Source organism: Rhizobium redzepovicii, from assembly GCF_019793435.1.
Classification (GTDB): domain Bacteria; phylum Pseudomonadota; class Alphaproteobacteria; order Rhizobiales; family Rhizobiaceae; genus Rhizobium; species Rhizobium redzepovicii.
Genome location: NZ_JAILYH010000021.1, coordinates 55,411 through 111,201, shown reverse-complemented (window position 1 = coordinate 111,201; position 55,791 = coordinate 55,411). Strand labels below are relative to the sequence as shown.

Here is a 55,791-nt window from a genome sequence, read left to right as displayed (position 1 = left end):
GCCGTTATACGCGCTGGGATACCGCCGTCGTCGATCCGCCGCTCGGCATCTCCTCCTTCGGGCGCGATGTCTGGATCGAGGCCTATAACGAGCGCGGCGAGGTGCTTCTCGGCTTCGTGACCGAGCGGCTGAAGACGGTCTCCGACCTCGTGCTCGGCGCTTCCTCCGCCCGGCGCCTCGACCTTTCCGTCAAGACGCCGGACCGGGTGTTCACCGAGGAAGAGCGCTCGAAGATGCCGACGGTCTTCACCGTGCTGCGCGCCGTTACCGACCTCTTCTATTCGCACGCGGATGCGAGCCTCGGGCTCTACGGCGCCTTCGGCTACGACATCGCCTTCCAGTTCGACGCAATCGATCTGAAGTTGACGCGGCCCTCCGACCAGCGCGACATGGTGCTTTACCTGCCCGACGAGATCCTCGTCGTCGACAATTACGCCGCCAAGGCCTGGATCGACCGTTACGATTTCGAAAAGGGCGGCGTGACGACCGAGGGCAAGGCGCAGGATATTGCGCCGGAGCCTTTCAAGCACACGGATGCCATTCCGCCGAAGAGCGATCACCGGCCGGGCGAATATGCCGAGCTCGTCACCAAGGCGAAGGAAAGTTTCCGCAAGGGCGACCTCTTCGAAGTCGTGCCGGGGCAGAAATTCATGGAGCGCTGCGACAGCAAGCCTTCCGACATTTCCAGGCGGCTGAAGGCGATCAACCCGTCGCCCTATTCCTTCTTCATCAATCTCGGCAGCCAGGAATATCTGGTCGGCGCATCGCCCGAAATGTTCGTGCGCGTGTCCGGCCGCCGCATCGAGACCTGCCCGATTTCGGGCACGATCAAACGCGGCGACGATCCGATCGCCGACAGCGAGCAGATCCTGAAGCTTTTGAATTCCAAGAAGGACGAATCCGAGCTGACCATGTGCTCCGACGTCGATCGCAACGACAAGAGCCGCGTCTGCGAACCCGGCTCGGTCAAGGTGATTGGCCGCCGGCAGATCGAGATGTATTCGCGCCTGATCCATACGGTCGACCACATCGAAGGGCGGCTGCGCGACGATATGGATGCCTTCGACGGTTTCCTCAGCCACGCCTGGGCCGTCACCGTCACTGGCGCGCCGAAGCTCTGGGCGATGCGCTTCATCGAGAGCCATGAAAAGAGCCCGCGCGCATGGTATGGTGGGGCGATCGGCATGGTCGGCTTCAACGGCGATATGAATACCGGTTTGACGCTACGCACCGTGCGCATCAAGGACGGCATCGCCGAGGTGCGCGCCGGCGCGACGCTGCTCAACGATTCCATTCCAGAGGAAGAAGAAGCCGAAACAGAATTGAAGGCCTCCGCCATGCTTTCCGCCATCCGCGATGCCAAAACGGGCAATTCCGGCAAGATCCAGCGCGACGTCGCAAGCGTCGGCAAGGGTGTCAGCATCCTGTTGATCGATCATGAGGACAGCTTCGTTCACACGCTCGCCAATTATTTCCGCCAGACCGGGGCGACGGTTTCGACCGTGCGCACGCCGGTGCCGGACGAGATCTTCGACCGGCTGAATCCTGACCTCGTCGTGCTGTCGCCGGGACCCGGAACGCCCAAGGATTTCGACTGCAAGGCGACGATCAAGAAGGCGCGGGCGCGCAACCTGCCGATCTTCGGCGTCTGCCTCGGCCTGCAGGCGCTCGCCGAAGCCTATGGCGGGGAACTGCGCCATCTGGCCCTGCCGATGCACGGCAAGCCGTCGCGCATCCGCGTGCTGGAGCCGGGCATCGTCTTCTCCGGCCTGTCGAAGGAAGTGACGGTCGGCCGTTATCACTCGATCTTCGCCGATCCTTCGACGCTGCCGCGCGAGTTCATCATCACGGCGGAAAGCGAAGACGGTACGATCATGGGCATCGAACATGAGAAGGAGCCGATCGCCGCAGTGCAGTTCCATCCGGAATCGATCATGACGCTCGGCGGCGATGCCGGTATGCGGATGATCGAAAATGTCGTGGCGCATCTGGCCCGCAAGGCGAAGACGAAGGCTGCTTGATGGCTATCCGCCCCGCCCTTCCTTGTCACGGGAAGGGCGGGCGGCCATTCAGCGGTTGACTTTATCGTGCAAATCAGAACATTTCAGGAACGATTAACCGGGAATTATCGCCGTGGCCAATGCTGAAAAGTTCATCGTGCTCCCTTACCGCAAGAACCGCGGCAATCTTGTGCCCGGCGAAATGCGCCAGGCGTCGAACTCCGTCAGCGCTGAAAAGATCGCCTCGGCGATGGCTGAGCGGTTCGTCGGCGTGGCGGCCTATGCCGTGATCGTCGACGAAGAAACCGGCGACATGTCCTCACCGCGACTGCTCGCCCGATATGGCGAGATTGCTGATCTCAACGCCGCCTGAGTCGCCGTTTTCGCTGTGGAAACGTCGCTCTACCTGCCGGTCAAAACTTTCCTCGAAGCGGCCGGTTATGTCGTGAAGGGCGAGGTCGCCGGATGCGATCTCGTCGGCTTGAGCGAGGGCGAGCCGCCGGTCGTGGTGGTCTGCGAACTGAAACTTTCCTTCAACCTCGAACTGCTTCTCCAGGCAGTCGACCGCGCCGCCATCAGCGATGAAGTCTGGATCGCGGCCCGCGTTTCGGCCAAGGGGCGTGGGCGGGAGGCCGATAAACGTTACCGCGACCTCTGTCGACGGCTCGGCATCGGCATGCTCGGCGTCTCCGACGGCGGTGAGGTCAGCGTCATCGTCAGTTCCGTCTCGCCGATGCCGCGCACCAATCCGAAGCGGCGCACGCGCCTCGTCAAGGAGCATCAGCGCCGCCGCGGCGATCCTGCCGTTGGCGGCGGCTCGCGGGCGCCGATCATGACCGCCTACCGTCAGCAGGCGCTGCTTTGCGCTTCGGCACTCGATCGGGGAATCGTAAGGCCTCGAGATATGAAGGCGCTGACGTCAAAGGCCGGTCCGATCCTGCGCGACAACGTCTATGGATGGTTCGAGCGCCAGGAAAAGGGCGTCTACGCGCTGACGCCGGCAGGGCAGGCCGCTCTCCTGCGCTGGCCGCAGGCTGACCTTTCCTACCCGATCGGCTGAGTCGCGCCGCAAGGCAGCTTTCCGGCGAGGGGCGGCAACGCCTGTGAACGGAGTGGCATTCTCCTTTGACAAATCCATCATCATCGCCCATATCACCCTCAACTGGGCCGCCTGCGCGACATTCGCGTGGGCGGTTTTGCGTTTCAATGGCTTGGACCCTGCAATTCATTCGCAACCGCAGGAGGACGATATGAGTGACAACGGCGATCTTACGGTTAGGACGCTGGCGATGTGGGGCATTCCGCTGTCGCTCGGCGTCATGGGCCTGAAGATGGTGGCTTGGTGGGTCACCGGATCGGTGGCGCTGCTGTCGGACGGGCTCGAATCGACGGTCAACGTCGTTGCCGCCTTCATCGCCTTTTTCGTCATTCGCTATGCGCAGAAGCCGGCCGATCACGACCATCCCTTCGGCCATCACAAGGCGGAATATCTGTCGGCGGTCACCGAGGGCGTACTGATCGTGGTCGCCGCACTCCTGATCGTCAACGAGGCGATCGGCTACCTCGCCGAGCCCCGCATGCTCGATGCGCCGGTGCTCGGGCTTGCGATCAATTTCGCGGCCGGTGTCATCAATGCGGTCTGGGCGCGGCTGCTGATCCGGACCGGGCGCAAACATCGCTCGGCCGCACTTGCCGCGGACGGGCAGCATATCTTGTCGGATGTGGTGACCTCCGTCGGCGTGCTCGCCGGCCTGCTGCTGGCGCTGGCGACCGGTTATGCGATCTTCGATCCGGTGCTTGCCATTCTGGTTGCCGTCAACATCATCTACCAGGGCTGGAAGGTGATCTCGCAATCGATCGGAGGGCTGATGGACCAGGCCGTTGAGCCGCGCGAGGAGGAGGCGATCAAGCAGGCGATCGCCACCCATGCGTCAGGCTCGATCGGCGTACACGACCTGAAGACCAGGCGGGCCGGCGCCGTCACCTTCATCGATTTTCACATGGTGGTTCCCGGCACTATGTCGGTGCGGCAGGCGCATGATATATGCGACCGCCTTGAGGATGCCATCAGTGCGGTGCACGAGGGCGCCAAAATAGCCATTCACGTGGAGCCGGAGGGCGAAAAGGCCCATGGAATCCGCGTCAAAGTCGTCAAGGAGGCATGATGCCGAATACCGATGTTTCCAGCCTTTCGATGCTGGGCCAGCAAACCGAAACCGCACAATCGCCGGAGCAGGCAGTGCTTGAAAAAGTGCCGTCCAACCATGCCGGCACCGATTACGTCGTGCGCTTCACCGCGCCGGAATTCACTTCGCTCTGCCCGATGACCGGACAGCCGGATTTCGCCCATATCGTCATCGATTACATTCCGGGCGAATGGCTGGTGGAATCGAAGTCGCTGAAGCTCTTCCTGCATTCCTTCCGCAATCACGGCGCTTTCCACGAGGATTGCTCGATCTACATCGCCAAGCGCATCGTCGAGCTGCTTGATCCCAAGTGGCTGAGGATCGGCGCCTACTGGTATCCGCGCGGCGGCATTCCGATCGACGTCTTCTGGCAGACCGGCAAGCCGCCGGAAGGTGTGTGGCTGCCGGAGCAGGGCGTCGCCACCTATCGCGGACGTGGGTGAGCCGCGGTCGGGCGCAGCCCGAGCAATCGATCCAGTGAATCGATTGCAGCGGCGAACGCCCTGAGCCCAAGCGAAGGGCCGGGATACGGTGCGGCAATCGAATACCAATTGCCACCCATCCTTGTCGGTTGAACCTCAAACATCCGTAACGTCGTCACTAGACGAGTCATCGCTGTAATCGTCGCCGTCGTCATAATCGGCCTGCTGCACATTGTCGTTGTCGTTATTATCGGCCGCATTGTCGGACGCCTGGCCAGTGTCGTCATTGCCATAATAATTGTTGATGACGGTTTCCTCGGTAGGCGCGCTGGCATTGCCGAAAGGGTTGGCGCCGAAGGGCGAGCCCCAGCCGAGCGAGGACATGTGATTGCCGAAGATGCCGCTCAGCGAATTGGCAAGCAGCATGCCGCCGGCAACGCCGGCTGCCGTGCCGAGCGCGCCGCGCAGGAAGCTGCCGCCGGCGGACGGCGCATAGGCCTGCTGGCTCCAGGGGCCGGTTGGTTGTTGCTGCTGCGGCTGGCGGCCATCGCGGTCGCAGCCGCGGGAATCGTCGTAGGCGCGGGACTGCTGACCCCAGGGACCGTGATTGGAAGGGACGGGTGCCGGCTGCTGCGTCTGGGTGTTGCCGAAGATCGAGCTCAGGAAGCCGCCGCCCTGTTCGGCCTGGCGGTGCTCACTCGCGCCGGCTTCCAGCTGGCGGACATGCTCTTCGAGTTCCTTGATATGATTGGCGGCCGCTTCCAGTCCCTTTTCCTGAACGATGACGGCCTGGGCGAGATAATAGGTGGCGGAGGGCTGTTCGCGCGTTGCCTGGTCGATCAGGGCCTCGGCGTCGCGGTCGCGCGGCTGGGCCGCTGCTGTGCGCACACGGTCGAAGAGGGCGGTCAGCAATTGGCGTTCTTCGGGTGACATGTCTGCCTCCTGTTGGTCCGAAGCGCTCTCGTATCCGACCGGACGCGTAAAGCGCTCCATGGTTTTTCGGTGCAGCTATCGCTGCGTGAGGTTGAGGTAGGAACCGATTCAGGCTTTTCAAAGCCTTTCACCGTTACATTTCAGTAAGGCTTGCAGAACGGCCCGCGGCTTCTTAAGGATATCTCCATCGCTTCGGTGCCTTGTGTTTTTCCCACATTGTTTTAGGCATTGAGTCGCACTATGTGCGGGGAAGCCGAATTCATCTCCAAGAGGTTCGAATGAACGACGAAGACCAGGACGACAAGACGAAGGAACTGCCGCTCGGCAAGGAAACGGAGGCGAATCTTTTCAAGTCGCGTTCGATCTTCATCTACGGACCGATCAATCAGGAATTGGCGCAGAAGGTCTGCTCGCAGCTTGTGGCGCTTGCCGCGGCCAGCGACGAAGACATCCGCATCTATGTGAATTCGCCCGGCGGTCACGTCGAATCCGGCGATTCCATTCATGACATGATCAAGTTCATCAAGCCGAAGGTCTGGATGATCGGCACGGGCTGGGTCGCCTCCGCCGGCGCGCTGATATATGTCGCCGCTCCGAAGGAGCAGCGCCTGTGCCTGCCGAACACCCGCTTCCTGCTGCACCAACCCTCGGGCGGCACGCGCGGCATGGCATCCGACATCGAGATCCAGGCACGGGAGATCATCAAGATGAACGAGCGCCTGAACAAGATCATGGCGGCAGCCACCGGCCAGCCGCTCGAAAAGATCGCCAAGGATACCGATCGCGATTACTGGCTGTCGGCCGAAGAGGCGAAGGACTATGGTCTCGTCTCGCGGATCGTGACGTCGCAGGCCGATATCTGAGTTTTCTCATGTAGTGTTATTGAACGCCCTCGCCTGCAGCAGCAGGCGAGGGCGTTTTGTTTCTGCCGGAAGACACAGGTGCTGAACGGAAGGAGCTGAATTCGGACTTGCGCGGGCGGCAACCGTCATGCTCCATGCGTCATTCCCGCAGTTCGAGTTCCGCCATGCTCAAAGATTTTTCCGTCCAGGCCTTGTTCATGGGGCTGCTGACCGCCTTCGTCGGCTCCGCCAGCTCCTTTGCCGTCGTGCTGCACGGGCTCGAGGCGGTCGGCGCCACGGATGCGCAGGCGGCCTCGGGGCTGATGGCGTTGTCTATCTCCATGGGCATCTGTGCGATCGTGCTCAGTGGGGTGACCCGGTTGCCGATCAGCATCGCGTGGTCGACGCCGGGTGCCGCACTGCTCGCAAGCACCGGGCCGATTGAGGGCGGCTTCAATGCGGCGGTCGGCGCATTCCTGATATGCGGCGCGCTGATCGTCGTCGCCGGGCTGTTCAAGCCGCTCGGCCGGGCGGTCGCCGCCATTCCGGCGCCGCTTGCCAATGCGATGCTCTCCGGCGTGCTGATCGGCCTCTGCTTCGCGCCGGTGAAGGCGATCAGCTTCAATCCCGTGCTCGGCCTGCCGATCGTCGTCGCCTGGATCGTCGTAGGCGCCTTCAAACGGCTCTGGGCGGTGCCGGCGGCACTCGCGGCCTTCGTGCTGGTGCTCACCTTCGGCGTCGATATTCCGGACGGCTCTCTCAGTTCGCTCGAACAATCGCTGGTGCCGGCGGCTGAAATCGTCCGGCCGGTGTTCAGTCTCGCCGGCCTTGTTTCGATCGCGCTGCCGCTGTTCATCGTCACCATGGCCTCGCAGAACATTCCGGGTATCGCCGTCTTGAAGGTCAACCACTACGATCCGAAGGCCGGTCCGCTCTTTGCCGTCACCGGCTTTTTCTCGCTGCTGTCGGCGCCGTTCGGCGGCCACGCCGTCAATCTGGCGGCGATCACGGCGGCAATGTGCGCCGGACAGGATGCCCACGCGGATCCGAAGCGGCGCTATTGGGCGTCGCTGACCGCCGGCGTCGGGTATGTCATCCTCGGGCTGCTTGCCGGCGCGGTGACGGCTTTCGTCGCGCTTGCGCCTCCGATCCTGATCGAGGCGGTGGCCGGGCTGGCGCTGGTCGGGGCTTTCTCCTCCTCGGCGATGTCGGCCTTCCAGGCGCCGGAGTCGCGCGAGGCGGCGGCGATCACCTTCCTCGTCACCGCCTCAGGCGTTTCCTTCGGCGGCATTTCCGGCGCTTTCTGGGGCCTGATCGCCGGCGGGCTGATGCTGGCGCTGTCGCGGCTGGTGAGCGTTTGGAAAGACCGACGCCAGCCGCGGTAGCGGAATGGCGCTGCGCCTTCGGCGGCCAAAAGCCCGAGCAAGGGCTTGCCAGTTTCCCGGCCCAAGGTTATAAGCGCGGCCATGAAGACCACTGGCGCCAGAATTTCAGACACGATTGCACGCGGCCGCATCGCCCTGCGTGACAATACGCGCGCCTTGACCTCGCTTCTTCTCCTCGGCCTTACGCGCGGTTGCCGGGTCCTTTGAGGAGCGCCCGGCGGCCGAAAGCCCGCCCGGCGATTGCTCCTCGCGATTCATTTTCAAAATTGACCTAACGACCGACAAAGGTCCGCATTTGTTTATCGCCAAGCCTGACACGATCGGCTAAGAGCGGGGCAAATGCCGGGACGAGGAGACGATACGATGAATGCAAAGACGCAATTCTCCGAGGGAAAAACGGCCTCCGCAAAAGGCATGCCTGACGCTGCGGTGAAATACCGGGCCTATCCGCAGGTAAACATTCCCGACCGCACCTGGCCGACCAAGACCATCACCAAGGCGCCGGTTTGGTGCTCAGTCGACCTGCGTGATGGCAACCAGGCGCTGGTCGACCCGATGGGCCACGACCGCAAGGCGCGGATGTTCCAGCTGCTGCTGGAGATGGGCTTCAAGGAAATCGAGATCGGTTTCCCCTCCGCTTCGCAGACCGATTTCGATTTCGCCCGCTGGTGCGTGGAAGAGGGCAACGTGCCCGCCGACGTCTCCCTGCAGGTGCTGGTCCAATGCCGCCCGGAACTCATCACCCGCACCTTCGAAGCACTGGAAGGCGCAAACCGGCCAATCGTACATTTTTACAACTCGACCAGCGAGCTGCAGCGCCGCGTCGTCTTCGCCAAGGATGTGCAGGGCATCAAGCAGATCGCCGTCGATGCTGCCAAGATGATTACCGACATGGCCGTCAAGGCAGGCGGCGGCTACCGTTTCGAATATTCGCCCGAGAGCTTTACCGGCACGGAACTCGAAGTGGCGCTGGAAATCTGCAATGGCGTCATCGAGGTGGTCAAGCCGACGCCCGATAACAAGCTGATCATCAACCTGCCGTCCACCGTCGAGATGGCGACGCCGAACGTCTATGCCGACCAGATCGAGTGGATGTGCCGCAATCTCGACAATCGCGAGAATCTGATCATCTCCCTGCACCCGCATAACGACCGCGGCACCGGCATCGCCGCTGCCGAACTGGCATTGCTGGCAGGCGCCGACCGTGTCGAAGGCACGCTCTTCGGCAATGGTGAGCGCACCGGCAATGTCGACATGGTGACGATGGCGTTGAACATGTTCACGCAAGGGGTCGATCCCGAGATCGACTGCTCGAACATTGAGCGTATCAAGGAAGTGTTCGAATATTCCAACCAGATGGCGATCGGCGAGCGTCATCCTTACGTCGGCGAGCTGGTCTATACGGCCTTCTCGGGCTCGCATCAGGATGCGATCAACAAGGGTATGAAGGCGGCGCAGGTCGCCAACCACCCCGTCTGGGAAGTGCCGTACCTGCCGATCGATCCGCGTGACGTCGGCCGTTCCTACGAGGCGATCATCCGCATCAACTCGCAGTCCGGCAAGGGCGGCATCGCCTATATTCTGCAGCAGGATTACGGGCTGAACCTGCCGCGCAACCTGCAGGTGGAGTTCCGCGAGGATATCCAGCGCATTACCGACGTCGAGGGCAAGGAGCTTCCTTCAAAGCGGATCTACGACCGTTTCATCGAGCGCTACGTGACGCAGCCCGATGGACGCCTCAAATTCGCCGACCACCACACCTATCCCGATACCGAGCACAAGGGCCAGCGGATCGTGGCGGCCGAGATCACCGACAATGGCGAGATCAAGCGCATCGAAGGGCGCGGCAACGGTCCGATCGACGGCTTCATCAATGCACTGTCGCATTATCTCGGCATCGAGATGTCGGTAGAGGATTATTCCGAGCATTCTCTGCAGCACGGCTCGAACGCGGCGGCGATCTCCTACGTCGAGACCTCCTATCCCGGCGGCAAGCTCTTCGGCGCCGGCATCAATACCAACATCGTCGCGGCATCGCTGGAAGCGATCGTCTCGGCGGCCAACCGCGTGCTCGATGTGAAGGCCGGCAAGGCTTGATCTTCGATGGAATCAGGCCGCGATCGCTTCGGTGCGGCGCGGTCTGATGAGGAGATTGGCTTCGTTGAGTCTTCGGTGAGCGCTAGCCAATGAAAGGCGTGCCATGCGGCTCCCTCATCCGCCCTACGGGCACCTTCTCCCCGAGGGGACAAGAGGGGAGCAAGCTTTCTGCCCTGCCTTCCCACTGCAGACGTTTTAAGAGCGAGAGGTTGCCGCATGTCTCTTCTCCCTTGGGGAGAAGGTGCCGGCAGGCGGATGAGGGGATGCTGATTTGCCATGGTGCCACCTCAGCTCCGCAGGCGGTAATTATTCGCCACGGACGACAGCCGGCATCATATCGCCGTAGCGATCTTCATGGCGAGCTGGCCGAGGGCCGCCTCGGCGGAGGGGCCGGCAAGCACGTAGGAGGTGCCGGCATTGTGCCATGTCACCAGACCGATCTCGTCCTTGATGGTTTCTTTGAAGTCGTCGGTCTCCGGTGGCTGTGCGTCCTTGCGGAAGCAGATGGAGATGACGTCGCCGTCCGCGTTGGAATAGACGAGCTGGCCGACAGGGCGGCTGTCGCCGAGGATGACGCGCGCGCCCTGGAAGGTCCAGGCTTCGGCGCTGAGATCAGGCACGCGGAAGGGCACGCCGATCGCGGTCGTCAGCCAGCTGGAGATTTCCTCGGCCTGCGAGGCGGGCACTTCGACGAGATGGCGAGGCTGGCGGATCAGCAGGCGCTGATAGGCGGTGACGTCGCCCAGCCAGTCGCTGGTATTGGCAGGCGCCGTCGCGGAGGTCGTGGTGGCGATTTCGTCGGCATCCGGGCTAGTGCCGACGAAATAGCCGATACCGCAACCGACGGCGAAGAGAATAAGCGCGGCGGCCAGCGCCTGCGGGCCGCTCGGCGCCAGTTTCACCGGCGGGCGCGTGGCGCGCTGCGCGATCGGTGTCTTCGGCGGCTGCGTGCTCTTGATCGAGCGGACGAGGGCGAGAGGCACAGGCTCCTTCAGGATGTCGTCGAGACGGCGGCGGCCGAAATCGGCGCCGTGGCGCAGTTTCTCGTGCAGCCGTCGCGCATTCTCGTCGGTTGCCAGGCGCTGCTCCAGTTCGTGGCGCTGTTCGGGCGAGACCTCGCCATCGAGAAGGGCGGTAAGCTGGGCTTCGAGCGGCAATTTCCTAAGATCGAGCAATTCAGTACCTGTGGATCGGGTGGGTGCCGGAAAGTCCGGCAAAATGCAGCCTTGCCGTCGCGAGCTGTGAGACGACATTTGCCACTGGCGTGCCCATGATGTCGGCCGCCTGCTGGTAGCTGTGGCCTTCGACGTCGACGAGCAGGAACATGCTGCAAAGGCCGTCCGGCATATCGGCGATCATGCGATGAATGGCGTCGGGATCGACTGCAGCCGAGCGCTCGCGCGCGGCGTCGCGAATATCCGTGACGTTGCCGCGGACGGAAGCCTTCGGCTTGCGCTTGCGGCTATCGTCGGTCCATTGCTGGCGAGCGAGCGTGTAGATCCAGCTTTCCAGGCGGCCTTCACCACTCCATTGATGGCCCTTTGCGATGGCGCGCTGACAGACGGCCTGTACGAGTTCGTCGGCCACGGCGGCCTCACCCGCGAGCGTGATCGCGAAGCGGCGAAGGCGGGGCAGAAGGCCGACGAGATCACGCCGGAGATCGATGGTCGTTGCGGGTTGACGCATTGTCTATCCAAGAAGCATTCACAATGGTTTCGCGGACGATGGGTTCGCCTCGGCCGCGAAGCCGGCCTTATCGACGCCGCATGTGCTTTATGAAGCAAGTCTCCTGCACTTCGCAAGCATCCGGCTGTCTTCATCCCCTTTTCTCAAAGGATTTTCGTATTGTGGCCCACAAAACTTGCGTCAATATGTCTTGTAGCCGTTCAAGCTTTGCAGCAGAGCGCGATAGGCCCATGTCCCTTCGCCGCCGCGATCGCGGATTTCGACGAGCTGGACACGGGCGCCCTGGATGTCTCCCTGTTCCACCAGCGCCATGCCCATGTAGGAGCGGGCAAGGATGTAGTTCTCATCCGCCTGCAGCGCCTTGCGGTAGTAGGACATGCCGAGTTCCATGCGGCCAGCCTTGCGATTGGCGTAGCCAAGATAGTTCAGGATGCGCGGGTCGTTCTGGTTGCGGGCGAGATTGAGCACGGTGATGGCATTGTCATACTGGCCGGCATAGGCAAATTCGCGGCCGAACTTATAGAGATCGTCGTCGTTGAAGCTGCTCTTCTTCGGGTTGACGCATTCCTTCTTGGCTTTGTCCCAGACCTTGCCGCCGGTGCAGGTCTTGGTCGTCTGGGTCTTCGGCGGCGGATTGGTGTCATCGTTGTTGTCGCCCACCGCGAAAGCAGCTGTGGCGATGCCGAAGGCAAAGCCGGCGGCGAGCGAAAGTCTGGACAGGTGACGGAAGGAAGAAGTCATTGGCGGGCTCCGTTCTGAGGCGATGCGTTGGCCGGATTGTACGCTTACCGCTAAAAATACCAAGAGGGTAAGCGGCCGCCATGGCAATTGCTGCGGCGATGGCCGGGCCTCCTCTGATATCGGTTCAAGTGTTGGAGGAAAAGAGTCCGGAGCCGGCGCTAACGCGCGAAAATATCTGCGCTTTCCGCCATCACGGCATCGCCGGACCGGTTGACGCTGAAGCGTTCGCCGCTGAGTTCCCAGGCGCCGGGAGATCCGTCGATGGAGAAGAGGTTGTAGGCGGCGGGTGGCTTGATGCTGCCCGGTCCTTGCGAGGCGGAGGCGATGCCGACGACGGGCACCGGCTGCACCTGGCCGCGCAGCCAGTGCAGCGTGTTCAGGTGCGTGTGTCCGTGCAACACAAGTTCGGCGCCGCCGGTCGAAATCACCGCGGCGAAGCGGCGGATGCCGATCATCCGCTTGTAGAAGGTCGTGGCGCCGCGGATCGGCGGATGATGGATCATCACGACCCGGAAGAGACCGGCTTCGCCGGCCGCTCGCAGCATGTTGACGGTATCGCGGGCCTGGCGCGCACCGAAAAAGCCGGAGGCGGCAAAGGGAGGGGTGGCGACCGCCGTCGAGCAGCCGACGATCGCGACTTTGTCGCGGATGCGCAGATAGGGAAAAATATGGCGGTCTTCCTGCCATTGCGGCGGGGAGAGATCGCCGCGGACATACTCGTACCAGGCGCGCATCGACTTCTCGTAGGCCCCGGGCACATAGGCGTCGTGATTACCGGGAACCACCGAGGTGTCGGCCGGATCGCCAAGCGCGCGCAGCCAGGCGGCGGCGGCGCGGATCTCGATACCGCTCGCGAGATTGACGAGGTCGCCGGTGACTGCCAGATGATCCGCCTCGTGGGCGCGGATGTCGTCGAGCAACAGATCCAGCGTGCTGCCGAAAAGGTGCTTGCGTCGATTTCGATGCCAGTTCACAAAGCCCGTTATGCGTTTTGAAAACAGCTCCTGGATGGAAAGACGGGGTAACGGCCCGAGGTGGACGTCGGAAATATGCGCGAGCTTGAACATGCTACGAGACATAGACCAGCTTATTGACAAATCAAACACATCCGGCGCGATGAAGGGCTGAAACGGAACGATGGTGGATAAAGAAAAGCGGCCTCTTCATATCAGAACGGCCCTGCGCCTTCTGCATGTCTATTTCTCCTTCGCCCGCGGCATGACGATGGGCGTCAGGGCCGCCTGCTTCGATGCGGAGGGGCGGATTTTTCTGGTGCGCCACAGCTATATCGGCGGCTGGCACATGCCGGGCGGCGGGCTGGAACGCAACGAGACGGTCGAAGAAGCGCTGGCTAAGGAATTGCGCGAAGAGGGCAACCTCAGGATCATCGGCAAACCGCAACTGGTCCAGGTCTATTTCAACACCACGAATACTCGCCGCGACCATGTCGTGTTCTACCGGGCGAATGTCGAGCAGACGGCGCCGCGCCCGCCTGACTGGGAGATCTCCGACAGCGGCTTCTTCCGGCTCGACAGCCTGCCTGAGGGTACGACCAAGGCGACGCATCGCCGCCTTGCCGAGCTTCGAGGCGAGCAGGAGCCCGACCACCGCTGGTGAGGGCTCCACATTTTTTAAGCCGCGGCAAGCTTCGCACGTCCATGCGGGCTGTCGAGATCGAGCGCCGGGCCGACGGGAATGATGCCGGTCGGATTGATGGTCTTGTGGCTGCGGTAATAGTGCTGCTTGATATGCGTCAGGTTCACCGTCTCGGCAATGCCTGGCGTCTGATAGAGATCTCTTAAGTAGCCGGGCAGGTTGCGGTAGTCGGCGATCCGGCGGATGTTGCATTTGAAATGGCCGACATAGACCGGGTCGAAGCGCACCAGCGTCGTGAACAGGCGCCAGTCGGCTTCGGTCTGACGGTTGCCCAGGAGATAGCGGCCTTTGCCAAGACGTTCGTCGAGCATGTCGAGCGTTTCGAACAGCTTGCCGACATTTTCCTCATAGGCTTCCTGCGTGGTGGCAAAGCCCGCCTTGTAGACGCCGTTGTTGACGGTGTCGTAGACGGTGGCGTTCAGCGTGTCGATTTCGGCGCGGAGATCCTCGGGATAAAAATCGGTCTTCGAGCCGGTCAGCCCGTCGAAGGCGCTGTTGAACATGCGGATGATCTCGGCGGATTCGTTGCTGACGATCGTGCCGGTCTTTTTGTCCCACAGAACGGGAACGGTGACGCGGCCGGAATAATGCGGATCGGCCTTGACATAGATCTGCCAGAGCGTGGCTGAACCGAAGAGCTGGTCGCCGGTGGCGCCGTCGCCGACTTTGAATTCCCAGCCATTGTCGAGCATCAGCGGGTCGACGACCGAGACTGAGATCAGTTCCTCCAGCTTCTTCAGCTTGCGGAAGATCAGCGTGCGGTGCGCCCATGGGCAGGCAAGCGAGACATAGAGATGATAACGCCCGGCCTCGGCCTTGAAGCCGCCGCTGCCGGAAGGGCCGGCCTCACCGTCCGATGTCACCCAGTTGCGGAACTGCGAGGGCTGCCGCTTGAACTGGCCCTTGCTCTCCTTCGTGTCGTACCAGACATCATGCCAGACGCCGTCCACCAGCATTCCCATGATCTTCATTTCCTTTGGTTGCGTGTCGGGATCGAAGTTAGCTGAGATAGCGGGGCTTTGCAGGCGGTAAAGGTTGAACAGTGTGTCACGTTGTTTTGGCGCTGCATAATTTCCAGTGCTGTCGTGTGCATTTTGCGTTGGACGGCGGAAATTTTTCCTGCTATCGGCCTTTCACGGTTTTAGGATTCCTGCCCGATGTTCATTGCCAGAAACCCGCGACGACGCTGATGCTCCCGAACGCCCAAGGCGTGTTCGAGACCCATCAATCTGTCCATCCGGTTTCTGCCATCATGTACAAGCACGATCTCGTCTACCTCACCGAAGACGCGTCTCATGACGCCGCCATCGAACATATCAACGAAGAAGCTTTTGGGCCGGGCCGCTTCACGCGGGCGGCAGCGCGCATTCGCGAGCAGGGGCCGCACGATCTGTCGCTCTCCTTCATCTGCACCGATAATGGCGAGACGATCGCTTCCGTGCGCATGACGCCGGTGCTGGCCGGCACGGTGAAGGGCCATCTTCTCGGCCCGCTCGCCGTCCGTCCCTCGCACAAGAATCAGGGCATCGGCCGCGAACTGGTGCGGATCGCGGTGGAGGCGGCCAGACGCAAGGGCTCGGAAGCCGTGATCCTCGTCGGCGATCCGCCCTATTACGGCCCGCTCGGCTTCCAGAAGGTTGCCTACAACGCGCTTTCCTTTCCAGGCCCCGTCGATCCCGGCCGCGTGCTCGTCGTGCCGATCGCCGAGGATGCACACGAGCGGCTGAAGGGCATCATCGCCTGGCACGGATGATTTACAGACGTTTGCGGAGGAAGCTGCGCGTGCGGCCTTCCGGGAAATCCTCAAGCTCGCCGAAAACTTCATAGCCCTGGCGCAGATAAGCGCTGAGAGCCTGCGGGCTGAAGGTGTCGATCCAGGCGCCGCGGCATCCCCGTGCTTTCGCTTCTTCTTCGGCTTTTGCGAGGAGCTTGCCGGCGAGACCGGTGCCGCGCAACGTGTCGGGAATATAGAGCATCTGGGTGAAGAGCCAGCCCCAGGCGGTAAAGCCCGACAGGCCGCCGGTCAGCTTGCCGTCGGTATCGCGGATGAGAACGGCAAGCGGCCGGCGATCGGAGGGGCCGACATCACTCGCGTTGAAGGCGGAGAGCGCATCGGTGATCGCCGCCAGTTCCTCCGGCGAGGGTGAGGCGGTCAGCTCGAATTCCGACATCAGATTACCGCCCCTCGCGCCACCACATGGTTCCGAAGGCCAACAGCAGGATGCCGACGCCGGCAAAACCGGCAAAGAGCGGCAGCGTGTTGATGCCCTTCAAGACCGTCTCGCTGGTCATGCGAATCATCATGCGATCATTGTCGGCGACGCGGACCTGGCTGCGTACCGGCAGGATCGGCGGCACGCTGATCCTGCCGTTTTCGTTGGCGACGCGGGTGACGAGACCCTTGCTTCTCTCGGTGACCGGCTTCAGCACATCGGTCGTCGAGATCATCGCCTTGAATTCCGGTGCGTCGACGGCGCCGATATGGACAAGCGTCGACAGCTTGCCGTTGCGGATTTCGAAGAGGCCGATTTCATCCATCCGCTTCTCGGCCTTGTAGAGCCCCGGTTCGGCCTGGGTGAGCGGCAGGGTTTCGGTCTTGCCCGAGGGGTAACGCACGGTGGCGTTGCCCGGATTGTCGCCGATCGTCTGGCGCGTGACTTCAAGCGTCCGGCCGGCGGCGCGCGCCGTCAGCGCTTCTTCCTCGAGCGCCGGCTCCTTCATCAGCCAATGGGCGATACGGCGATAGAGCGAAACGTTCGGTCCGCCGCCTTCGAAGCCGCGCGCCCAGAGCCAGCCCTGATCGGAAAGCAGCATGGCGACCCGGCCCTGGCCGGCGCGGTTCAGCACCAGCAGCGGGTGGTTGTCGGCACCGAGCATGATCGTCTCGCCCTGCGGCCGATCGACATCGACGCTGCGGAACCAGCGGCCCCAATGCGGCGGATCCTCGCCCGAACCGTCCAGGCCGCGGGTGACGGGATGCTTGCGGCCTTCCTCGGAGAGGCGCGGGTAGAAGGCCTTTTCGATCATCTCTCCGGTGGGCGTTGCCGGCAGGACCGAGGAAAGCGGCGTCAGTGCGATGGAGTCGGGGCCGGCATGCTCGGGACCGGCGGCGATCAGCAGCGCGCCGCCATTGTCGACATATTGGGCGATGTAATCGTAATAAAGCAGCGGCAGCACGCCGCGGTGCTGGTAGCGGTCGAAGATGATCAGGTCGAAATCCTTGATCTTGTCGACGAAGAGTTCGCGCGTCGGGAAGGCGATCAGCGACAGCTCGTTGATCGGTGTGCCGTCCTGCTTTTCCGGCGGCCGCAGGATGGTGAAATGGACAAGATCGACCGAGGCATCGGATTTCAGCAGGTTGCGCCAGGCGCGTTCGCCGGCATGCGGCTCGCCGGAGACGAGAAGGACGCGGAGATTCTGGCGGATGCCGTCGATGACGTGAACGGCGCGATTGTTGGCAGTGGTGACCTCGCCCGGAAGTGCGGCAACGGAAAATTCGAGCACGTTGCTGCCGCCGGCCGGCACCTTGAAGGAGAAGGGCGTATCCTGACCGGGCGTCGCCTGAAGGGTGGCGATCTCGTCACCGTTCAGCTTTACCGTGACATTGGCCGTGCCGCCGGGGCTCGGGCCGTCGTCGAAGACGCGCAGAACGACCTGCTGCTCCTCATTGACGATGCCGAAGCGCGGCCCCTTGATGACTTCGATGCGGCGATCGAATTCGTTGGCTTTGCCGGTGATGAGGCCATGGATCGGCGCATCGAAACCGAGCGCCTGATTGGCGGCCGGAACATCGTGAACTTCACCATCGGTCAGCATGATGGCGCCGCCGATGCGGGCAGGCGGAACATCGGCGATGTTGGCCGACAGCGCGTCGAACAGGCGCGTCGACGGCACATCGGAATTGACGTCGCCTTCGACATCGACGAAGCGGGGCTCGATCTGGGGGAAGCGGGCGAGCTGCCCCTTCAACGCCGCCAGCGCATCGTCGGTCATCTTGACGCGATCGGGCGTCTGCTGGCTCTGGCTTCGGTCGACGAGAACCGGGACGATCGTCGACAGCTGATCCCTATCCTCCTGCAGCAGCACCGGATTGGCAAGGGCGGTCAGCATGGCGAGCGCCGCCAGCGTTCTGATCCAGGCGCCGCGAATGCCGCGCCAGATCGCGAAGGCGGCGATGATGACGCTGACGGCGGCCAGTGCGGCCAGAACCGGCCAGGGCAGGAAAGGCGAAAAGTCGAAGGTCATCTCACTGTCCTAACCGTTCGAGAAGGTCGGGAACATGGACCTGGTCGGTCTTGTAGTTGCCGGTCAGCATATACATCATGATGTTGACACCGGCACGGTAGGCATATTCGCGCTGCGCTTCATCGGACGGCACGGTCGGCAGCATCGGCACGCCGTTATCGTCGACTGCCCAGGCGCCGGCGAAATCATTGCCGGTGATCAGGATCGGCGAAACGCCGTCGGCCGTCGCAGCCGATTTTTCGGTCGCTTCGCGGCCACCCTGCCGAGCCTCGATCCAAAGCGGGCTGCCGGTGTAACGGCCGGGAAAGCTCGACAGGAGATAGAAGGATTTCGTCAGCACGTGGTCCGATGGCACCGGTTCCAGCGGCGGAATGTCGAGATTGGCGAGGATTGCCTGCAGCCTCTGGCCGTTGGCGCTGATATTGCCGCCATTGTCCAGGGCGCTAATCTGATCGCGCGTATCGAAAAGCACGGTGCCGCCATTGCGCATATAGGCGTCGATGCGGCTGATCGCCGCCGACGGCGGCATCGGCGCCGTTGCCGAAACCGGCCAGTAGATGATCGGATAGAAGGCGAGTTCATCTTTGGTGGGGTCGATGCCGACGGGCGGCGCCGGCTCCAGCGTCGTGCGGAACGTCAGGAACTGGGTAAGGCCCTCGAGTCCGCGCTCGGATATCTCGTCCACGTCCCGTTCGCCGGTGACGACATAGGCGAGATGCGTATTGTCGAGCCTCTGGAGAATGAGGTCGTCGCCGGGCTGCGAGTCATCGGCATGAAGCATGCCGGGTTGCACGAGGAAGCCGACACTGACCGCAATGGCGATCATCGCCGCTGTGCGGGCAGCCGGGCGCAATCGTGAGAACGCGCCGTTCATGAAAAGGACGACCAGACTGTCGGCCAGCAGCAGCAGAAAGGCTGCGAGAAAAAGCACGGGCTTTGCCGACCAGCTCTCGCCACCAATCAGGCCTTCGCGCACGGCATTGGTCCCGGTTGTGTCGAGCGGCGTCAGTTCGGCGTCCTCAGGCAATACGTTCAGGGAGGTGAAACCGTCTTCCGAACCGTAGAGCCCGGGCGGGTTGTCGAAATTCGCCGTCGGTTCGGCTCCGGCCTGTGGAATGAGGGGTCGCGCCGCGCCCGTCTCGGAGACGAGCGTGCCCTTGGCCGTCAGCATCCGGAATGGCGGCAGGGTTTCGGAGATACGCGCATTGCCGCGCGCCTCCGACGTGACGCCGCCCGAGCGCGATATTTGCAGGAGGTGGCGCAGCATGTCGACGAAAGTGCCCGAGATCGGCAGATCGGACCAGGTCGCTTCCGCGGTCACATGAAACAGGACGATCTGTCCGGATGCGAGCTGCTTCATCGTCACCAGCGGCGTGCCGTCAGCCAGGCTCGCCCAGGTGCGTTCGGCAAGATCGGGCGTCGGTTCGGCAAGCACCTGCCGCTTGACGACGACATCAACGGGACGCGCTATGCCGGCGAAAGGCCCGAAACTCGGAAATTCGGCGAGCGACTGCGGCTCGCTCCAGGACAATGTGCCGCCCAGCGCCCGCTCTCCCTGGCGCAGGATGACGGGGATCAGCGGATCATCGGCAGGGGCTGCGGCCATGCGCGGACCGGCAAAACGCAGCAGCATGCCACCATTCGATATCCAGCGCGTCAGCGGTTCGTAGGTTTCTTCAGGCAGACGGCCGATATCGGCCATGATAATGATGGAGGGATTGCTGGCGAGAAGTTTCGGTATGGCGACCGAAAGGTCGGAATCGCTGGGCTGGATCAGATCCGCATAGGGCTGCAGCGCCCGCTGGATATAATAGAGCGGCGAGAGCAGCGGCTGGAACTCATCCCCGCCTTCACCAGACAGCAAGACAACACGGCGGCGCTTGAATGCATCGTCGAGCAGGTGAACGGCGCCGGCCGTTGCGCCGTTGTCGACGCTGACGCGGGCGAAATCGTTGCGCATTTCGAAGGGGGCGGTGATCGAACTTGTCGCCACGCTCTGGCCGGGGCGGAAATCCACCCTGCCGTTGGCAATCGAGCGCCCCTGGGTATCGACCGCATTCAGCGCCACGGATGCGGCGCGCGAACTGTTAAGCCGTGTGACCTTGACGGTCATGGCATCGGCCGCATTGTTGGCCGCGGTGATGGCGACCGTCCGTTCGGCATCGCCCTCGATCAGGCGGAGATCGGCGGGCTGGAGTTCCGCGAGCCTTTGCACCGTCGCGTCGTTGGCCTTGACAGCGGCGCCGTCGGTCAGGAAGGCGAGGGTCCCGGGTTTGACGCCGTTCAACGCCGCGCGCAGCGCCTGGAAGGCGCGCTCGCGGTCCGGCACCAGCGGTCGCGGCTCGGCGGCGCGCAGCTTGTCGCGGGCGGCCGCGGCGGTGCCTGGAACGGCGTTGTTGGTCGGATCGGCGGTGAAGGCGATCGACACCGGCGTGCCGGCGGATTCGGCGTCGTCTATCAACGCGTCGGCCGTCTGGATGCGGCGCTCCCAGTCTGGGGCCGCCGCCCAGCTGTTGTCGACGAAGAGGACGAGCGGGCCGCCTGAGGCGAGCGAACTGGTGCGCGGATTGAAGACCGGATCGGCGATCGCAAGAATGACGGTGGCGGCGAGCAGCATGCGCAGCAGCGTCAGCCACCACGGGCTCTGCGCCGGCGTCTCCTCGCGCTTCAAAACGGAGGCGAGGATTTTCAGCGGCGGGAAGACCTCGGTCTTCGGCCGCGGCGGCGTCAGCCGCAGCAGCCACCAGATGACCGGCAAGGCGACGAGTGCGCCCAGAATGGCGGGAAAGGCGAAAGCGAAAGGAAGGGCGTTCACAGCTGCCCTCCATGCGTTGCCTTGGCCGGCATGCCGGAAAGGTACATGTGCACCGCGACCAGCGCCTCCGAGGCAAGATGATCGGTGCGGTGCGTCGCAAAGGTCCAGCCGAGATGGCGCAGCGACTGGCCGAGGCTGTCCCTGCGGGCGAGGTAGGCATTGCGATAGGCTTCGCGGATGTGTTCGGCGCGGCCGGAGATGAGCTTGGCGCCGCTCTCCGGATCGGTGAATTCGGTGCGGCCGCTATAGGGGAATATTTCCTCGGCGGGATCCGATATCTCGACCACGTGGCCGCGCAGGCCGCGGCGGGCAAGCGGGCCGAGGCGTTCCATGATCGCCGGTGCATCATCGAGGAAATCGCCGATGAGGACGAGGTCGCTCCAGCCGCGAATCATTGCCGTTTCAGGCAGACCGCCGGTCAGCGGCGTGTGCATGAGCGCGGCCGCAAGACGCTCGGCGGCATTGCGGGTGGAGGCGGGATCCATGATGCCGGGGCAGCCGATACGCTCGCCGGAGCGGGCGAGTATCTCGGCCAGCGCCAGCATGACGACCAGCGCGCGACTTTCCTTGGAGACGCTGCCATAGCTCGACTTGTACATCATCGAGGGCGACATGTCGCACCAGAGCCAGATCGTGTGGGCCGCTTCCCATTCGCGCTCGCGCACATAGGTATGATCGTCGCGGGCGGAGCGGCGCCAATCGATGCGCGACAGGCTTTCGCCCTCGGCATAGGGACGGAACTGCCAGAAATTTTCGCCGATGCCGCGCTTGCGGCGGCCATGCCAGCCGGCGATCACCGTATTGGCGATGCGCTTGGCTTCCACCAGGCAGTCCGGCACCAGGGCGGCCCGCTGCCTGGCGCGGGAAAGGGCATCGCTGCCTGACGTCGGATTGACGATCTGTCCGATAGATGCCACGCGTCCGGCTTCCTTATCCCTTTGCCTGCTTGACCAGTCCGGCGATGACGTCGCGCACCGACATGCCTTCGGCGCGGGCGGCGAATGTCAGCGCCATACGGTGCTGGAGAATGGGTTCGGCCAGCGCAAAAATATCGTCGAGCGAGGGCGCCAGGCGGCCTTCATAGAGCGCCCGGGCACGGGCGCAAAGCATCATCGCCTGGCCGGCGCGAGGACCCGGACCCCAGGCGACGTTCTTGTCGGTCGATGCATTGCCCTGGCCGGGGCGGGCGGACCGCACCAGCGCCAGGATGGCGTCGACGACCGTGTCGCTCACCGGCATCTGACGCACCAGCGTCTGGATCTCGATCAGCCGCTGCGCGTCGATGACGGCTGCCGGCCGGGTTTCTCCCAGACCCGTCGTCTCGAGCAGGATCTGGCGTTCGGCGGCGAGCTCGGGATAGTTGACGTCGACCTGCAGCAGAAAACGGTCGAGCTGGGCTTCGGGCAGGGGATAGGTGCCTTCCTGCTCGAGCGGGTTCTGGGTGGCGAGCACATGGAAGGGCGCCGGCAGGTCATAACGCTGGCCGGCGATCGTGATGTGATATTCCTGCATGGCTTGCAGAAGCGCCGACTGGGTCCGCGGCGAGGCGCGGTTGATCTCGTCGGCCATCAGTAGCTGAGCGAAGACAGGACCCTTGACGAAGCGGAAAGACCGGCGTCCACTGTCGTCCTGATCCATCACCTCGGACCCGAGAATATCCGAGGGCATCAGGTCGGGCGTGAACTGGATGCGGTTGGCGGCGAGGCCGAGGACTTCGCCGAGTGTCGTCACCAGTCTGGTCTTGGCAAGGCCGGGAACGCCGACGAGCAGGGCATGACCACCGGAGAGCACGGCGAGAATGGTGTTCTCGACGACGCTTTCCTGACCGAAGATCACCTTCGAGACCTCTCCGCGGATGGCGGCGATATCGGAGAGCGCCTTTTCGGCGGCGGCGACGATTGCCTTTTCATCGAGGCTGGCTTCGGTCTTCATCATACCCATAGGCATCTCCAACGGCTGAAATCATTCGGCAGCGAATCGGCGGACTTATACATGTGCCTCATACTCGATAGAGTTATGGAGATGTGACGGGCTGACAAGTTCGTTGCGAATGACTATCTCGTGACATCACTTCGTTAAGGACAAACCGGGACGGAAGAATGGCAGCCGAGGAAATCAGCGGACAGGCGGATGCGGCAGGACTTGCCGCCATGATTTCGCGCGCCTCTGACGAAAGCGGCGGAAAAAAACGCGGCTTACCGCCGGTCGAGCGGTGGAATCCGCCTTTCTGCGGCGATATCGATATGGAGATCAGAGCCGACGGCACTTGGTTCTACATGGGCACGCCGATCGGCCGGCCGGCGCTGGTGCGGCTGTTTTCGACGGTTTTGCGCAAGGACGAAGATGAGAAGACCTATCTTGTAACTCCTGTGGAAAAGGTCGGGATCAGGGTCGCCGACGCTCCCTTCATTGCCGTGGAGATGAGTGTGACGGATCGGGAGGGTAAACAGGTGCTGACATTGCGAACCAATGTCGGCGATGTCGTGGAGGCGGGAGGACAGCATCGGCTGCGCTTTGCCATTGCGGACGGCAACGCCGAACTTAAACCCTATCTGCATGTGCGCGGGCGGCTGGAGGCGCTGGTGTCGCGTGCGGTGATGTATGAACTGGTCGCGCTTGGCGAGATTCTCGACGTGCAGGGACGGGCGATGTTTGCGATCCGCTCCTCTGGCGAGGTTTTTCCTGTCATGCCGGCCGACGAACTGGATGCTCTTTGCCGATGAATGATGCGATCACCCACCGTTATCCGCTGTTCTCCGCAGCCGAATTCCGCCGCCGCGCGCTCAACCAGAATGGCGGACCGGTCGACCATGCCTGGCGCGATCACGGTGATCATGTCCTCAATCCGGATATCGTCGCCGAGGTTGAGACCTTCAAGCTGCGCGACGCGGCCGTGCTCGTGCCCGTCGTCGATGCCGGTGACGAGGCGCACGTGATCTTTACCAAGCGAACGGCGACGCTGCGCAAACATTCCGGGCAGATCGCTTTTCCCGGCGGTTCGATCGATCCGGCCGATATCTCACCTGAGATGGCGGCAATCCGCGAGACGGAAGAGGAGATCGGTCTTTCCGGTTCCTTCGTCGAGACCGTCGGGCGGCTGCCGAATTATCTTGCCTCGACCGGCTTTCGCATCACACCGGTCCTCGGCGTCGTCTCGCCGGGCTTCGCACTGACGCTGAACCCGGCCGAGGTGGCCGACGTGTTCGAGGTGCCGCTTTCTTTCCTGATGGACCCTGCTAACCATGCCCGCGACAGGCGTGTCGTCGACGGCGTCGACCGGCATTTCTACCGGATGCCCTATGAAACCAGAATGATCTGGGGCATCACCGCCGGCATCGTCCGCACGCTTTACGAAAGACTTTATGCATGACCGGTGTTGCCGACCAAGCATGGTTCCGCGACCCGGCGCTCGGCCGCATCCTGGAACTCCTCAATGCCAATGGTGGGGCCGAGGGCGGAGAAGCGCGGGTGGTCGGCGGCGCGGTGCGCAACAGCCTGATGGACCTGCCGGTCAGCGATATTGACATCGCCACCACGCTCAGGCCGGAGGTGGTGATGGATCGGGCGGGCGCGGCCGGTATCAAGGCGGTGCCGACGGGCCTGCAGCACGGCACGGTGACGCTCGTCATTGATGGCAAGCCTTTCGAAGTGACGACGCTTCGCACCGACGTCGAGACCGACGGCCGCCACGCAAAGGTTGCCTTCAGCACCGATTGGAAGGCCGATGCCGAGCGGCGGGATCTGACCATCAATGCGCTTTATGCCGATGCCAAAGGCGAGGTGGTGGATCTGGTCGGCGGGCTTGCCGATATCGAGAGACGTAACATCCGCTTCATCGGTGACGCGGCAAAGCGTATTGCGGAAGATCATCTGCGCATCCTGCGCTTCTTCCGCTTCTTTGCCTATTACGGCTCCGGACGCCCGGATGCCGAGGGACTGAAGGCGTGTTCGGCGGCGCGTTCGAAGCTGAAGACGCTGTCGGCGGAGCGGGTCTGGTCGGAGCTGCGCAAGCTGCTCGGTGCTGCCGATCCCGGCCGGGCGCTGCTCTGGATGCGGCAGGTGGCAGTGCTGACGGAAATCCTGCCGGAATCGGAAAAATGGGGGATCGATGCGATCCCTTCGCTGGTCGCCACTGAAAAGGCGCTCGGCTGGACGCCGGATCCGCTGCTGCGGCTTGCGGCGATCGTGCCGCCCGATGCGGCGCGGCTGGAGGCACTGGCAGCCCGGCTCAAGCTTGCGAACGCGGAAGCGGCTTTCCTCAAGGCCTGGGCAATGGCAGCACCTGTCAATGACGACATGTCGTCGGCCGCCTTCGAACGGTTGCTCTACCGCAACGGTGCCGACGGCATCACGACGCGGCTGAAGCTGGCGCTCGGCGTTGCGCGGGGCAAGGCTGAAGGGGATTTCGACGAAATGGCGCGGTCCGCCCGGCTCACCAAGCTCCTGGATCAGGCCGCGAACTGGAAGAAGCCGCAATTTCCGCTGAACGGCGGCGACGTGATGTCTGCGGGAATTCCGTCCGGCCCGCGCGTCGGTGAGCTGCTTGCCGGCCTGGAAAACCAGTGGGTGGAAGAAAATTTCGTTTCCGACCGGGCGGCGCTGCTCGCCCGGCTGCAGGAACGAGTGCAATAATCAGGCTGCGTTGACCTCGTCTCGGATGCGAGACTTGATATTATCCACCATGTTCTCGCGGATCGTGGTTTCGCCGTGAGCATTTTTCAGGTGCTCGACGGCGCGGCGGACCACCTCGGCGTCGCTATCCGCCCGTGTATGCCAGGCGCAGCCCGGGACGAGAGTGCCGCATTCGAAAAGTCGCATGGTCTTCTCCTCTGTTTAAAACACAAAGACGATCGCGCTTCTCACGCGATTTATGAATGTGCGGGGGGAGGGAAGGTTCCGGCCGGCATCGATATGCCGGCCAGTAGAGGCCGTGTCAGTCGGGCATCGCCCAGGCTTTGTAGGTATCCGAAAGCTGGCCGGGCATGTTGCTATTGGCGGCCGCTGCTTCGTTCTGCAGCTGTTCCGGGGATTTTCCGCCGGCCAGCTGCAGCTTGACCTGCTCGATGAAGCAGGACAGCGGCAGATCCGAGCCGCTCTTGGCCCGCAATTTCTCGGCGATGCGTGTCAGAAACTCGGATGTGTCGATTGTGCGGGATGTTTCCTGGACATCCGTGGACGCAGGCGAACCACTTTGTATCGTCATGACAATCCTCCTCCGATTGTTACGCACATACATATAAAGTTAGGACGCGCTTAATTTTCGTGAAGGTCAATCAACTCGAATTTATCGACGAGATATCACAGTCTCATGGCCAGCGGACGACGGGGGGCAAGGACGAGAGAATGGATTCAACGTTGCCGCCGGTCTTCAGGCCGAAGATCGTACCGCGATCATACAGCAGATTGAATTCGACGTAGCGGCCCCGGCGGATCAATTGTTCGTCGCGATCGGCCTCTGTCCACAGCTTATTGAAGTTGGACCGGACGATTTTCGGATAGACCATGGCGAACGCCCGGCCGACATCGCGGGTGAAGGCGAAATCGGCGTCCCAGCCGCCGGCATCCTCGCTCGAATACAGCCAGTCATAGAAAATGCCGCCAATGCCGCGGGCCTCGTTGCGATGCTTCAGGAAAAAATATTCGTCGCACCAGGCTTTGTAGGCATCGTAATCGGCGACGGCATGATTGCGGCATGCGATCTCCATCGCCTTGTGGAAGAGCTGGCTGTCCTCGTCCTCCTGGGTGCGGCGGCGCGACAGAACCGGCGTCAGGTCGGCGCCACCGCCGAACCAGCGGCTGGTGGTGACCACCATACGGGTGTTCATATGCACGGCCGGAACGTTGGGATTGACGGGATGGGCGATGAGCGAAATGCCCGAGGCCCAGAAACGCGGATCGTCCTTGGCGCCGGGTATCTGCGCCCGGAAGTCCGGGGAGAATTCGCCGTGAACGGTGGAGGTGTGGACGCCGACCTTCTCGAAGACCCGGCCTTCCATCATCGACATGCGGCCACCGCCGCCGGCGCCGTTTTCGCGCGACCAGTCCTTGGCGGTGAAGCGGCCGGGCTCCTGATCGGAGAGCGGGCCTTCCAGCTCGTCTTCGAGGGCTTCAAAGGAGGCGCAGATCGTATCGCGCAGTCCTTCGAACCAGTTGCGGGCGGCGGCCTTCTTCTCTTCGATATCCTCAGGCAAGCCGATCGGCAGTTCCGGTCTTTCCATGTCGCGCCTCCGGCGGTCGGCATCTGCATAGGAAGCGACTCGCTCATTCTCGATTACCCGCCCCGTTTAGCAGGTGGCCCCGCGTCTCGCCAAGCCAAGGCGGCACGCCCACGCGCTTCCAAGATTCGACTCGCAAATCCCGAATTTCGATACTACCTTTTCCGAAGAGGTAGGTTTGATGAAAAAAGTTCCAGGGCCTCCGTCCTTCGACGGCCTGAAGCGCAGGATAGCGAGACATCGGGCGGAAACGTCCTCCCGGCGGAAAGACCATTTCGTGCGTGAGACATATTGCCTCGGCCTTCTCGATGCACGCGCCAAGGCGCGCGAATGGTTCGACGAATATCCGAAAGCCGCCTACTGGACCGAGGTGGAAAGCTGGCGTCAGCTCGACGGCGACCAGATCGAATTCACCATGCGCCGCCTGCCTTCGGCCGATTGATCGTCACTCAGCCGCCGGCCGCACGCGACTTTCGATCAAGAGGCCGCTCTCATCCATGATCGGATGCGCCACCGAGACGATGTGGGCATTGATGCGCTTCAGGTCGCGCAGCATGTCGAGATGCAGCGAGCTCGTCTGCAGGCTGTCGGCGCGGCCGTCGCGCAAGCGTTCGAGATGGCGCTCGGCCGACTGCTTCTCCATCCGGCGCACTTCGACCTTTACCTCCATCATCTGCCGCGCCAGATTGAAATCGCGAGTGACGAAGATCGTCTGGGCGACGCGCAGATTGTCGATCGTCAGATCGAACAGCTTGCGCAGTTCCTGATGGCCGTCGTCGGAAAATTTCAGGCCGAGCGAGATCTTCTTCGCCACCTCTTCCCGCAAGCCTTTCTCGATAATGTCGCCCATATGTTCGAGATTGATCGCGTAGTCGATTACGACGATTGAGCGGCGGGCGTTTTCGTCGCTGAGACCTTCGCGGCCGAGCTTCGAGAGATAGATCTTCACCGCCTGCTGCAGCCGGTCGACGCGCTCCTCGAGCGCGGGGATTTCAGCAAGTTTGCCGGAATCGTTCTGTTCGAAGGCTTCTGAGACCCTGACCAGCATGCGCTCGATGAGGTCGCCGACGCCGAGCACTTCGCGGGTCGCGCTGGTGAGCGCGATGACGGGTGTCGAAAGCTCCTGCGCATCGAGATATTTCGGGGCGTTGTCAGGCTCCGGCTGATCCGGCACCAGCCGAGCCATCAGGGTGGCCAGCGGCCGGGAAAAAGGCCAGGCGAGTGCTGCGAGCAGAAGGTTGAAGGCGAGATGCGCGTCGACCGGAAGCTTGGCCGGACCAAAGGGCAGCATCTGGATGAGTTCGGCGCCATAACCCGCCAGCGGTAGGGCGATGAAGCATCCGAACGCGCGCACTGCGAGATTGCCGAGGGTGACGCGCCGCGCCGAAACCGGGCCGGACAATGTCGCGATAACGGGCGGGATCGCACCGCCGAGGTTGGCGCCGAGCACGAGCACGATGACGAGTTCAGCCGAGACGAGGCCCGCTGAGGCGAGCGACAGGATAAGCACCACCACTGCCAGGCTCGATGAGGAGAGGAAGGCAAGGGCCGCCGAGAAGAGCAGCGCTACGGGCAGCGCGCCGTCCAGCAGGCCGATAAAGGCGGCGAGAGCGGGGGAGGCGCGCATCGGTTCCGTCGCGAGGCCGAGCAGATGCAGCGACAGCAGCATCAGCCCGATGCCGATCAGCGCTGCGCCGCCGCCCTGGCGGGTGCTGGAGCGGCCGCGGTAAAGCACGATGCCGGCCAGGATCAGGAGGGGCGAGAGCCATTCGATGCCGGTGGCGACGATCCAGGCGGTGATCGCAGTGCCGACATTGGCGCCGAGCAAGACGATCTGCGCCATGCGCGGCCTGATCAGATCGCGCTCGACGAAGGACGCGGTCATCAGCGCCGTCGCCGTGGAGCTCTGCAGTGCAATAGTCGCGACGAGACCGGACAGGAAGGAACGGAAACCGCCACGCGTGCCGGTCGCCAACCCCGTTCTCAGCCGTGCGCCGAAGGCCCTGGACACACCGTCCTTCACCTGCGCAAGTCCGAACAGCAGCAATGCCACGGCACCGAACAGGTTGATCATGATAATTGTGGAATCCATTTTCTTGTTTTTATTCTTCCTTCCAAAGAGGCGAAGCTAACGAGATTTGGGCTGTTCCAACCGCTTGGAATCGTAGGAGCAATGCGATCTTTTTGATTGCCCGGCTAATAAATATACGCCGCTTTGGCGGATTGGCAACGTCGTTTTGCGACATATTCGGGAGCTGATAGTCGTGGCGTCGAACCGATACAGTTATGCCCAGACCGTCTGGCGCATCGCTTCGCCGACGATCATGGCAGCCGAGACGGCGACGTTGATGGAGCGCTGTCCGCCGACCATCGGGATCAGGATGCGGGCATTGGCTCTATCGTGCACATGATCCGGCACCCCGGCGCTTTCGCGCCCGAAAAGCAGGATGTCGTCCGAACGGAAGACCAGATCGGTGTAGCGATCGGCCGCCTTGGTCGAGGCGAGGATCAGGCGGCGGCCGGTCGTGGCGCGCCACGCCTCGAAGCGGTCCCAGTTGACATGGCGGGTCAGCGCGGCGGCGGCGATATAATCCATGCCGGATCGTTTCAGGTTGCGATCGGAAACGTCGAAGCCGGCGGGCTCGATCAGATCGACCGCAAAGCCGAGGCAGGCGGCAAGACGCAGGATCGTGCCGGTATTGCCTGCTATATCCGGCTGGTAGAGTGCCAATCTGAGGTCGGTCATCACACGCTGCTTATTTCGCTAGAACGGGCAAGACCTAAAGCAACTGCCATTTCGCCGCAACTGCGCGTTTTGGCCGAGAAACGTTCAATTTACGCCATTATAGGGCTGGAAATTTCGCCATTTTCGCGTTATCCATGCACATCTTTAATCGCCAGCAGGGAGGGCCGTCATGAATATTTTGCTCGATATGCGCTTTCCCGCCGTGATGCCGATTAGGGCGACATGGCGCCGCTAGAGCGCTTTTCTTCTTGAATCCCCCTTTTTGATCCATTGTGCGGCTGCTTCAGCCTCGCCCCTTGAACGTTCGGTTCCCATATGTGCTTGCGTAACGCCGGGATGGCGCGAAGCCGGGAGCCGAAACGCTGACGTTTCGGAGCAATTTCATGTTTGGCTGGTTCGAACAGCGACTCAATCCCTTTCCGAGCGAGGAGCCCGTCGCTCCGCCAAAGGGTCTTTTTGCCTTTTGCTGGCACTACAGCAAGCCGGCAGCGCCGTGGCTCTGCCTGATGGCCGTGCTGACGGCGCTGATCGCCGTCGGCGAAGTGGCGCTCTTCCAGTTCCTCGGCGATATCGTCGACTGGCTGACGAATGCCGACCGCGCCACCTTCCTGCAGACGGAAGGCCACAAGCTTTTCTGGATGGCGGCGCTGGTGCTGATCGGCCTGCCTCTGACGGCGGGCCTGGATTCCCTCATCATGCACCAGATGCTGCTCGGCAATTATCCCATGAGCGCCCGCTGGCAGATGCATCGCTTCCTGCTGCGCCACAGCATGACCTTCTTCGCCAACGAGTTTGCCGGGCGTGTGGCGACCAAGGTGATGCAGACCTCGCTCGCCGTGCGTGAGACGGTGATGAAGATCCTTGACGTCTTCGTCTATGTCGTGACGTACTTCCTGACGATGATCATCGTCATCGCGGCTGCCGATTGGCGGCTGATGATCCCGATCCTCGTCTGGCTCTCCGTCTATATCGGCATCGTCTCCTATTTCGTGCCCCGGCTTCGCAAGATCGCTGCGGCGCAGGCGGATGCCCGCTCGATGATGACGGGGCGCGTGGTCGACAGCTATACGAATATCGCCACCGTCAAGCTGTTTTCACATGCCGGCCGGGAGGAGGTCTATGCCAAGGAAGGCATGGACGAGTTCCTGCAGACCGTGCACAAGCAGATGCGCAAGGTGACGCTCTTCCATATCAGCGTCTACCTGAACAACTGCGTTGCGCTGTTCGTCGTCTCGGGCATGTCGATCTGGTTCTGGTTGAACGGGGCGATCTCGGTCGGCGCCATCGCCATCGCCATCGGTCTTGCCATGCGCGTCAACGGCATGTCGCAATGGATCATGTGGGAAGTCTCGGCGCTGTTCGAGAATATCGGCACAGTCTATGACGGCATGGAGATGATGAGCAAACAGCACGACATCGTCGACAAGCCGGACGCGCCTCCCATGACGGCAAAGAAGGGCGCGATCCACTACGACCGCATCCGCTTCCACTATGGCAAGAGCAAGGGTGTGATCGACAACCTGTCGCTCGATATTAAGGCAGGCGAGAAGGTGGGTCTCGTCGGGCGCTCCGGAGCCGGCAAGACGACGCTGATGAACCTGCTGCTGCGCTTCTACGACTTGGAGGGCGGCCGCATCACCATCGACGGGCAGGATATCGCCGGCGTCTCGCAGGAAAGCCTGCGCTCGCTGATCGGCGTGGTGACGCAGGATACTTCGCTGCTGCATCGCTCAATTCGCGACAATATCGCCTATGGCCGACCCGACGCCTCGGATGCCGAGATCATCGAGGCTGCCAAGCGTGCCAATGCCTGGGAGTTCGTCGAAGGGCTCGTCGACATGCAGGGCCGCCAAGGGCTTGATGCGCAGGTCGGCGAACGCGGCGTCAAGCTCTCCGGCGGTCAGCGGCAGCGCATCGCGATCGCCCGCGTCTTCCTGAAGGACGCGCCGATCCTGGTGCTCGACGAGGCAACCTCGGCGCTCGATTCCGAAGTCGAGGCGGCTATCCAGGAAAACCTCTTCGCCCTAATGGAGGGCAAGACGGTGATCGCGATTGCCCACCGGCTGTCGACACTGACGGAGATGGACCGGCTGATCGTGCTCGACAAGGGCCGGATCATCGAGGCCGGCTCACACAGCGAACTGATCGAGAGCGGCGGCATCTACGCCGACCTCTGGAACCGCCAGTCCGGCGGCTTCCTCTCCGATCACGCCGAGGAAGCGGAAGTGGCGGCGGAATGATAAAGGGCCCTCCCGGCGGAGGCGGGGAGGGCCGGTAATTCCTATCCTGGCTTTACAGTGTGGCTGCCAGCGGTGCTGCGGACTGCTGGCGGCCGCGCTATCTATTCACAGACTGTCGGCCCAGTCGATCACGCGGTCATGTTCGACGAGGATGATGGTGTTGGCGGCGGCGAGTGTGCGCAGCGTGGCGATGCGGCGGCGCTCCTCGTGGTCGAGCCAGGCGGTAACGGCCTCGGTAACAATTACGTCGCGCGGCAATGCCAGGTCGAGCGCGAGGGCGTCGAGCCTTTCCGCGAGCGGAAGCGGAATATGCGCATCGAGCATTTTCGTTTCCATGGGCCTTCTCTCCGGTGAAGCGCGATCGTATCGTCAGATTGTGACCGGTTCGGGGGTAATCAATGGCGATGCCGCCGATGTTATCGATCATTACCAAAATATAAGGTTGAGTCCGCTTTTCATTCCCTTTGCCGCTCCTCCCAATCCGCCTATATCGCTTCCATGTTCCTGCGCCCCATCCTTCGCCTGTTCGAAACCTGGATCGATCCGTTCCGTCCGCGCGCCAACCTTCAGCCGCCGGGCTCGACGCTCGGATTCATCCGGTTCTATATCGGCCAGGCGAAGATGCCCTTCGTCGCCATGCTCGTTCTCGGCGGCACATCGGCGGCAATCGAGGCGGCACTTTTCTGGTTCGTCGGCCGGCTGGTCGATATCCTCGGCAGTATCACGCCCGGCGCCGGCTGGAGCGGTCTTCTGGCGGCCCATGGCGGCGAGCTGTTCGGCATGCTCGCTCTCATCGGGCTCGTGCGTTTCGTCGTCGCCTTCCTGATCGCGCTCGTGGATCAGCAGGTGATCACGCCGGGCTTCTATAATCTAGCACGTTGGCAATCCTATCTCCATGTCTCCAGGCAGTCTTTATCGTTCTTCCAGAGCGATTTCTCCGGGCGCATCGTTACCAAGGTCTGGTCGGCCGGGCAGGCGACCGGAGATCTCGTCACTTCGCTGATGGAAAGCGTCTGGTTCGTCGGCATTTATGCCGTGACGACGCTCGTGCTCGTCGCCCGGCTGGACTTTTCCCTTGCCGCCGTAGTGTTGTTCTGGCTTGGCGCCTTCAGCCTGCTTGCCCGCCATTTCGTTCCGAGGATCCGCCAGCATTCCCGCGAAACGGCGGAGGCCGGATCGATGCTGAACGGGCGGATGGTCGATTCCTACAGCAACATGCAGACGCTGAAGCTGTTTGCCCGCGACGAGGAAAGCGACCGCTATATGCGGCAGGGCTTCGATATCTATCAGGATACGGTGCTGCGCTTCACGCGCTTCATCACCGGGGTCAGGGCCTCGATGGCGCTGCTCTCCGGCCTGATGATCGTGACGATGGCGGGGCTGAGCGTCGATCTCTGGCTGCGCGGCATGGTAAGCTCCGGAGCCGTGGCCTTCTCGCTGGCGCTGGTGCTCAGGCTGAATTTTCTGCTCGGGCGGCTGATGACGCAGTTCAATGGCATCATGCGCAATCTCGGCACCATCCAGAACGCCGCCGAGCTGATCTCTCAACCGCTGGGGCTCGTCGATCGGCCGGATGCGAAGAGCCTGGTGATCCGGCAGCCCGGCATCCGTTTCGACAATGTTTCCTTCCGCTACGGCAAGGGTCACCTGCCGGTCGTCGAGAATTTCTCCCTGACAATCCATCCCGGCGAAAAGGTCGGGATCGTCGGTCGTTCGGGCGCGGGCAAGTCCACACTGATGAACCTGCTGCTGCGCCTCTACGACATTCAGGACGGGCGCATTCTCATCGACGGCCAGGATATTGCAGCCGTGACGCAGGAATCGCTCAGAATGCAGATCGGCGTCGTCAGCCAGGACACCTCGCTGCTGCATCGTTCGGTGCGCGACAATATCCTGTTCGGACGGCCAGATGCCGGTGAGGAGCGGTTGGTCGAAGCAGCCATACGCGCCGAAGCCATCGACTTCATCGAGCGTCTGCAGGATCAGCAGGGGCGCAGAGGCTTCGATGCGCATGTTGGCGAACGCGGTGTCAAACTGTCAGGCGGCCAGCGGCAGCGCATCGCCATTGCCCGCGTCATGCTGAAGGACGCGCCGATCCTCGTCCTCGACGAAGCGACGTCGGCGCTCGATTCGGAAGTGGAGGAAGCGATCCAGTCCAATCTCCACCGGATCATGGAGGGCAAGACCGTGCTTGCGATCGCCCATCGGCTATCGACGATTGCAGCACTCGACCGGTTGATCGTCGTCGATCTCGGCCGCATCATCGAGGAGGGTAGCCATGATCAACTGCTTCGCCGCGGCGGGCTCTATGCCGAGCTCTGGGCGCGCCAGTCCGGCGGGTTCCTCGCGGCGGACGGCGACGCGGTCTCAAGGGTCGACGGCGAATTCCGCCATGAGGCCAAAATGATTTGAACCGAAGCTGTTCTCGATGCGGCGGACCGATTTCAGCCGCAGAGGCGCCCGGCTGAAAACGTGATCAATCGGAATGCCGAAGGCGCCTGCTGCGATCGGCCATGTCGCCGGCTCCAGCGAGACCGTGCCCAGCCCTTGGCTGCGCATCAGATACTGCACGTCGGGCGCCAGAATCGACGTGTTGAAATCGCCGGCAAGGACGAGTGGCCCCGGCAGGGACGGAATAATTTCCGCGAGATCTTCGATTTCCAGGCCGTGGAATTCGTCGTAATAGGGTTTGGTCAGGTGCGCGGCGAGGAAATTGACCTTCTGACCGTCGAAATCGATCGTCGAGATCGTCAGCCGGTTGCGCCAGAGCAGTCCGAGATTGCGGATGCGGGGTTCGATGAGCGGGCGCTTCGACAGCACCAGCGTGTCGCATTCCTGCATGCCGACTCCGCAGCCGATATAATAGGGATAAGTCTTCAAGAGCCGAGGCAGTTCCGGCAGCAGCGGCTCGGCCTCCAGGATGCTGACGACGTCGGCGCCTGAGGCGATCGCCATGTCGGCGATATCGGCGCCATTGGCGAAATTATCATTCTCGATATTGAAGGACATCAGCTTGAAGAGGGCCGGACGGTTTTGATCGACAGCCGGCTCGACGAACTCGCGCATCATCACGACGCCATGGACGGCAAGGACGACGGATACGCCGAGCGTCAGCAGCGCATACCAGTGCCGTTTGACGAGAAGGGCCGCAACGGAGGCGGCTGCCGCGGCAACGGCCAAGTGGACCTGGAAGCTGTAAAAGAAGGAGAGCAGATAAAAATCGGTGACATACCGCAGCGAGACGATAGCGAGGACGAGGGTGGTGAGAACGCTGAATACGCAAAAAATCGTGTCTCTCATCCGCTCCGGTCCGGCTCGCTGGCTTGGCTGCGACTGCGCCTATCACGGTGGCTTTTTTGTTGCAATGCAACATGAGGGCAAGCTCGTGTTTGCCTTAAAAAATTCATCGGAAATTCCCGCGACATTGTGCCCTCGTCCCCTTGCCAAGGCTGGACATAATTTGCGATCAAGCTTAGAACGCGCCGGATTGCCGGGGAATCTATGGCCGAATTGTGTCCAGATCGATTCGCCGGCAGAGGGGGCAGGGCGGAATTCCGCAATATTTGCGCAGAGGATGGTTAGGCCGTGAGCGAACACGTAACGACAAGCGAGGCTTCGACAGAGCCTACTCGCCGTGATTTCCTTTATCTCACCACTGGTATGGCGGGCGCTGTCGGCGCCGTCTCGGTTGCCTGGCCGTTCGTCGACCAGATGCGACCGGATGCGTCGACGCTGGCGCTGGCCTCCATCGAAGTCGATGTCGCGAGCCTCGAGCCCGGCATGTCATTGACGGTCAAGTGGCGCGGCAAGCCGATCTTCATTCGTAACCGTACGCCTGAAGAAGTGAAGGCTGCCGCCGATGTTCCGCTGGCGGATCTCAAGGATCCGGTCGCCCGCAATGCCAACCTGCCGCCCGAGGCCCAGGCAACGGGTGTTGACCGTTCAGGCGGCAAGGACAAAGAAAACTGGATCGTCATGATCGGCACCTGCACCCATCTCGGCTGCGTTCCGCTCGGCCAGGCCGGCGAATATAATGGTTGGTTCTGTCCCTGCCATGGCTCGGTCTACGATACGGCCGGCCGCATTCGTAAGGGTCCCGCGCCGCAGAATCTGGCGATTCCGACCTTTTCATTTATATCCGATACCAAGATCAAGATCGGTTGAGGGGAGACTGATTAATGAGTGGCCATTCCAGCTACGAGCCATCAACCGGCCTTGAGAAATGGGTCGATGCGCGCCTGCCTTTGCCGCGCATGGTCTATGACAGCTTCATTGCATATCCGGTTCCCAGAAACCTTAACTATGCCTATACCTTCGGTGCCATGCTCGCCGTCATGCTGATCGTACAGATCCTGACAGGCGTTACGCTCGCCATGCATTATGCCGCCGACACGTCGCTTGCTTTCAACTCTGTTGAAAAGATCATGCGTGACGTCAACCACGGCTGGCTGCTGCGCTATATGCATGCCAACGGCGCTTCCTTCTTCTTCGTCGCCGTTTACCTGCACATTGCCCGCGGCCTCTATTACGGTTCTTACAAAGCGCCGCGCGAAATCCTCTGGATTCTCGGCGTCGTCATCTACCTCCTGATGATGGCGACCGGCTTCATGGGCTATGTTCTGCCCTGGGGCCAGATGTCCTTCTGGGGCGCGACCGTCATCACCGGCTTCTTCTCAGCCTTCCCACTGGTCGGCGAATGGATCCAGCAGTTCCTGCTTGGCGGCTTCGCCGTCGATCAGCCGACGCTGAACCGCTTCTTCTCGCTGCACTACCTGCTGCCCTTCATGATCGCCGGCGTCGTCGTCCTGCACATCTGGGCGCTGCACGTCACCGGCCAGACGAACCCGACCGGCATCGAGGTTAAGACGAAGACGGACACGGTGCGCTTCACGCCTTATGCGACGATGAAGGATGCGCTCGGCGTCTCCGTCTTCCTGCTGGTCTATGCCTATTTCGTCTTTTACCTGCCGAACTTTCTCGGCCATGCCGACAACTATATCCCGGCAGACCCGTTGAAGACGCCGGCCCACATCGTTCCGGAATGGTACTTCCTGCCGTTCTACGCGATGCTGCGCTCGATCACCTTCAACGTCGGCCCGATCGACTCCAAGCTCGGCGGCGTGCTCGTCATGTTCGGCGCGATCATCGTGCTGTTCTTCCTGCCCTGGCTCGACACCTCCAAGGTCCGCTCGGCCGTCTACCGTCCCTGGTACAAGCTGTTCTTCTGGCTGTTCGTGATCAATGCGATCATCCTCGGCTGGCTCGGCTCACAACCGGCGGAAGGCCTGTTCACGACGATTTCACAGATCTGCACGCTTCTTTACTTTGCTTTCTTCCTGGTCGCGATGCCAGTTCTCGGCCTGGTGGAAACACCGCGCCGCATCCCGAACTCGATCACCGAAGCGGTGCTCGAAAAGCGCAACAAGACAGTTGCTGCCAGTGCAGCGGCCAATGCGTAAGCGAGCGGCGGAAGGAAACAGAAATATGAAAACGCTTGTTGCAAGCATTCTTTCGCTCGCAGTCGCTGCCGTTCTCGGCAGCGCAGCCTTGGCCCAGGAAGCGACGCCCGCCAATGGAGCAGCACCTGCCCATCACGAGGAAGGTGCGACGCCGCACTATCCGCTGAAGGAGCCGAAGGAGGAGGAATGGACTTTTGCCGGTCCGTTCGGCCATTACGACAAGGCTCAGCTTCAGCGCGGCCTCAAGGTTTACACCGAAGTCTGTTCCGCCTGCCATTCGATGAACCTCGTGCCTTTCCGCATGCTCGACGAGCTCGGCTATAACGAGGCGCAGGTGAAGGCTTTCGCCGCGAACTACGAAGTCCAGGACGGGCCGAACGCGGCCGGCGAGATGTTTACCCGCAAGGCGGTCCCTTCCGACCACTTCCCGGCGCCTTTCGCCAATGCGGAGGCGGCTGCCGCTTCCAACAACGGCGCGGCTCCGCCTGACTTTTCGCTGATCGCCAAGGCCCGCGAAGTCGAGCGCGGCTTCCCGCAATTCGTCTTCGACATCTTCACGCAGTATCAGGAGAACGGCCCGGATTACATCCACGCGCTGCTGACCGGCTACGAAGAACCACCGGCCGGTTTCCAGGTGCCGCAGGGCGGACATTACAACCCGTATTTCCATGCTGCCGCCGTCCTCGCCATGCCGAAGCCGCTCTCGGACGGCCAGGTGACCTATGACGACGGCGCGCCGCAGACCGTCGACCAGTATTCCAAGGACGTCTCGTCCTTCCTGATGTGGGCTGCCGAGCCGCACCTCGAGGAGCGCAAGCGCACCGGTTTCATGGTCATGGTCTTCCTGGCGATCTTCACGGTGCTGATCTACCTGACGAAGCGCTCGGTCTATGCCAATAAGGAACATTGAGCGCTCCCGATCAACATTCAAAAGGCGGCCTCGGCCGCCTTTTTTGTTGGTTCCGCCCCTGGCAATTGATAGGGTGCGGCCGATTTAAAGCGCTCGCAGATATGGACTTTCCATGGACAAGAATATGACTTCGGAGCTTGCTGCAAGCATCCGCTCCATTCCCGACTATCCCAAGCCGGGCATCATCTTTCGCGACATCACCACGCTGCTCGGCAATCCCCGCGCTTTCCGCCGAGCGGTCGATGAACTCGTGCAGCCCTATGCCGGCACGAAGATCGACAAGATTGCCGGCATGGAGGCGCGCGGCTTCATCCTCGGCGGCGCGGTGGCGCACCAGCTTTCCTCCGGCTTCGTACCGATCCGCAAAAAGGGCAAGTTGCCGCACGATACAGTGCGCATCGCCTACAGCCTGGAATATGGCGTCGACGAAATGGAGATGCATCGCGATGCGGTGCAGCCTGGTGAGAAGGTGATCCTCGTCGATGACCTGATCGCCACCGGCGGTACTGCGGTGGGTGCTACCAAGCTGTTGCGGCAGATCGGCGCCGAGGTGGTCGGCGCCTGCTTCGTTATCGATCTGCCGGACCTTGGCGGCCGCAAGAAGCTGGAAGAGCTCGGCGTCGTCGTGCACACGCTGGTCGAATTCTCCGGCCACTGACCCGGCATTGCTCTTGCGGCGTCAGTCGAATTCCAAGACGCCGCTTTCGAAGCGCATGACGGCTTCGCCGTTCTGATTGACGCCCTCGCAGAGAATGGTGTTGAGGTGCCAGCCCGGCCGGGATGCGAGCGGCCGGCTGGAGAGGAGGGCGACGGAATAGGTCACGACGTCGCCCGGAAAGATCGGCCGCAGCCATTGCAGTTTCTGGAAGCCCGGCGAAGGGCCGAGATTCGGCGCCTTCAGGCCCCTTTGCGTAAGCGCGACGCTCTGGCTTTTCCAGAAGGCGAGGAAGGTTCGCATCCAGCCGGCGGTGGTGTGCCAGCCCGACGCGCAAAGGCCGCCGAACATGGTATCCTTGGCTGCTGCCTTGTCGACGTGGAAACGCTGCGGATCGTAGCGCTCGGCGAAACTGATGATGTTTTCCTCGGTGAAGGTGTAGCTGCCGATCTCGGCCTTTTCACCGATGGGGTAAAGTTCGGACATTCTCATGTTGCAATCTCCGGGCGCATGCGGATCATGACCGAATTTTCCGAGAGGCAGACGAGTTCGCCGCGCTGGTTTTCCACCTCGTGGCGGAACTTGACGATGCCCATGCCGGGGCGCGAGCGCATCGGCCGGGCTTCGAGCACGGTCGATTGACCCTGCAGCGTATCGCCTGACAGCACCGGCTTTCGCCATTCCATCAGGTCGATGCCCGGCGCACCCTCGCAAAGCGCATGTAGGATGTAGCTGTCGGCCATCATCCGCATCAGCATCGCGGACGTATGCCAGCCGGAGGCGGCGAGGCCGCCGAGAATGCTGGCGCGGCCAGCAGCCTCGTCGAGATGCATCGGCTGCGGGTCGAATTCCCGCGCGAATTCGACGATTTCCTCGGCGCTCACCGGTTTCGGGCCGAGGGGAAAGCGGCGACCGGGTTCGAAATCCTCGAAGGCTAGCTTTTCTGCCGACATTCGCTCCTCCGCCATATCAAGCGCACAATGCTTACAATAGCATCCGCGTGGGCTCAATGATTCCGGGGAGATAAACCGGCATGACTGATCTGAGGTCGATACTCGACGAGGCAGCGCGCCAGGGGCTGATTTCGCCGGAGGCGGGCGGGCGGCTTCTGCCGTTTCTGACCGAGCGTGGCGTGGCTGTCATTGAGCCACAGCCTGCACAGGCAGCCGAAGAGCAGGCTTGGTCTGATACGGAGACACCGCGCTTCGTGCGCGGGTTTCACGACGTGCTGATCACCATCGGCGTCGTCGTGGCGCTCGTCGGCCTCTGGGGCCTTGCGCCGCTTTATGCCGTGCCGCCCGCGATCCTGGTGCTTTCGGAAATCCTGGTGCGCCGCCAGCGGCTCGCTTTGCCGGCCGTCGGCCTGACGATCGCCCTATTCTGCTGGACATTCTTGCTGATGTCCCGCGTTTTCACGCCGTGGACCTCCGAAATCGGCGCGGGGCTGACGCAATTCGTTGCCGGCTTTCCGATCCTTCTCGGCGTCTACTATGCCCGCTATCGCGTGCCCTTGTCGCTGGCGCTTGCCATTATGTCGGCGCTTGCCTTGGCACTCACCCTGTTGTTGCGTCTCGTACAATGGATAAGCGGCAATCCGGAATTTTTCGTCGATCATGTTGCCCTGCTGGCGGCGATCTCTCTTCTTTGCTCGCTCGGCCTCTTCGCCACGGCGCTCTATTTCGATTTCGGCGACCGGCTGCGCCGGACTACGCGTTCGGATATTGCGTTCTGGCTGCATCTCGGCGCGGCGCCGGCGCTGCTCTATAGCACTGTTTCCCTCATGTCTTTCGGAGAAGGCGGCCGTATCTTCGACCTGGCGAACATGTCGGCCCGGACGCCGGTGGTCGTCGCGACGGTGGCGGTGCTGATGCTGATCGGCTTGGTCATCGACCGGCGGGCCTTTGTCACTTCGGGACTGCTGTCGCTCGGCGTTGCGATCTTCAGCGTCTTCCGGCAGGGAAGCGCCACGGTCAACACCTACATCTTCACGACGCTGATTGTCGTCGGCGCGATCGTCTTGATCATCGGCACCGGCTGGATGCCGCTTCGCCGGCTGGTGTTGCGCGCACTACCGCCGGCCATCGCAAACAGGCTGCCGCCGGGTTAAGGCGGCAGCGCTCTTTTATTTAAGTGTTGAAGCGGAAGTGGATGACGTCGCCGTCCTGGACGACGTATTCCTTGCCTTCGTCACGCGCCTTGCCGGCATCCTTGGCGCCGACTTCGCCGTTGTATTTGATGTAATCGTCATAGGCGATGGTGTTGGCGCGGATGAAGCCGCGCTCGAAATCCGAATGGATGACACCGGCGGCCTGCGGCGCCTTGGTGCCGCGCTCGATCGTCCATGCGCGTGTTTCCTTCGGGCCGACGGTGAAATAGGTGATGAGGTGGAGCAGCTTGTAGCCGGCACGGATCAGCCGGTCGAGGCCCGCTTCGTCAAGGTCGAGCGCGGAGAGGAATTCCTTGGCCTCATCTTCGGGAAGCTGAGCGACTTCAGCCTCGATCGCCGCCGAGATGACGACGGTTTCGGCACCTTGTTCCCGAGCCATGGCGGCGACGGCCTCGGTGAATTCATTGCCTGTGGAGGCCTCGGCCTCGGCGACGTTGCAGACGTAGAGGACCGGATGCGAGGTCAGGAGATTGAGGCCCTTGAGGATGGCGATTTCCTCGGCATCCAGCGTCGACAGCAGCGTGCGCACCGGCTTGCCTTCGTTGAGCAATTTCAGCGACGCTTCCATGATCGGCAGCATCGCCATCGATTCCTTGTCCTTGCTGGTGGCGCGCTTGCGCGTCTGCTCGGTGCGGCGCTCGAGGCTTTCGAGGTCGGCGAGCATCAGCTCGGTCTCGATGGTCTCGGCATCGGCGACGGGATTGATACGACCCTCGACATGGGTGATGTCGCTGTCTTCGAAGCAACGCAGCACATGCACGATGGCGTCGACTTCACGGATATTGGCAAGGAACTGATTGCCGAGACCTTCACCCTTCGAGGCGCCGCGCACGAGGCCGGCGATGTCGACGAAGGAGATGCGGGTCGGGATCAGTTCTTTCGACTTGGCGATGTCGGCGAGCTTGCGCATGCGCGGATCGGGCACGGCGACTTCGCCGGTGTTCGGCTCGATGGTGCAGAAGGGATAGTTCGCCGCCTGTGCGGCCGCCGTCTTGGTGAGCGCGTTGAAGAGGGTCGATTTGCCGACGTTCGGCAGTCCGACGATGCCGCATTTGAAGCCCATGGCTAAAACCTGCTGTTCTTGAATTTCTTGCTGGTGCCTATGGGATAAAGGAGCAATGTGGTCAAGTCTTCGCGAGCTTTTAGCGTTGCTCACTTGCTCACGGAACAGTGGCGCCCTATTTTGGAGGGCGATTTCGGTTTCGATGCATTGCGGATTTCGTCAGATGCAAGGTTGCTCTTGCCTGGCCGCAATAACGGTAGGGTCTCAAGCCAGCGGGCCTTTCCTCCTGATTGGTGGAAGCAGCGACCGGGGACCGTCGAAAATTCGTCATCGACAATGATTAGTTGTTTTGAAGATTCTTGACCATGTCATCGACGGGTGGATTTTCCGATGAGTGACAATGACGTTGCCCTGAAACCGAAGACCAAGGTGAAGCCGAAGCTGGACAAGCCGAAGCTCTACAAGGTCATCCTCGTCAATGACGACTATACCCCGCGTGAGTTCGTCATCGTGATCCTGAAGGCCGTCTTCCGCATGAGCGAGGAGACCGGCTATCGGGTGATGATGACCGCCCACAAGCTCGGCTCCTGCGTGGTCGTGGTCTGCGCCAGGGACATTGCCGAGACCAAGGCCAAGGAGGGCATCGATCTCGCCAAGGAGATGGGCTTTCCGCTAATGTTTACGACGGAGCCGGAGGAATAAGCTCTGCTTCAGGCCGGCGGATCTGTAAACCGGTCTTATCCCGCACGAAACCGCAATTTTCGTAGAAGCGCAGCGTTGCCGGGTTCTTCGAGCCGGTCAGCAGCATTACCTTGTAACAGCCGGCCTTCCAGGCCTCGGTCACTGCATGACCGATGACGGCGCCGGCATAACCGCGCTGGCGGTGATCGGCGTGGGTGACGACGTTTTCAACCAACGCATAGGAGGCGCCGTTGCGCGTAAGGTTCGGCACGACGATCAAGGTGGCGGTTGCGGCGGCGATATCGCCGGCAAAGCCAATGAATACGATCATGCCGGGCTGCGCGAGGATGGTGGAGAACAGCTCTTCGGCCATGGCCTTGTCGAGAACCGGATCGGCCGGGTTCAAATGCTGGTAGAGGGTGGTCAGCCCGGGAAGGTCGCTGGCGGCGGCCGGACGGATGGCGAAATTCTGATCCGGCACCGGCCTCATTCCCCCTTGTTGCCGAACATCTTCTTCAGAATATCGGCCATCGGGCCGGTGGCCAGCACCTTCGGCTGATTGTGATTGCGCGCCTGGTGTATATGCGACTGGTCGACCGGCTTCTTTTCGGTAGTCTTGTTGTCCTTGCGCTGCTTCTCCTCCTCGGCCTTGCCGCCGAGTGCCAGCGCGATCTTGTTCATCAGCTGCGAATCCTCGTTTCGCACCAGCATGTCGGCATTGTCGGCGAGCGTATCGAGAAGCGGCTCCAGCCAAGCCTTGTCGGCCTTGGCGAAATCGCCGAGCACGTGGTTCTGCACCATTTCCTTGATGCCGGGGTGGCCGATGCCGAGGCGCAGCCGCCGGTACTCCTTGCCGCAATGAGCATCCAGCGACTTGATGCCGTTGTGGCCGCCATGGCCGCCGCCGGTTTTCAGCCGTGCCTTGCCCGCGGGAAGGTCGAGTTCGTCATAGATCGCGACAAGATCGGCGGGCTGGAGCTTGTAGAAGCGCATCGCTTCGGCGACGGCCTCGCCGGAGAGGTTCATGAAAGTTTGCGGCTTGATCAGCAGAACCTTCTCGCCGCCGAGTTCGCCCTCGGCGATCTCGGCCCTGAATTTCCTCGACCAGGGCGAGAAGCTGTGACGCCGATGAATGGCGTCGACGGCCATGAAGCCGATATTGTGGCGGTTGCCGGCGTATTTGCCGCCGGGATTGCCGAGACCCGCGATGATCAGCATGGCCTGTCGTCCTCGCTTAACTTTTGCCCACGTTCACCACCCGGAAACGAGACCAAAGTCAAGCGGAAAGGGCAAGCCCGCCGGCAGCGTTACTCCGAGAGGTTCATGCCGTATTTCTGGAAGATCTGCTTCTGGTCGCCATCGGCGATCAGCTTGTTAAGGGCTGCCTGCATCCTGGCGCGCAGATCGTCCGGAAAACTCTTCTCGCAGGCAATGCTCATCGGCTGGGCGGAGAGCACGGTCACCATTTCCACCGGCTGGTCGGCCTTGAGCTTTTCGAAATAAAGTTCGGAAATCGGCATCATGTCGATGCGCCCGCCGAGCAGCTTGCGCAGCGTCGCGTTGAAATCGCTGGCGACATCCAGCTTGGTGAAGCCCTTTTCCTTCAAGATCGTCTCGGTATAATCCTCGCGCTGCGTGCCGATCGTATATTTCTTCGCCTCGTCCAGATTGCTGGCGATGACGCCCGAGCCTTTGCGGGTAATCAGGATGTTGCGGTCGATGAGCAGCGGCTCCACCCATTTGAACAGGGGGTCGCGGGCGCTGTTGTGAGCGGTCGCGAAGACGCAGGTCATCGGTGCGGTGCGGGCGAGGCCGAAGGCGCGCGCCCAGGGCATGATCTCGATGGTGTAGTCGACGCCGATCGCGGCCATTACCTTTTCGACCTGCTCGACGGTCGCGCCTTTGATCTCCTTGCCGTCGCGATAGTTGAAGGGGGCATAATCCTCGGTGGTGAAGGTCACCGTTTGTGCATGCGCGGCGCAGGGCATCGCCAGGCATGCGAGAAGCAGGAGCTTTTTCATCATCTCGTCTCCTTCGTTATGAGGCGCGGGCGACGGCCGATTCCGAGGCCATCAGTTCTTCGATGAGTACGGCTGCGTGTTGCGGACGATGGAAGAGGTAGCCCTGGCCATAATCGAGACCCATCTGATGGAGCGTGCGGCATTCCTCTTCGGTCTCGATACCCTCGGCGATGACGGTGCAGTTCATCTTGTGAGAGAGCGTGGTAATGCCTTCGATCAGCATGCGGCTCTTCTGGCGCACGTCGTCGTCGCCATCGTTGATCGCGCGGGTGAAGGACTGGTCGATCTTGATGATGTCGACAGGGAAGCGGTTGAGGTAGCTCAACGACGAATAGCCGGTGCCGAAATCGTCGAGCGCGATACGGCAGCCGAAGTGGCGAAGCTCGGTGACGATCATGCGGATCTGCGGGTTGTCGTGCATCAGCACGGCTTCGGTGATCTCGACGACGATGCGCTCCGGCCGGATGCCATGGCGACCGACGATGGCTGCAAGCCGGGCCGGCAGCGCCGGCTCGAACTGCAGGGGCGAGAAGTTGATAGCGAGATAGGTATCCTGCATGCCTGATATGCGGGAGATTTTGGCGAGATTGCAGATCGCCTTTTCCATGATGACATTGCCGACGCGGACGATTTTTGCCGTCTCTTCGGCGACGCTGATGATCTCGGCCGGCGGCATCAGGCCTTTCTGCGGATGGTTGAGGCGCATTAGCGCTTCGAAACCGGCAATGCCACGGCCGTTCAGATTGACGATCGGCTGCAGGAGGGCCTCGAACCAGTTGTCGACGAGGCCGGATTCAATATTGGCCTCGATCTCGGCGCGGCTGCGGGCACGGTCGAGCATGGCGTTGTCGAAAAGCTGGGCGCCGTTCTTGCCGTCGCGTTTCTTGGCATACATTGCCAGGTCGGATTTCTGCAGCAGTTCGGCGGCGGTTGCGGCATGATGCGGATAAATGGCGATGCCGACGGAAGCACTCAGATGCATGTCGGGCGTAAACGGCGTTTCGAAGATCGAGGCGATCTGCTCGCACATTATCCTGGCGCGTTTTTCGGCGTCCTTCGCCGGCAGCAGGATGGCAAATTCGTCGCCGCCGAGACGGGCCGCCTCATCGGAGGGAGCGAGATAGGTCTTCAGGCGCTCGACGAGTTCGATCAGCGCCATGTCGCCGGCGGCATGACCCATATTGTCATTGATCCACTTGAAGCGATCGAGATCGACGAAGAGGCAGGCGAGTTCCTGGCCGGCGGCGTCGGCAGCGGCGATCTTGCTGTCGAGCACGGCTTCGAAGCCCTGGCGGTTGAGCAGCCCGGTCAAATGATCGGTAATCGCCTGGCGGTGGTTGCGGTCCTCGGAGGCCTTAAGTTCGGTCACATCGGTCATGACCGACAGCGAGAGGCGGTCGTGAGCGCCGGCTTCCGCCTCCGACTCCATGATGAGGACGTCCATGGTGCGGCCGTCCAGGCAGACGAACTTGACGGTGACGGCGATGCCGCTTTCGGCCTGGCGGCGCTTGACGAACTTGTCGCGGGTCGTCGATGTCACGAGATCGGCGAAGTTGCGGCCGATGACGGCGGCGCGGTTATAACCCGTGGCAAGCAGCCAGTAATCGCTGACGGCGGTGATGCGGTCTTCCTCGTCGAGCGAGAAGAGCATGGCAGGCGTCAGATTATAGATGTCGGTGGCGCGGCGATGGGCGAATTTCAGCTCCTTCTCCTCGCTTTCGAGCTTGGTCTGCATCTCGTTGAAGCTGCGGGCAAGCCGTCCCATCTCGTCGTTCGACTGCCAGTCGACATGGTGGCGGGAGCCGAGCTGCCGGGTGGCCTCGATCGCTGCCGTCAACCGCATCAGCGGCTGGATGACGAAGAACCGGTTGCCGATCAGCGCGGTGCCGAAAACGGTCAGCACGGCGAAGATGAAGATCGAGATGAAGACGACCTCTTCCTGCTTCAGGCCGGAAAACAAGCCGAGCGCGGGATAGTAGACGCTGATGCTGCCGAGATTCTTCGGGCCGTCGACAGTGTTGTAGATAATGGCGCGCGATACCTGGACGAGCTTGCCGTCGAAGGAGCGCGGAATGGTGGACTGGCTGATGTCGAGCTGACCCGACTGGTCACGCACCTCGACCTTGACGATGGCGCCCTGGGAGACGACCGTCGCGCTGATCTGGGTGACGCTCTCCTCATCAAGATCCCAGAGCGGCTTTGCCAGCGCCTGGGCATTGGCGACAAGGAGAACGGAAATGTGATCGCGGATTTCCTTGTCGGCCCGTTCCGAGGAAAGAAAAAGGAAGAGAACAAAGAGGGGAGCGACAAAGACGAGCAGCGCTCCGCAAACAATTCCAAAAAATCTGTTCTCAACGGAATTGTTCATGGTTCCGTCTACTCCCCCAGGCCGACCCTTATCTGCTGTCGCGCGCTAAGGCGGGCTTCTTTGCAGCTGACGAAGCATGCTTTCATGAATACGTTAAATGTTGCTGAAACAGGGGCTTGCCGGGCAATGAAAAGCCCGCCTTCCCAGTTCACGGGAAAGCGGGCCGTATGCTTTGCAAGTTGTCGAAGCTATCAGGCTTCGGCTTCGCCTTCCGCGGCGCTCTCGTCGATGCCGGCAGCCGGAGCGATGATGGTCGCGATCGTGAAGTCGCGGTCGATCACGGTGGTGACGCCCTTCGGAAGAGTGACTTCCGAAATATGGATGCTGTCGCCGATCTTCTTACCGCTGAGGTCAACGTTGAAGAATTCCGGGATCGCATCGGCCGGGCAGTGAACTTCGACTTCATGGCGAACGATGTTCAGAACGCCGCCGACCTTGAGGCCCTGGGACTTCTCTTCGTTGATGAAGTGAACCGGGATTTCAACGGTCACCTGGGTGTTGCCGGAGACGCGCAGAAAATCGACATGCATCGTGAAGTCACGGACCGGATCGAGCTGGTAGTCCTTCGGCAGAACCTTGTACTTCTTGCCGTCGACTTCGATCGTCGCCACGGTGGTCATGAAACCACCGGCATGAATGCGCTTCGTCACCTCATTGGTGTTGAGAGCGATGGCAATGGGGGCCTGCTTGTCACCATAGATGACAGCGGGAATCAAACCGTTGCGGCGAAGTTCACGGGCGGACCCCTTACCAACCCGTTCGCGCGCCTCGGCCTTGAGCTCGTAAGTTTCCTGGCTCATGGCTATTCCTTTCGAGGTTATTTGGAGAGTTCGTCGGCGGGCAAAAGCCTTGTTCCGTCGAACCGGAGGCGGGTTTCCCCATCCTCATCCGCGTTGCCTCCAAGGGTGTCTACACGGACCGGTGGCCTATATTATAAGTCGCTCGGAAACGCAAGTTGCGGATCAGGCATGTTTGCGGCAAGCCGAATGCCGCGTTCGGGAAGGCGATGTTTGCGCCTGCTGCGAATTCCGCAGCCCCGCAAAGCGGCGAAATCACCAGTCCCGCTATGGCTGAGGTTGACATCGGCGCGCTTCCCCTCTTTGGATGCCGCAATCAAAAAAGCGGCTGAGGAGAAATCGGACTATGCGTCTTAAACTTGTCACGGCAACGAGCTTGCTGGCACTTTGCCTTGTCACCACCGCCCAGGGTGTCGAGATCAACCAGAACGGCGCCGATGCGCTCAAGGGCAACCTGACGAAGCTGCTTCCCGAGGATCTGGCAAAGAGCGGCCTAATCACCGTCAATCCGGCGGGCACGCGCTACGAAATCATCTACGATCTGGCAAAGCTGCTTTCCAAAGCTGACCCTTCGAAATTCACTATCAACGGTTTGACGCCGTTCTCGACCTTTGCCACACCGCTCGACAGCGGCCTCTGGAACATCGAAGGCGACAATAAGTTTGATGTCTCCGGCCATTTCAAAGGACCCGACGAAAAGCCGACGGATTTCTCCTACTCCATCGCTTCGCTTGTCTATGCCGGAGTCTTCGATCCGGCGATCAGCTATCTGCGCTCCAGCACCGCCACGGCCAAGGACATCAAGCTCACCAGCAAGTCCGAGACCGAAGAAGTCAGCGCCAGCATCGCCAGCATGGATCAGAAGCTGAGTTCGACCGACAGTGCCGGCGGCAACGGGCGTATCGATATCGTAGGCAGCGGCTCGGCATCGACTTTCGTCGAGCAGGTCTCCGGCGCGCAAATGCCGCCCGTCGAAATCCGCGCCGACTCGATCGATGTCGAAGCCAAGATAAACGCTCTGCCGGCCAAGCAGATTCGCGAGATGGTCTTATTCATTCTCGATCATGCCGACGAGAAGGAACTGAGCCCCGAAAACAGCGCCAAGGTGAAGGGGATACTCAAGGACGCCTTTCCGCTTCTCGCCTCCTTCAGCGAGACGATTGGCGTCAACAATCTGACCGTCAGCACTCAGATGGGCAATGGCGGCGTCAAGCAGTTCGGCTATAACGTGGCCATGGACGGGCCGAGCGACGCGATGCGTTTCGGCTTCGGCATGAATGCGCATGACATCAGCCTCGACAGTCCGCTGATGCCGCCAAGCTATTCGACATTCATGCCGACCAGCTTCGATCTGCAGCTTGCCGTGCCGAATCTGGACTTTGCCAGCTTTGGCGATGCCTTGATGGCGATGGATTTCAAGGAAAATGCGCCGGAGGCGAGCGGCGAGGAGATGGGCAAGAAGCTCTTCCGCGACGGCCGGGTCACGGTCGACTTTCCGATGATCAGCGCCAAGTCGAATGTCTACGACATCGACGTGACCGGCAAGATCGAGGGACGGGTCGACACCGAGAAGGACTATTCGATGGAGGCGACCATCCTTGCCCGCGATCTCGACAAGACGATTGCCGCGGTTCAGGAACTTGCCAAGACGGATCCCGACCTCAACCAGGTTTCCTTCGGCATCATGATGGTGAAGGGCTTCGCCAAGACCGATGCGGACGGCCGCTCGCGCTGGGATATCAGCGTCAGCCGCGACGGCGCGGTTGCCGTTAACGGACAGGTGGTCAAGGGGCCGGACGCTCCGGATCAGGATCAGGGGCTGGAGCAGGACCAGGAGCAGGATCAGGGCCAGGATGCGGCACCTGCGTCGCCGCAGCAGCCTTGAGCGTTGTCTGTCATGATAACAAACTAATGAAGCCGGCCTTGTGCCGGCTTTTTACGCCTTATGTGACAAGCTTCGCCGAATGATCGGGGCGGTTTATTCTGGGTAATTCATACTGTTCAGCGAGCATGCCCGGTAATAGCCAGGTCCATCCGATGTAGAAATTGAAAGAGCCGGTCGAATGCCGGCTCTTTTCAATCGAAGAGGCTGGAGACGGACTCTTCCTGGGCCGTTCGGCTGATGGCTTCGCCGATCAGCGGCGCCGTCGTCACGATGCGGATATTGTGCGCCGAGAGCACGGCCGTCGTCGGCTGGATCGAATCCGTGATGACGAGTTCGCGCAGCTTCGAGGAGGTGACGCGGGTGACCGCGCCGCCGGAAAGGACGCCATGGGTGATATAGGCGGTGACGCTGGCTGCGCCCTTGGCGAGCATCGCGTCGGCCGCGTTGCAGAGCGTGCCGCCGGAATCGACGATGTCGTCGATCAGCAGGCAGTCCTTGCCGGCGATATCGCCGATGATGTTCATGACTTCGGATTCACCCGGCCGATCGCGACGCTTGTCAACGATGGCCAGAAGACAGTCCAGCCGCTTGGCAAGCGCGCGGGCGCGAACCACGCCGCCGACATCGGGCGAAACGACCACAACGTTGCTGAGGTCGTAATGGCTCTTGATGTCGCGCGTCAGCACAGGCAGGGCGAAGAGATTGTCCGTGGGTATATCGAAGAAGCCCTGGATCTGCCCGGCATGGAGATCGAGCGTCATCACCCGGTCGGCGCCGGCTTCGGTGATGAGGTTCGCGACCAGCTTCGCGGAGATCGGTGTGCGGCCTGAGGCGCGCCGATCCTGGCGCGCATAGCCGAAATAGGGAAGCACCGCGGTGATGCGGCGGGCTGAAGAACGACGCATCGCGTCGATCATGATCAACAGTTCCATCAGGTGGTCGTTGGCAGGGAAGGCGGTGGGCTGCACGAGGAAAACGTCCTCGCCGCGCACATTTTCCTGGATTTCCACGAAGATTTCCTGATCGGCAAACCTTCGAACACTGGCTCTCCCCAAGGGAACGTTGAGATAGGTGCAGATCGCTTCGGCGAGTTGCCGGTTCGAATTGCCTGCGAAAACCTTCATTTTGGTCCGCCCGTTATGCGCTGATAGCCGCGCTTTTTAGCCAGCTTCCCCGTGAATGCAAGGGCAAAGGCGCCACAGGCTTTCATATTTGCGAAAAGTTTGTGACTAACCACCCCGCGTCTGCCGCCAGGAGGAGAATTCCGCGATGGTTTTCGAGCCGATCTGCTGCATCACCGAGGCAGGAACGCCAGCCCAGGGATCGGCCGCCGCCGTCGGCACGCTTTCCTGCCCCTGGATGCGGTGCAGGCGGCCGCCGGCGCTGTCGAGAATGTCCCAGACATAGACCACGGTGACCTTGCCGTCGTCGCTGAAGGCTGAGAGGTAGCCTTTGAGGATGTAATCGCTGCTCGCATCGGTCGAGCTCTTGATGGAAAGCCCGTGCGCGCGCGCCTCGGCGCCAAGCTGACGCGACAGCGGGGTCACCGCCTGAACCGGCGCGCCGATGATCGGCAAGAAGCGCACGGTGTTGCCGCGCACAGAGGAGGCGCCGGTGTTGAGGGCGGCGGTCCGTTGCGGCTGTTGTACGGCGGGCGGCTGAGCCGGTTGTGCGGGAAGCTCACCGCTGGAAGCCGGCGGTGGCAGCGATTGTTCCTCGATCGGGGCGGAGGCGGCCGGCGAGGAACTGCTCCTCGACAGGGCGTCTGCCTGCTGCTGCATTGTCGTCGGCGGCGCGCCGGTGCCGGGCCTGTAGGCCTGCTGCGACTGATCGTAAGCTGGATGGTAGCCGCCCGGCTGGGAGCTTTGGGCGAAGGCCCGCTGGCGAGAACCAGCCAGACGCTCGGCCTCGTTCTGTGTCACCGGGCTCGACGACGCGCGCGCGGAGGAATCGCCGATATCGACCTGCGGTGTCAGTGCATCGGTTGTGTTGCAGGCGGTCAGCAGGGCCGTGAAGACCAGGAGCGTGGGCACAATCGCAGCTCGCGTCATCCCTTGATCCGTCCTTCCCACAATCGCATCAGCCCCGCCCGAATTTATGCGGGCGGCGGCGGGCGTCTGTCAATTCCGGATTCTCATCGGTCAAAGACCGATGAAATCGAGCGGATGGCGGGATAGCGCGCGCGGCGCATCCGCCGTCGTCAGATAGGTCTGGCCGAGCGTCATCGCCGTGCCCGTGTCGGAATCGGCGATGATCATGTGCACGAAGAGCGACATGTTCGGCTCGATCGGCTGCGGATTGCCGACATGGAACATCTGATGCTCCATCCAGGAGGGCGAGAAGCGGGCGCCGAGCGAATAACCGCAGGCGTTCAGCCGGTGCCGGGCAAGACCGCGTTCGTCCATGATCCTGGCATGCATGTCGAAGACGTCGCCGAAGCTGTTGCCCGGCTTCAGCACCGTCTCGATCGCCTCGATGGTTTCGCGGCAGGCATTATAGAGCTCGCGGTGGCGTTGCATCGGCTCGCCGATGACGATCGTGCGCATCATGGCGGCATGGTAATGCGCGTAAGCGCCGGCCCATTCGAGCGTCAGCTGGTCGCTGGCGTCGAGTTTGCGGCGGCCGGCCTTGTAGCGGCAAAGCAGGGCATCGGCGCCGGAGCCGATGATGAACTCGTTGGCGGGATAGTCGCCGCCGCCGGAAAAGATCGCGCCCTGCATGGCGGCGAGGATATCGGCCTCGTCGGCACCGGGCTTCGTCAGCCGGATCGCGGCGTCGAGCGCATCGTCGGCGAGAACGGCGGCGCGCTCGACATAGGCAACCTCGGTCGGGCTTTTGACAAGGCGCAGGCGACTGACGAGATAGGACGCGTCGGTGATCTGGCCGAAGGTGGTCAGCTGTGCGTCGAGCAGGCGGGCGATACGGCCGGTCATGCCGTGCGTGTCATATTCGACGCCGATGCGGGCACCGAGCAGATCCATCTCGACCAGCAGGTTCTTCAGGTCAAGCGTCGGATCGGCGTTGACCCGGTCGACCCAGATATGGATGTCGTCGAGGATCGAGGTATGCCTGGCCTGGCGAAGATCGGCCGAGCGGGTCAGCAGCGCCATGGTGCCGTCGCTCTTGACGACCAGCGTCTGGAAGAAGCAGTAGCCAAAGGTGTCGTAGCCGGTCAGCCAGTACATGCTTTCCTGGGCGAAGAGCAGCAGGGCGTCGAGCTTTTCTTCCTTCATCTTCTCGGTGAGGCGCGCAAGCCGGCTTGCGAATTCGGCCTTTTCGAAGTGCAGTGCCATTCTGCTCACGTCTCCCTGATTGATATCGCGGAAATCTGCCGGCCGTAGTCCGGCTCCTTGCGATGCGTCGTCCTGCGGTAGGAAAAGAAGCGCTCGCTGTCCGGATAGGTGCAGAGGCCGAGGCTTTCGGCCCGCACTCCGGCTTTCGTCAGCCGGTCGACAGTCAGCGCCGGCAGGTCGAACATGGCGTGGCCGGAGGTTGCGGAAGGCACGAAAAAACGCGCATCTTCCGGGTTCCCGGCGACGAAACGCTCGACGAATTCAGGACCGACCTCATAGCTTGCCTGGCTGATCGAGGGGCCGAGGCAGGCGATAATGCGTGTGCGATCCGCCCCCAGCGCTTCCATGGCGGCGATGGTATTTTCGAGCACACCCGTCAGCGCGCCTTTCCAGCCGGCATGGGCGGCGCCGACGACGCGATTGTCCGGGTCGGCGAACAGGATCGGGCCGCAATCGGCGGCAAGCACGCCAAGCACAATGCCGGGGGTGCGCGTTACCATCGCATCCGCCTCGGGGCGGGCGCCGTCGTAATCGGCATCGATGGTCACGACGTCAGGGGAATGGACCTGATGCACAGTCGCCAGCCGCTCGACCGGCAGGTCGAACCACGCGGCGACGCGGCGACGGTTTTCCAGGACCTTGTCGCGTTCGTCGTTGGAGCCAAGGCCGACATTGAGGCCGCGATACAGCCCTTCGGACACGCCGCCGGCGCGGGTGAAATAACCGTGGCGGATAGTGCCGCCTGCCGCTTCATTCAGCAGCGCGCTTTCGATCGGTGCGGGAGAGGCCGCTTCCTGCATCTGTGATTCCGGGGTTTTTTAAGGGGTTTGTTATTATCCCAAGCGCATCGCACAGGCGGCGCGCTTCAAGTTCTTGTTCGCGCGGATGTTGAACCAGCCGCGTGCGCCCTGTCAATCCACCGGGCGAAAGGGCATGAGGTCGACCGCGGGATGAGAGACCGCCATCACCTTGAAGAGTTCGCCCATCCGGCCTTCACCGGCGCCGGCGAGCCGGTCGACCGCCGCCTGGATAACCTGCTGGGTTTGCGGCTCGCGGTCGTGGCCGAGGGCGGCGGCACGTTCGAGGATGCCGAGACCGGTCAGAAAATCACCCTGATGCAGGGCGCCGTTCAGATGGACGCCGGCCGCAAGTGCGGTTTCGGCGAGCTGCTGGAAGTCGACATGGCTCGTCAGATCGGCTTCACCGGGATGGGCGAGCGGCGGATCGAATTCATGCATGCGCACGGCCTGCAACGTATCGCCGAAGCCGGTGACGAGATGGCCATAATCGATCGCGAGCGCCGTGCCGCCGAAAGCGCGCAGCCGCTCGCAGATCGCAATCATGACAGCCTGGCGGGCAGGCGAGATCTCGAAGAGCGTGCCGAGCGGCAGGTTCTGCACCGGTTCGGGCAGAAGCGCCGGATCGAGGCCGGCGACGCCGGCGGAGAAGGTCAGCTCCCCATCGGCATCAATTCCGATCATGCGCTCGCGGAAACCCGTCGGCATGCGGACGAACTGGCGGATCGGGATGGCGTCGAACAATTCGTTGGCGGCGATCAGCGTGAAGCCCGGCGGGACTTCGTCGAAGCCGTCGTGCCAGGCAATCTTATCATCGTAAGCTTCGAGCGTCTGGCTCTGGACGTCGCGCAGGCGCTCGCTGGTTTCGACGAGATGCACGGTCATAGCATCCAGCAGCGGCGGGGCGATGCGCGAGATGACGCGCAGCATATCGGCCATCATCGTGCCGCGGCCGGGTCCGATCTCGACGAGACGGACGCCCGCCGGCGTGCCGTGGCGCTGCCAGGCATGAACGATGAAGACGCCGATCATTTCGCCGAAAATCTGACTGACCTCGGGCGCGGTCACGAAATCGCCCGCACGGCCGAAGGGCTCGCGGGTGCGGTAGTAGCCGTGTTCAGGATCGGCCAGGCAGAGCGAGAAATAATCGGTGACGCTGATCGGACCGTTGGCCTGGATGATCGCCTTGATCTTTTCGCCTAGAGCGGTGGTCATATCGCGCGTCCTGCCGTTTTCAGAGCTGCAGCGCAGCCTGGCGGCGGGCCCTGAGCATTGCCCAGATGCCGAGCAGGATCATCGGGGAGGAGAGCACCATGCCCATGGTCAGCCAGTTTGTGCCGAGGAGGTAACCGAGCTGGGCGTCAGGCTCGCGGAAGAATTCGACGAAGATGCGCGACAGGGCATAACCGGAGACGAAGACGCCGGTGATGAAGCCGGGGCTTTTCAGAGCGCGCATGCCATACACCAAGGCGGCCAGCACCAGCAGAAGAACGATGCCTTCGAGGCCGGCTTCGTAAAGCTGGCTCGGGTGGCGGGCGAAGGGGCC

55 protein-coding genes (2 of these 55 cut by a window edge) are annotated in these 55,791 nt (G+C 62.0%); 23 read left to right on the top strand and 32 right to left on the bottom strand.

What is annotated here, in order from left to right; all coding sequences use genetic code 11:
* The 5 genes from K6N12_RS28330 to queF form a co-directional block, all read left to right on the top strand.
* On the top strand, positions 1-2,021 hold the 3' portion of the coding sequence (locus tag K6N12_RS28330) for an anthranilate synthase (RefSeq protein ID WP_097626638.1). Its footprint begins 169 nt before the window's first position; the window shows 2,021 of its 2,190 coding nt (coding positions 170-2,190); its start codon lies beyond the left edge, outside the window; it ends in the stop codon at positions 2,019-2,021.
* A gap of 112 nt (positions 2,022-2,133) precedes the next feature.
* Positions 2,134-2,373 (top strand): hypothetical protein, encoded by a 240-nt coding sequence (locus K6N12_RS28325; protein WP_003561395.1) that lies wholly within the window; start codon positions 2,134-2,136, stop codon positions 2,371-2,373.
* Positions 2,374-2,388: 15 nt separating this feature from the next.
* A complete protein-coding gene (locus tag K6N12_RS28320; protein WP_097626640.1) occupies positions 2,389-3,060 on the top strand; it encodes a DUF2161 domain-containing phosphodiesterase in 672 nt (223 codons plus the stop codon).
* A gap of 190 nt (positions 3,061-3,250) precedes the next feature.
* Positions 3,251-4,165, top strand: coding sequence for a CDF family cation efflux transporter EmfA (emfA, locus tag K6N12_RS28315; protein WP_097626642.1), 915 nt, complete (start codon positions 3,251-3,253; stop codon positions 4,163-4,165).
* Positions 4,165-4,629 carry a preQ(1) synthase gene (queF, locus tag K6N12_RS28310; protein ID WP_003581211.1) on the top strand — a complete coding sequence of 155 codons (465 nt, stop codon included), beginning with the start codon at positions 4,165-4,167 and terminating at the stop codon, positions 4,627-4,629. Before emfA ends, queF begins: the two co-directional genes overlap by 1 nt.
* A gap of 135 nt (positions 4,630-4,764) precedes the next feature.
* Here the strand turns inward: queF and K6N12_RS28305 are convergent, their stop codons facing one another.
* Positions 4,765-5,541 (bottom strand): DUF2076 domain-containing protein, encoded by a 777-nt coding sequence (locus tag K6N12_RS28305; RefSeq protein ID WP_097626823.1) that lies wholly within the window; start codon positions 5,539-5,541, stop codon positions 4,765-4,767.
* Positions 5,542-5,819: 278 nt separating this feature from the next.
* On the opposite strand from K6N12_RS28305, the gene K6N12_RS28300 reads away from it, so the two are divergent.
* From K6N12_RS28300 to leuA, 3 genes are all read left to right on the top strand, one after another.
* On the top strand, positions 5,820-6,404 hold the full coding sequence (locus K6N12_RS28300; protein WP_097626644.1) for an ATP-dependent Clp protease proteolytic subunit: 585 nt from the start codon (positions 5,820-5,822) through the stop codon (positions 6,402-6,404).
* Positions 6,405-6,538: 134 nt separating this feature from the next.
* Positions 6,539-7,768 (top strand): benzoate/H(+) symporter BenE family transporter, encoded by a 1,230-nt coding sequence (locus tag K6N12_RS28295; RefSeq protein ID WP_097626646.1) that lies wholly within the window; start codon positions 6,539-6,541, stop codon positions 7,766-7,768.
* Between the two features lie 363 nt (positions 7,769-8,131).
* Positions 8,132-9,865: a 2-isopropylmalate synthase gene (gene leuA, locus K6N12_RS28290; RefSeq protein ID WP_097626648.1), complete on the top strand. Its 1,734-nt coding sequence runs from the start codon at positions 8,132-8,134 to the stop codon at positions 9,863-9,865.
* A gap of 332 nt (positions 9,866-10,197) precedes the next feature.
* Here the strand turns inward: leuA and K6N12_RS28285 are convergent, their stop codons facing one another.
* The 4 genes from K6N12_RS28285 to K6N12_RS28270 all read right to left on the bottom strand — a co-directional run bounded on the left by K6N12_RS28285 (position 10,198) and on the right by K6N12_RS28270 (position 13,359).
* Positions 10,198-11,040: an anti-sigma factor family protein gene (locus K6N12_RS28285; RefSeq protein ID WP_097626650.1), complete on the bottom strand. Its 843-nt coding sequence runs from the start codon at positions 11,038-11,040 to the stop codon at positions 10,198-10,200.
* Position 11,041: 1 nt separating this feature from the next.
* Positions 11,042-11,551 (bottom strand): RNA polymerase sigma factor, encoded by a 510-nt coding sequence (locus K6N12_RS28280; RefSeq protein WP_097626652.1) that lies wholly within the window; start codon positions 11,549-11,551, stop codon positions 11,042-11,044.
* 180 nt (positions 11,552-11,731) lie between these two features.
* Positions 11,732-12,292, bottom strand: coding sequence for a tetratricopeptide repeat protein (locus K6N12_RS28275; RefSeq protein ID WP_097626654.1), 561 nt, complete (start codon positions 12,290-12,292; stop codon positions 11,732-11,734).
* 158 nt (positions 12,293-12,450) lie between these two features.
* Complete coding sequence (locus tag K6N12_RS28270) at positions 12,451-13,359, bottom strand: metallophosphoesterase family protein (RefSeq protein WP_054182557.1); 909 nt, start codon at positions 13,357-13,359, stop codon at positions 12,451-12,453.
* Between the two features lie 70 nt (positions 13,360-13,429).
* Between K6N12_RS28270 and K6N12_RS28265 the strand changes: the two genes are divergently transcribed.
* Positions 13,430-13,909, top strand: a complete 480-nt coding sequence (locus K6N12_RS28265) for an NUDIX domain-containing protein (RefSeq protein ID WP_097626656.1) — start codon at positions 13,430-13,432, stop codon at positions 13,907-13,909.
* Positions 13,910-13,923: 14 nt separating this feature from the next.
* On the opposite strand, the gene K6N12_RS28260 is transcribed toward K6N12_RS28265, so the two are convergent.
* Complete coding sequence (locus K6N12_RS28260; RefSeq protein WP_097626658.1) at positions 13,924-14,910, bottom strand: glutathione S-transferase family protein; 987 nt, start codon at positions 14,908-14,910, stop codon at positions 13,924-13,926.
* Between the two features lie 227 nt (positions 14,911-15,137).
* Here K6N12_RS28260 and K6N12_RS28255 point away from each other — a divergent pair, with 227 nt between their 5' ends.
* Positions 15,138-15,701: a GNAT family N-acetyltransferase gene (locus tag K6N12_RS28255; protein WP_097626825.1), complete on the top strand. Its 564-nt coding sequence runs from the start codon at positions 15,138-15,140 to the stop codon at positions 15,699-15,701.
* A 1-nt stretch (position 15,702) separates the two neighbouring features.
* Here the strand turns inward: K6N12_RS28255 and K6N12_RS28250 are convergent, their stop codons facing one another.
* Genes K6N12_RS28250 through K6N12_RS28230 form a run of 5 tightly spaced genes read right to left on the bottom strand, consistent with a single transcriptional unit; the run spans position 15,703 to position 22,949 of the window.
* Entirely contained in the window at positions 15,703-16,119 is a 417-nt protein-coding gene (locus K6N12_RS28250; protein WP_097626660.1) for a GNAT family N-acetyltransferase, read from the bottom strand.
* 4 nt (positions 16,120-16,123) lie between these two features.
* Positions 16,124-18,193, bottom strand: a complete 2,070-nt coding sequence (locus K6N12_RS28245) for a hypothetical protein (RefSeq protein ID WP_097626662.1) — start codon at positions 18,191-18,193, stop codon at positions 16,124-16,126.
* 1 nt (position 18,194) lies between these two features.
* A complete protein-coding gene (locus tag K6N12_RS28240; protein ID WP_097626664.1) occupies positions 18,195-21,008 on the bottom strand; it encodes a DUF4159 domain-containing protein in 2,814 nt (937 codons plus the stop codon).
* Positions 21,005-21,925, bottom strand: a complete 921-nt coding sequence (locus K6N12_RS28235) for a DUF58 domain-containing protein (RefSeq protein ID WP_097626666.1) — start codon at positions 21,923-21,925, stop codon at positions 21,005-21,007. Before K6N12_RS28235 ends, K6N12_RS28240 begins: the two co-directional genes overlap by 4 nt.
* Positions 21,926-21,938: 13 nt before the next feature.
* A complete protein-coding gene (locus K6N12_RS28230; protein WP_003593035.1) occupies positions 21,939-22,949 on the bottom strand; it encodes an AAA family ATPase in 1,011 nt (336 codons plus the stop codon).
* Between the two features lie 158 nt (positions 22,950-23,107).
* Here K6N12_RS28230 and K6N12_RS28225 point away from each other — a divergent pair, with 158 nt between their 5' ends.
* The 3 genes from K6N12_RS28225 to K6N12_RS28215 are packed head-to-tail and all read left to right on the top strand — an operon-like array spanning position 23,108 to position 25,640.
* Positions 23,108-23,731, top strand: a complete 624-nt coding sequence (locus K6N12_RS28225) for a DUF1285 domain-containing protein (RefSeq protein WP_097626668.1) — start codon at positions 23,108-23,110, stop codon at positions 23,729-23,731.
* Positions 23,728-24,378 carry a CoA pyrophosphatase gene (locus tag K6N12_RS28220; RefSeq protein WP_097626670.1) on the top strand — a complete coding sequence of 217 codons (651 nt, stop codon included), beginning with the start codon at positions 23,728-23,730 and terminating at the stop codon, positions 24,376-24,378. Before K6N12_RS28225 ends, K6N12_RS28220 begins: the two co-directional genes overlap by 4 nt.
* Positions 24,375-25,640, top strand: coding sequence for a CCA tRNA nucleotidyltransferase (locus K6N12_RS28215; protein ID WP_097626671.1), 1,266 nt, complete (start codon positions 24,375-24,377; stop codon positions 25,638-25,640). Before K6N12_RS28220 ends, K6N12_RS28215 begins: the two co-directional genes overlap by 4 nt.
* On the opposite strand, the gene K6N12_RS28210 is transcribed toward K6N12_RS28215, so the two are convergent.
* The 3 genes from K6N12_RS28210 to hemF all read right to left on the bottom strand — a co-directional run bounded on the left by K6N12_RS28210 (position 25,641) and on the right by hemF (position 27,226).
* Positions 25,641-25,826, bottom strand: coding sequence for a DUF1059 domain-containing protein (locus K6N12_RS28210; protein ID WP_003593041.1), 186 nt, complete (start codon positions 25,824-25,826; stop codon positions 25,641-25,643).
* Positions 25,827-25,941: 115 nt separating this feature from the next.
* Entirely contained in the window at positions 25,942-26,211 is a 270-nt protein-coding gene (locus K6N12_RS28205; protein WP_064840017.1) for a hypothetical protein, read from the bottom strand.
* Positions 26,212-26,314: 103 nt separating this feature from the next.
* Positions 26,315-27,226 carry an oxygen-dependent coproporphyrinogen oxidase gene (gene hemF / locus K6N12_RS28200; RefSeq protein WP_097626673.1) on the bottom strand — a complete coding sequence of 304 codons (912 nt, stop codon included), beginning with the start codon at positions 27,224-27,226 and terminating at the stop codon, positions 26,315-26,317.
* 178 nt (positions 27,227-27,404) lie between these two features.
* On the opposite strand from hemF, the gene K6N12_RS28195 reads away from it, so the two are divergent.
* Positions 27,405-27,665 (top strand): hypothetical protein, encoded by a 261-nt coding sequence (locus K6N12_RS28195; protein ID WP_003565536.1) that lies wholly within the window; start codon positions 27,405-27,407, stop codon positions 27,663-27,665.
* A gap of 3 nt (positions 27,666-27,668) precedes the next feature.
* On the opposite strand, the gene K6N12_RS28190 is transcribed toward K6N12_RS28195, so the two are convergent.
* Positions 27,669-29,315: a Na/Pi cotransporter family protein gene (locus K6N12_RS28190; protein ID WP_131711510.1), complete on the bottom strand. Its 1,647-nt coding sequence runs from the start codon at positions 29,313-29,315 to the stop codon at positions 27,669-27,671.
* Positions 29,316-29,507: 192 nt separating this feature from the next.
* Positions 29,508-29,969 carry a tRNA (cytidine(34)-2'-O)-methyltransferase gene (locus K6N12_RS28185; RefSeq protein ID WP_097626677.1) on the bottom strand — a complete coding sequence of 154 codons (462 nt, stop codon included), beginning with the start codon at positions 29,967-29,969 and terminating at the stop codon, positions 29,508-29,510.
* 383 nt (positions 29,970-30,352) lie between these two features.
* On the opposite strand from K6N12_RS28185, the gene K6N12_RS28180 reads away from it, so the two are divergent.
* Positions 30,353-32,209: an ABC transporter ATP-binding protein gene (locus tag K6N12_RS28180; RefSeq protein WP_097626679.1), complete on the top strand. Its 1,857-nt coding sequence runs from the start codon at positions 30,353-30,355 to the stop codon at positions 32,207-32,209.
* Positions 32,210-32,314: 105 nt separating this feature from the next.
* Here the strand turns inward: K6N12_RS28180 and K6N12_RS28175 are convergent, their stop codons facing one another.
* Positions 32,315-32,545, bottom strand: coding sequence for a CopG family transcriptional regulator (locus K6N12_RS28175; protein ID WP_097626681.1), 231 nt, complete (start codon positions 32,543-32,545; stop codon positions 32,315-32,317).
* A gap of 162 nt (positions 32,546-32,707) precedes the next feature.
* Between K6N12_RS28175 and K6N12_RS28170 the strand changes: the two genes are divergently transcribed.
* Positions 32,708-34,621, top strand: a complete 1,914-nt coding sequence (locus K6N12_RS28170; protein ID WP_097626683.1) for an ABC transporter ATP-binding protein — start codon at positions 32,708-32,710, stop codon at positions 34,619-34,621.
* Here K6N12_RS28170 and K6N12_RS28165 read toward each other — a convergent pair.
* Positions 34,577-35,509, bottom strand: a complete 933-nt coding sequence (locus K6N12_RS28165) for an endonuclease/exonuclease/phosphatase family protein (RefSeq protein ID WP_131711512.1) — start codon at positions 35,507-35,509, stop codon at positions 34,577-34,579. The two genes, K6N12_RS28170 and K6N12_RS28165, sit on opposite strands and share 45 nt — an antisense overlap.
* 285 nt (positions 35,510-35,794) lie before the next feature.
* On the opposite strand from K6N12_RS28165, the gene petA reads away from it, so the two are divergent.
* The 4 genes from petA to K6N12_RS28145 all read left to right on the top strand — a co-directional run bounded on the left by petA (position 35,795) and on the right by K6N12_RS28145 (position 39,236).
* Positions 35,795-36,373 (top strand): ubiquinol-cytochrome c reductase iron-sulfur subunit, encoded by a 579-nt coding sequence (gene petA, locus K6N12_RS28160; RefSeq protein ID WP_097626687.1) that lies wholly within the window; start codon positions 35,795-35,797, stop codon positions 36,371-36,373.
* A gap of 14 nt (positions 36,374-36,387) precedes the next feature.
* Complete coding sequence (locus K6N12_RS28155; protein WP_097626689.1) at positions 36,388-37,668, top strand: cytochrome b; 1,281 nt, start codon at positions 36,388-36,390, stop codon at positions 37,666-37,668.
* A gap of 25 nt (positions 37,669-37,693) precedes the next feature.
* Entirely contained in the window at positions 37,694-38,578 is an 885-nt protein-coding gene (locus tag K6N12_RS28150) for a cytochrome c1 (protein WP_003593065.1), read from the top strand.
* A gap of 112 nt (positions 38,579-38,690) precedes the next feature.
* Entirely contained in the window at positions 38,691-39,236 is a 546-nt protein-coding gene (locus tag K6N12_RS28145) for an adenine phosphoribosyltransferase (protein ID WP_049736186.1), read from the top strand.
* A gap of 21 nt (positions 39,237-39,257) precedes the next feature.
* Here K6N12_RS28145 and K6N12_RS28140 read toward each other — a convergent pair whose 3' ends face one another.
* Positions 39,258-39,725: a MaoC family dehydratase gene (locus tag K6N12_RS28140; RefSeq protein ID WP_097626691.1), complete on the bottom strand. Its 468-nt coding sequence runs from the start codon at positions 39,723-39,725 to the stop codon at positions 39,258-39,260.
* Positions 39,722-40,186: a MaoC family dehydratase gene (locus tag K6N12_RS28135; protein ID WP_097626693.1), complete on the bottom strand. Its 465-nt coding sequence runs from the start codon at positions 40,184-40,186 to the stop codon at positions 39,722-39,724. Before K6N12_RS28135 ends, K6N12_RS28140 begins: the two co-directional genes overlap by 4 nt.
* A gap of 80 nt (positions 40,187-40,266) precedes the next feature.
* Between K6N12_RS28135 and K6N12_RS28130 the strand changes: the two genes are divergently transcribed.
* Positions 40,267-41,340: a hypothetical protein gene (locus K6N12_RS28130; RefSeq protein ID WP_097626695.1), complete on the top strand. Its 1,074-nt coding sequence runs from the start codon at positions 40,267-40,269 to the stop codon at positions 41,338-41,340.
* A gap of 19 nt (positions 41,341-41,359) precedes the next feature.
* On the opposite strand, the gene ychF is transcribed toward K6N12_RS28130, so the two are convergent.
* Positions 41,360-42,463 carry a redox-regulated ATPase YchF gene (ychF, locus tag K6N12_RS28125; protein WP_097626697.1) on the bottom strand — a complete coding sequence of 368 codons (1,104 nt, stop codon included), beginning with the start codon at positions 42,461-42,463 and terminating at the stop codon, positions 41,360-41,362.
* A 330-nt stretch (positions 42,464-42,793) separates the two neighbouring features.
* On the opposite strand from ychF, the gene clpS reads away from it, so the two are divergent.
* Entirely contained in the window at positions 42,794-43,105 is a 312-nt protein-coding gene (clpS, locus tag K6N12_RS28120) for an ATP-dependent Clp protease adapter ClpS (RefSeq protein ID WP_003593075.1), read from the top strand.
* On the opposite strand, the gene K6N12_RS28115 is transcribed toward clpS, so the two are convergent.
* The 5 genes from K6N12_RS28115 to K6N12_RS28095 all read right to left on the bottom strand — a co-directional run bounded on the left by K6N12_RS28115 (position 43,083) and on the right by K6N12_RS28095 (position 48,273).
* Positions 43,083-43,574 carry a GNAT family N-acetyltransferase gene (locus tag K6N12_RS28115; protein WP_097626699.1) on the bottom strand — a complete coding sequence of 164 codons (492 nt, stop codon included), beginning with the start codon at positions 43,572-43,574 and terminating at the stop codon, positions 43,083-43,085. The genes clpS and K6N12_RS28115 overlap by 23 nt on opposite strands.
* Entirely contained in the window at positions 43,571-44,302 is a 732-nt protein-coding gene (pth, locus tag K6N12_RS28110) for an aminoacyl-tRNA hydrolase (RefSeq protein WP_222149023.1), read from the bottom strand. Before pth ends, K6N12_RS28115 begins: the two co-directional genes overlap by 4 nt.
* A gap of 89 nt (positions 44,303-44,391) precedes the next feature.
* The gene (locus tag K6N12_RS28105) at positions 44,392-45,105 is read right to left on the bottom strand and encodes a substrate-binding periplasmic protein (protein ID WP_097626827.1); all 714 of its coding nucleotides are present in this window, start codon (positions 45,103-45,105) and stop codon (positions 44,392-44,394) included.
* 16 nt (positions 45,106-45,121) lie between these two features.
* On the bottom strand, positions 45,122-47,473 hold the full coding sequence (locus tag K6N12_RS28100) for an EAL domain-containing protein (RefSeq protein ID WP_222149022.1): 2,352 nt from the start codon (positions 47,471-47,473) through the stop codon (positions 45,122-45,124).
* Between the two features lie 191 nt (positions 47,474-47,664).
* Complete coding sequence (locus K6N12_RS28095) at positions 47,665-48,273, bottom strand: 50S ribosomal protein L25/general stress protein Ctc (protein ID WP_097626706.1); 609 nt, start codon at positions 48,271-48,273, stop codon at positions 47,665-47,667.
* A 343-nt stretch (positions 48,274-48,616) separates the two neighbouring features.
* On the opposite strand from K6N12_RS28095, the gene K6N12_RS28090 reads away from it, so the two are divergent.
* The gene (locus K6N12_RS28090) at positions 48,617-50,155 is read left to right on the top strand and encodes a hypothetical protein (RefSeq protein WP_097626708.1); all 1,539 of its coding nucleotides are present in this window, start codon (positions 48,617-48,619) and stop codon (positions 50,153-50,155) included.
* A 191-nt stretch (positions 50,156-50,346) separates the two neighbouring features.
* Here K6N12_RS28090 and K6N12_RS28085 read toward each other — a convergent pair whose 3' ends face one another.
* The 6 genes from K6N12_RS28085 to lgt all read right to left on the bottom strand — a co-directional run.
* Positions 50,347-51,279 carry a ribose-phosphate pyrophosphokinase gene (locus K6N12_RS28085; RefSeq protein ID WP_049736196.1) on the bottom strand — a complete coding sequence of 311 codons (933 nt, stop codon included), beginning with the start codon at positions 51,277-51,279 and terminating at the stop codon, positions 50,347-50,349.
* Between the two features lie 105 nt (positions 51,280-51,384).
* Positions 51,385-52,206 carry a hypothetical protein gene (locus tag K6N12_RS28080; protein ID WP_097626710.1) on the bottom strand — a complete coding sequence of 274 codons (822 nt, stop codon included), beginning with the start codon at positions 52,204-52,206 and terminating at the stop codon, positions 51,385-51,387.
* 90 nt (positions 52,207-52,296) lie between these two features.
* Positions 52,297-53,448, bottom strand: a complete 1,152-nt coding sequence (locus K6N12_RS28075) for a M24 family metallopeptidase (RefSeq protein WP_097626712.1) — start codon at positions 53,446-53,448, stop codon at positions 52,297-52,299.
* 5 nt (positions 53,449-53,453) lie between these two features.
* A complete protein-coding gene (gene pgeF, locus K6N12_RS28070; protein WP_097626714.1) occupies positions 53,454-54,248 on the bottom strand; it encodes a peptidoglycan editing factor PgeF in 795 nt (264 codons plus the stop codon).
* A 111-nt stretch (positions 54,249-54,359) separates the two neighbouring features.
* Entirely contained in the window at positions 54,360-55,460 is a 1,101-nt protein-coding gene (locus K6N12_RS28065; RefSeq protein WP_097626716.1) for a class I SAM-dependent methyltransferase, read from the bottom strand.
* Between the two features lie 19 nt (positions 55,461-55,479).
* Positions 55,480-55,791, bottom strand: the final stretch of a protein-coding gene (gene lgt / locus K6N12_RS28060; RefSeq protein WP_097626718.1) for a prolipoprotein diacylglyceryl transferase. It continues 537 nt past the right edge of the window; the window shows 312 of its 849 coding nt (coding positions 538-849); the start codon falls outside the window, past its right edge; the stop codon is at positions 55,480-55,482.

Coding starts and splice junctions, on each gene's coding strand:
- hemF (WP_097626673.1), bottom strand. CDS start 27,226: ATGGAAAGACCGGAACTGCCGATCGGCTTGCCTGAGGATATCGAAGAG.
- K6N12_RS28105 (WP_097626827.1), bottom strand. CDS start 45,105: ATGAAAAAGCTCCTGCTTCTCGCATGCCTGGCGATGCCCTGCGCCGCG.
- K6N12_RS28115 (WP_097626699.1), bottom strand. CDS start 43,574: ATGAGGCCGGTGCCGGATCAGAATTTCGCCATCCGTCCGGCCGCCGCC.
- K6N12_RS28205 (WP_064840017.1), bottom strand. CDS start 26,211: ATGACGATACAAAGTGGTTCGCCTGCGTCCACGGATGTCCAGGAAACA.
- K6N12_RS28250 (WP_097626660.1), bottom strand. CDS start 16,119: ATGTCGGAATTCGAGCTGACCGCCTCACCCTCGCCGGAGGAACTGGCG.
- pgeF (WP_097626714.1), bottom strand. CDS start 54,248: ATGCAGGAAGCGGCCTCTCCCGCACCGATCGAAAGCGCGCTGCTGAAT.
- K6N12_RS28195 (WP_003565536.1), top strand. CDS start 27,405: ATGAAAAAAGTTCCAGGGCCTCCGTCCTTCGACGGCCTGAAGCGCAGG.
- clpS (WP_003593075.1), top strand. CDS start 42,794: ATGAGTGACAATGACGTTGCCCTGAAACCGAAGACCAAGGTGAAGCCG.
- queF (WP_003581211.1), top strand. CDS start 4,165: ATGCCGAATACCGATGTTTCCAGCCTTTCGATGCTGGGCCAGCAAACC.
- K6N12_RS28150 (WP_003593065.1), top strand. CDS start 37,694: ATGAAAACGCTTGTTGCAAGCATTCTTTCGCTCGCAGTCGCTGCCGTT.
- K6N12_RS28275 (WP_097626654.1), bottom strand. CDS start 12,292: ATGACTTCTTCCTTCCGTCACCTGTCCAGACTTTCGCTCGCCGCCGGC.
- K6N12_RS28245 (WP_097626662.1), bottom strand. CDS start 18,193: ATGACCTTCGACTTTTCGCCTTTCCTGCCCTGGCCGGTTCTGGCCGCA.
- K6N12_RS28270 (WP_054182557.1), bottom strand. CDS start 13,359: ATGTTCAAGCTCGCGCATATTTCCGACGTCCACCTCGGGCCGTTACCC.
- K6N12_RS28180 (WP_097626679.1), top strand. CDS start 30,353: ATGTTTGGCTGGTTCGAACAGCGACTCAATCCCTTTCCGAGCGAGGAG.
- K6N12_RS28305 (WP_097626823.1), bottom strand. CDS start 5,541: ATGTCACCCGAAGAACGCCAATTGCTGACCGCCCTCTTCGACCGTGTG.
- K6N12_RS28280 (WP_097626652.1), bottom strand. CDS start 11,551: ATGCGTCAACCCGCAACGACCATCGATCTCCGGCGTGATCTCGTCGGC.
- K6N12_RS28090 (WP_097626708.1), top strand. CDS start 48,617: ATGCGTCTTAAACTTGTCACGGCAACGAGCTTGCTGGCACTTTGCCTT.
- K6N12_RS28100 (WP_222149022.1), bottom strand. CDS start 47,473: ATGAACAATTCCGTTGAGAACAGATTTTTTGGAATTGTTTGCGGAGCG.
- K6N12_RS28065 (WP_097626716.1), bottom strand. CDS start 55,460: ATGACCACCGCTCTAGGCGAAAAGATCAAGGCGATCATCCAGGCCAAC.
- K6N12_RS28165 (WP_131711512.1), bottom strand. CDS start 35,509: ATGAGAGACACGATTTTTTGCGTATTCAGCGTTCTCACCACCCTCGTC.
- K6N12_RS28295 (WP_097626646.1), top strand. CDS start 6,539: ATGCGTCATTCCCGCAGTTCGAGTTCCGCCATGCTCAAAGATTTTTCC.
- K6N12_RS28190 (WP_131711510.1), bottom strand. CDS start 29,315: ATGGATTCCACAATTATCATGATCAACCTGTTCGGTGCCGTGGCATTG.
- leuA (WP_097626648.1), top strand. CDS start 8,132: ATGAATGCAAAGACGCAATTCTCCGAGGGAAAAACGGCCTCCGCAAAA.
- K6N12_RS28155 (WP_097626689.1), top strand. CDS start 36,388: ATGAGTGGCCATTCCAGCTACGAGCCATCAACCGGCCTTGAGAAATGG.
- K6N12_RS28220 (WP_097626670.1), top strand. CDS start 23,728: ATGAATGATGCGATCACCCACCGTTATCCGCTGTTCTCCGCAGCCGAA.
- K6N12_RS28225 (WP_097626668.1), top strand. CDS start 23,108: ATGGCAGCCGAGGAAATCAGCGGACAGGCGGATGCGGCAGGACTTGCC.
- K6N12_RS28265 (WP_097626656.1), top strand. CDS start 13,430: ATGGTGGATAAAGAAAAGCGGCCTCTTCATATCAGAACGGCCCTGCGC.
- K6N12_RS28130 (WP_097626695.1), top strand. CDS start 40,267: ATGACTGATCTGAGGTCGATACTCGACGAGGCAGCGCGCCAGGGGCTG.
- K6N12_RS28170 (WP_097626683.1), top strand. CDS start 32,708: ATGTTCCTGCGCCCCATCCTTCGCCTGTTCGAAACCTGGATCGATCCG.
- K6N12_RS28075 (WP_097626712.1), bottom strand. CDS start 53,448: ATGGCACTGCACTTCGAAAAGGCCGAATTCGCAAGCCGGCTTGCGCGC.
- K6N12_RS28300 (WP_097626644.1), top strand. CDS start 5,820: ATGAACGACGAAGACCAGGACGACAAGACGAAGGAACTGCCGCTCGGC.
- K6N12_RS28080 (WP_097626710.1), bottom strand. CDS start 52,206: ATGACGCGAGCTGCGATTGTGCCCACGCTCCTGGTCTTCACGGCCCTG.
- K6N12_RS28085 (WP_049736196.1), bottom strand. CDS start 51,279: ATGAAGGTTTTCGCAGGCAATTCGAACCGGCAACTCGCCGAAGCGATC.
- pth (WP_222149023.1), bottom strand. CDS start 44,302: ATGCTGATCATCGCGGGTCTCGGCAATCCCGGCGGCAAATACGCCGGC.
- K6N12_RS28145 (WP_049736186.1), top strand. CDS start 38,691: ATGGACAAGAATATGACTTCGGAGCTTGCTGCAAGCATCCGCTCCATT.
- K6N12_RS28140 (WP_097626691.1), bottom strand. CDS start 39,725: ATGAGAATGTCCGAACTTTACCCCATCGGTGAAAAGGCCGAGATCGGC.
- K6N12_RS28215 (WP_097626671.1), top strand. CDS start 24,375: ATGACCGGTGTTGCCGACCAAGCATGGTTCCGCGACCCGGCGCTCGGC.
- K6N12_RS28210 (WP_003593041.1), bottom strand. CDS start 25,826: ATGCGACTTTTCGAATGCGGCACTCTCGTCCCGGGCTGCGCCTGGCAT.
- K6N12_RS28230 (WP_003593035.1), bottom strand. CDS start 22,949: ATGGGTATGATGAAGACCGAAGCCAGCCTCGATGAAAAGGCAATCGTC.
- K6N12_RS28135 (WP_097626693.1), bottom strand. CDS start 40,186: ATGTCGGCAGAAAAGCTAGCCTTCGAGGATTTCGAACCCGGTCGCCGC.
- emfA (WP_097626642.1), top strand. CDS start 3,251: ATGAGTGACAACGGCGATCTTACGGTTAGGACGCTGGCGATGTGGGGC.
- K6N12_RS28185 (WP_097626677.1), bottom strand. CDS start 29,969: ATGACCGACCTCAGATTGGCACTCTACCAGCCGGATATAGCAGGCAAT.
- K6N12_RS28255 (WP_097626825.1), top strand. CDS start 15,138: ATGCTCCCGAACGCCCAAGGCGTGTTCGAGACCCATCAATCTGTCCAT.
- K6N12_RS28260 (WP_097626658.1), bottom strand. CDS start 14,910: ATGGGAATGCTGGTGGACGGCGTCTGGCATGATGTCTGGTACGACACG.
- ychF (WP_097626697.1), bottom strand. CDS start 42,463: ATGGGCTTCAAATGCGGCATCGTCGGACTGCCGAACGTCGGCAAATCG.
- K6N12_RS28095 (WP_097626706.1), bottom strand. CDS start 48,273: ATGAGCCAGGAAACTTACGAGCTCAAGGCCGAGGCGCGCGAACGGGTT.
- K6N12_RS28175 (WP_097626681.1), bottom strand. CDS start 32,545: ATGGAAACGAAAATGCTCGATGCGCATATTCCGCTTCCGCTCGCGGAA.